Genomic DNA, 57,671 nt, shown 5'->3' with positions numbered 1-57,671 from the left:
TGTGATGACGATGTAGAGCATGGGAAGTGTTAATGAGTGAATGATTGAATGACCGAATGATTGAATTTTGAATGATTGAATGATTGAATTTTGAATAAGTGAATGGTTAGGTCTTGCCAGGGCTTGATCTCGACAATTTTATGACTACTCCCTGACCTGATAGCAAACTATCCAACTATTCACTCATTCACACATTGACTCATTCACTCATTAAAGTCGTACAACTTCCCCACCATCTTAATTTGCCGGTAGAGCATAAAGACGACGAACGCAGCCAGTGAAACGTAGATGGCTGTGAAAAGATAGAACGAATAGGCGATGCCGGGCATTGGCGTGACGGCGTCGGCGGTGCGCATGATGCCATAGATGATCCAGGGTTGGCGGCCCACCTCGGTAACGGTCCAGCCGGCTTCGACTGCTATGAAGCCAAGCGGAGTGGCCAATGCGAAGATTTTGAGGAGCCACGGTTTCTCTAACCACCTTCGCTTTTTCCACAATGCCGCAAAATACAATAAGGCAATGAGCATCATCGCCACGCCCATTCCGACCATGATTTGAAACGCATAATGGGTTACGGTCACCGGTGGATGATTTTCCTCGGGAATACGGTCCAGACCGGTTACTTCCGCATCGAAGTTACCATGCGCCAGAAAACTCAGAAAACCGGGTAGTTTAATCGCGAAATCGACCTGCTTTTTTGCTTCGTTCGGAATACCGCCTACGATAAGCGACGCCGATTTTTCAGTATGAAAATGGGCTTCCATCGCCGCGAGCTTCGCAGGTTGGCGAATGGCGACGTCCTTGGCGGAAATATCACCGCTCAGCGGCTGCGCCAGCGCGGCGGCGCAGCCGAATACCGCAGCGATCGTAAACGATTTCCGGTGAAAAAGTACATTATTTCCGCGCAGGATCATGAGCGCATGTACCCCGGCAACCGCAAAGCCCGTAGCGGCGAAAGCGGCGATCGTCATGTGCAATGCCTGCGAAAACCATGCTTCGTTGAACATGGCGGCAATCGGGTCGATGTTACGGTATTGCCCATTCACATACTCGAAACCTGCCGGGCTATTCATCCAGGCATTGGCCGCGACCACGAGAATACCCGACGCCAGCCCGGCTCACACCCACCACCACGCCCGTGAACCAGTGAAACCAGGGATTGAACCGGTCCCAGCCGTATAAGAAGAAGCCAAGTGCGATCGCTTCAATAAAAAATGCCGTTCCTTCGAGGGAAAACGGCATTCCGAAAATCGGCCCGGCGTGTTTCATAAATTCCGGCCACAAAAGCCCGAGTTCGAAGGACAGCACCGTACCCGACACCGCACCGGTAGCAAAAAAGATAGCTACCCCTTTGCTCCATGCTTTTGTAACGTTTTTATAGATAGTCTGACCGGTTTTGAGATAGTAATAATGGGCAACGGCCATAAAGAATGGCATGACCATTCCGATACAGGAAAATATGATGTGGAAGCCCAGGGAAAGGGCCATTTGTGATCTGGCGGCTATGAAGTCGTTCATGGGAATAGATTTACTGAAAAAATATCGTTTTCCGGGTTAGGAACAGCTGCCAAGAGGTATTTCAAAAGTAGTCAAGACTTTTTAGAAGAACCACCATTTGCACTAAAATGATCGTTTTTAGCCTCGCCGGAAGCGCACCCACAGTTAAACAACCGTGGCTGATCGACACCCCGACACATCAACGTCGATATCCTGCTATGGGGCCTGAACGGGTCTCAGCATCGCCCCGCCGATAACGGGATTAGTCTATCGGTTGATTTATATGTGTTATTTTACTAATTTTATTTTGTAAAAAAAACAATAACATGCTCGGAATCATTGAAGATTTTAAGGAATTACGGCAACATCTCGGGTCGCTTATCGATAAGTCGGGATACAGGAATGCGTACATTGCGGATAAAGTAGGAATGCCGGCTTCCAATTTTTCTCAAAAGAAAAAACGTGGAAATTGGTCGCCGGAGGAAATGGAGCGGGTTTTGGCTGTAATCGATAATCCGGAACTCGAAGATTTGTTTTTATTGGAAATCGTTAAGGAGCGAGACAGGGGGGACACCATTACCTATGACCAGTTCCGTAAAGAAATGGGATGGAGTTGATTTTGGAAAAATCTTTTGTGAAAGAGTTGAAACGTTGTCCTGCTTTTGTTCAAAAACAGGTTGATAGTGTCCTGCGAAGCATTGTTCAAGCAATCGACATAACTCATATTCCTGACTGCTCGGCAATACAGGGAAAAGGAAACAAAGAGTATTACAGGATCAGAATTGGAGGTTACCGCATTGGTTTGAAATATGAGAATGGTGTCATCAAGATCGTTACGATTATTACTATCCAGTCGAGAGGAGATATCTACAAAAAATTTCCTCTCAAATAAGACTAAGCCTCCTCATTCCCTCCACTCTCAATCTCCCGCTTCTCAGCCAGCCGCTTCTTTACAATGTCCCCCGGATATTTCAGGGCCAGCTCGCGAATATCATATGTAAACTCCTTGAAAGTTTCTTCCCAAACCTCGGCCTCGCCAGGCTCATATTCATAAAAACCATGTGAATTAAGGACGCCTTTGCCACCTTCACGTACGATTTTGTCGATCAGCTCGGGCACCTCGGTGCTGTTATTGAGGGTGGGGAGCAGGTTTTTCATCACGGTATGATATGCCGGAACGCCGGTCAGGTCCATCCAGCGGAATATCCCCACGAACGTCATAAAGTAACCCGCATTGTTGCGGCAGGAGCGGTCGACGTCCTCGATCGTCGCATAGCCGTTCTCCACGAGGCTGATCGCTTCGCGGTACATGGCGTACATGAGGCGGTTGGTGATGAAGCCCGCAATATCTTTTCGCACCAGGATCGGTTCCTTCCTCCACAAATGCGAGAGTTCGTACAGGTATTCGCCATTTTTGATATCCGACTCATCCCCGCAGATGATTTCCAGGAAACGGGTGGTATGCGCCGGCTCCGTCCAGTGCAGTCCGAGGAAGCGCGACGGATGCTGCGTCAGTTTTTGAAGCTGGCTGATGGGAATAGCCGATGTATTGCTGGTGAGCAGCGCGTCGGGCGCAATCTCTTTTTCAATCTTTTGATATACCGCATTTTTGATGTCGATGTTCTCGATCGTGCATTCGTTGACGAGCTTACACGGATAAAGTACCGAGTAATCTTCGGTAATGATCAGTTTGCGAAGATAATATTCCGGCTCGTTTTCGATGATTCCGTTTTGCCAGGCGGTTTGCAGGTGTTCACGGATACGGCGTTCGGCGTGATCCAGGTCGGCGGGAATGGGGGCGATGGCCGCCACCGGGTGTCCTGCGATCAGCAAGCAGGTCACAATGCTGCAACCCATTAAACCAAGACCGACAATGCCCACAGGTATTTCATTTGGATTCATTTCAGAAGCGGATTTAGGATTTGTGGCAGGTAATATAATGCTAAAAGCGGTTATGGGCGACGAGCTACTACGAAAAAGCCCCGGAACCAGCGATTCCGGGGCTTTATATCGACCTGTGTCAGGATCTAGCGTGACCAGCTATCTACTTCACTTTCAATTTCTGCTCTGGTCTTGCCGATTTTCTTCTGGATTTTTCCCAGAAGTTCATCTTCTTTTCCTTCCTCATAAAGCAGGTCGTCGTCAGTCAAGTCAGCGTATTGTTGCTTGAACTTACCTTTCAGTTCATTCCAGTTACCTTTAACTTGTTGTGTGAATGAGCTCATGATTGTGTGGTTTTGAGTTTGATAATGGCGTCTTTGCAAACGCTACATGCATTATCACTTTCAAGAACCATTCCACACGTCCAGAATAGGCCGAAACGCATTTCAAGCCATTTCAATGAGCAAAAATTTACACGAAGCGTCCAAAACCGGGACTAATTGGCTCCAATCAGCTTGTTCAAACGGACGATGCCCTGCACCATCGAACGCACCGAGTGGTAGTTCACTTTCCACGAGTGGCTCATATGCTTCCAGATCGGCTCGCCCTGGCGGGTCAGCAGCGGCAGCCATTCACCTACCGAATGGTGGATCATTTTGTCAAAAACGAAACGATGGGTGGCGTCATAAGCTCTCAGATACTTTTCGTCGCCGTAAACGCGGTAAGCATCGAGCATCCCGATAATGACCTCGGCTTGCTGCCAGAATTCTTTCTCGCGGTCGTACACCTCGCCTGCGTGCGAACCTTCCACGTACACGCCCCCGAACTCCCAGTCGATGCCATATTCCACGGCATGGTCGAAGGAAGCCCTGAGCTGGTCGTGGTATTCGTCATAGGGAATGCCGGCGATGTCGAGCGCGTGCATGAGCAGCCATGCGAACTCGACATTGTGGCCGTAGCTCGTATTGTCTTCGGCGGCGCTCTTCATACCGTCCTCGGTAAAGCGGTCCCAACCCCAGATGATATCGAATTTGATTTGCGGGGCCACGGTCCAGTCTTCCCAGAATTGCGGAATGCCCGTTTTGTATTGCGGATGCATGATCTTGTTGATCAGCAAACGGATAATTTCAATGAGCTTGCGGCGGTGTACCTGTTTTCCGGACGCTTCATATAGTGTCGTGAACGCCTCCATAAGGTGCATATGCGCATCGAGCGTTTTGCGGTCGCCACCCGCAGGGCCGGGACCTTTGAGGTCCCAGTTACGGTGGAACATTTCGAAATAACCCCCGTAATAGGTATCCGCGCCATGCTTTTGTAATAAATCGAAAACCTTTTCCGCATATTCCAGCCCGCGCGGGTCGCCCGTAGCCAGGGTGTATTCGGCAAGACTGTAAATCGCAAAACTGTGGCCGTAGACGATCTTTTCGTCGATTTTGACATTGCCCTTGCGATTCATCAGCCAGTAAAAGCCGCCATATTCATTATCCCACATTTTATTGATCAGAAAATCCACCCCATGCCGGGCGATGTCCGCGTACCGGCCTTCGCCATAACCTGCGCGGTGCGCGGAGGAAAAGGTATAAACCGTGCGCGTCTGGGCAATCAGCGACTTTTCGTCTTCGCCCGAATCGTTGCCCGCATTGTCGAAATGGGTAATAAAACCGCCGTTTTCCTTATCTACACAACGTTTTTCCCAGAAAGGCAGCAATTCGGTGGTCAAATGCCGGTGGATTTCGTCGCGGTAACTTTTCAATTGATCTACATTCATTGGATTAAAATATGGTCAGAGTTTTTGAAATGGTTGTTGGATAATACTTGAATGCGGCCGGGCCTGGCTATCGCGTCGCCGGGAATTATCACTATAAATATTTTTTTATGGAATATTTACTCTACAAAGCCCGCCGTCGCGGCAGGAGCGCTTGCAAATGCTGATCCATACGTCGTAATTCGCAATGAATTCATCAATCCCGATCCCCATGAGTAATTCTGAAATCGTAGAAGTCCTCGAACTGACTGCCAAGCTGCTGGAACTGCACAATGCCGATCCTTTCAAGATCAAAGGCTATTCCGTAGCGGCTTTTTACCTGGATAAATACAAGGAAGGCGAGCTGCAATACATGACCGAGCAGGAGCTTACCAAGTTACAGGGGGTTGGGAAAAGTACTGCCGGTAAAATCGCGCAGATCGCCAAAACAGGCACATTCCCCGAGCTGGAAGAGCTCATTGCCAACACGCCGCTGGGTGTGATGGAAATGTTTAATATAAAAGGTATCGGCCCCAAAAAAATCGCCGTTTTGTGGCAGGAGCTCGGCATCGACAACCTGCACGAGCTGGAACTGGCGTGTCTGAACGGAACCGTCGCCAAGGTGAAAGGTTTCGGGGCCAATACCCAGCAAAAAATCCTCGACTCGCTCGCGTTCCTGAAAGACCAGGCTGGGAAATTGCGGATGGATAAGGCCGAAGCCGTGGCGCAGATAATCGTGAATGAATTGAAAAAAACGTTCGATCAGGTTGAAGCGGCGGGAGAAGTAAGACGAAAATCGGAAGTTGTGGAGTCGATCCGTATCGTGGTAGGTACCGATTCCCCGGCTCTTTTGCAGCATACTATCGGCGGGATCGAATTGCTGGTGCAGGATGAAAAAAATCGTCGCCGTTTGTATGGCGCGGAAACGTACAGGATGTGGCCGTGGCGATCGAAATCGTGGCCGTCAAGCCCGAACGACTCGTGAACGAGCTCTTTCTCGAGACGGCGGGCCCGGACCACCTCGGTCTGGCCGGGACTTCGGGCAGCAGCATCTGGCGGCACGCCTATTACGAAACTGCGGACAGCGAGCACACGATTTACGAAAAAGCCGGATTACCCTACATCGTACCTGAAATGCGTGAAGGGGCAGGCGAACTAACCTGGGCGGAAACGCACACGCCCGATCAGCTGGTGACATGGAATGATCTCAAAGGCATTTTACACAATCACAGCACCTATTCCGACGGTCAGCATACCCTCGAACAAATGGCGCTCTATTGCCACGAGCTCGGTTTCGAATATCTGGGTATTGCCGACCATTCCCAGACAGCCACCTACGCCCAGGGCCTGAAAGTGGAAGATGTGATCCGGCAACACGAAGAAATAGCGCGGCTGAATGCCCGTTTTGCGGCCGAGAACCCCGAAAAGCCATTCAAAATCCTCAAAGGTATCGAGTCAGACATCCTGGGCGACGGCTCACTGGATTATCCGACGGATGTGCTGGCGTCGTTCGACTACATCGTCGCCTCGGTACACAGTAATCTCTCCATGACGCTTGAAAAAGCCACCACGCGCCTGCTGAAAGCGATCGAAAACCCCTACACGACCATATTGGGCCATCCGACCGGCCGCCTGTTGCTTTCCCGCGAAGGCTATCCGATAGACCACCAGGTCATCATCGACGCATGTGCCGCCAACGGTGTCGTCATCGAAATTAATGCGTCCCCCTGGCGCCTCGACCTCGACTGGCGTTGGATTGCCTATTGCATGGAAAAGGGTGTTATGCTTAGCATTAATCCCGATGCTCATGCGATGGAGGGCTACCTGGATATGCACTACGGCGTAGCCAATGCCCGGAAAGGTGGATTGACGAAAGATATGACCTTTAATGCGTTGAGTCTGGGGCAAATGGAGGATTATTTGAGAGGGCGGGCCAGTAGAGTGGCTTAACTTTTCAAGCGTACTTATAATTTGGTTGCACTATTTTTGCGGTGAACTTGTAAAATAGTATAACTATATTTGCAGTATGCTTTGAAAATGGTAAAATTATGTTCGTCACACGCTACATTTATCCCGAACTCCTTGCGCATTCGACCAAAAGACAGATTACAGTTCTTACCGGAATGCGGCGGACTGGAAAAACTACGCTTTTAAAGCAGTTGATGGCGCAGTGTGACATTCCCCAAAAGTATTACTTCGATCTCGAACGGATAGACGTGCGCGCCCTGTTCTCCGAACCGAACTACGAAGTGATAGTTCAGGCATTGAGCCGGCAGGGGACGGATTTTTCAAAAAAAAGTACTGATTTGTCTGGACGAAATTCAGCTTGTGCCCAACCTCCCAAGCGTGCTTAAATATCTGTACGATAGCTACGACGTCAAATTCATCGTCACCGGTTCGAGCGCCTATTATATGAAGAACCAATTTTCCGAATCGCTGGCAGGCAGGAAAAAGATCTTTGAAATTTTTCCCCTGACCTTCGGGGAATTGCTCGCGTTTAAAGGATTACAGGCCGGTAGGCCGGAAATTCAGGAAGCGGCTCAATTTATTCCCGCCGAATATGAACGCTTAAAAGGATATTATGACGAATACATTGATTTCGGGGGATTTCCGGAAGTAGTTCTCGCCGGGTCAGGAGAGGACAAACGGGACTTGATTAGCGATATTCTCAGTTCGTACATCAACTTCGATCTGTCGTTACTTTCCGACATCCGCAATCCAACTAACCTGTTTAAACTGATCAAGTTGCTGTCGGTACGCATTGGTACCAAGCTCGATATTTCAAAGCTCACGAGCCTCACCGGCATGGCGCGGCAAACCGTCGAGAATTATCTGGATTTGCTTGAAAAGAGCTATTTGATCAGGACGATTCCGGTACTCGCGAATAGCCCGGACCGGGAAATAGTCAAGGCAAAGAAGGTCTATTTTCTGGATAACGGCATCGCATCGTTAGCTGGTGAACTCGGCAGCGGTTCCAAATTTGAAAATGCAGTATTCAACCAGCTGATGCATCGGGGAGAAGTGGCTTATTATCAGCTTAAAACAGGCCGGGAGATCGATTTCGTCCTCGATCAGAAGCAATGTTTTGAAGTAAAGGAAACTGCCACGGAGTCTGATTTAAAAAACACCGGATCGCTTGCAAAGAACCTGAATATCGGTGAATCCTACGTGGTCGGCAGGCACCCCGTAAGAGTGTTTGAAGGATTTATTTGGGGAGGCTTTCTTTACTAAGGCCTCCCGATATTTAATCGTTTGAAACGATAATTTACCTATAATACTCTTACTTCCAGTTCTTTATCTGATATCCCCTCCGGCAAATGCGCAATAATACCTTCTTTTAACGCATCGATCAGCCGTGCCTTCATCTGCTCGCGGTTGACGACCAGGCACACCTCACGAGCGGGCTCGGGAAAACGGAAATGGCGGATGTGTTTCTGACGTTCTTCCGAGAGCTCCATTACAGCCATTTCGGGTAGAATGGTGATGCCACCGTTGCGTTCGACCATCCGGATGAGCGTCTCGATGCTGCCCGAACGGTAACTGAAACTGCTGCCGAACTGGCTGCTGCGGCTCAGTTCGCACAGGCGCTGGATTTGTGTGCGGAAGCAGTGGCCCTCTTCGAGTAACCAGAGTTCGTTGGGTTCGATGTCGGTAGGCAGGATGTACTGTTTGGAATACAAATCCGTTTTTTCGGATACGTAGGCATAGAAACGTTCCTTATAGAGCGGGATTTCCTGTAAACTGCTCTCCTCGGAAACGGAAGCGATAATTCCCACATCGAGATTGCCCGTTTTCAAGGCGGTAATAATGCGGTCCGTAATCATTTCCGAGACGTGCAGTTTGATATCCGGGAAGTCCGAAATAAACGGATTCACAAAATGCGGAAGCAGGTAAGGCGCGATGGTCGGGATGACACCCACGTGCAGCTCGCCCGAGAGATCGCCGTTGAAATGCTTGGCGATTTCATTGATCCGCGCCGTTTCGCGCAGGATAGTTCTGGCCTGGTCGATGATTTCACGGCCCACGCTGGTTGGTACGATTGGCTGCTTTGTCCTATCGAAAATTTTCACCGAAAGTTCTTCTTCCAACTTCCTGATCATCATCGAAAGGGTCGGCTGTGTGACGTTACAATGTTCCGCAGCCTGAATGAAATGGCGATGGTTATCGACTGCGACGATATATTCCAGTTGCTGGATATTCATGATAAATTATAAACTTCATTTATGCAAAGTTAATAATTATCATTTTGGTTGATTTAATAGCAGCGATGCTTTTTGCAACGACACATTTGCCATGAGCGACTTCATCTGGATAATAGCGATTTTGTTCAGTTCTATAACCCTTTCCGATGCGGGCCGTCGCTGACCGATCAGCATTGCATTAATGCTTTCCAGATTGGAGAGAACCACAAGCTGCTCCATCGTAGCGGAATCGGGGAGATTGCCCTGGCCTGGATTGTTTTTGGCCCAATCGCGGGCGGTGATGCCGAACAATGCCAGGTTCAGAATATCAGCCTCCCCGGCATAAATTTTACTGATCGCGGCCGGATCGAGCTCTCTGGGAATCAGATTTTCCTTAATCGCGTCGGTTTGAACCGTGTAGTTGATCTTCGCCAGGCTGCGCAGCAAATCCCAGTCGAGCTCCAGACGCTTGTTTTCTTCGTCTTTCAATCTTTGGAATTCCTTGATCAGGTAGAGTTTAAATGACGGTGAAATCCACGACGCAAATTCGAAGGCGATGTCTTTATGCGCAAATGTTCCTCCATTATGCCGTCCAGGTTTCGATATGATGCCAATCGCGTTCGTTTTTTCAATCCAATGTTTGGGGGTCAGGACATAGCTGTTGCTCCCGGATTCATTTTTAATGTACTCGAATTCGAGTAGTTTAAAATGAGGATTATGCAGTTGTTCCCAAAGGCCGTTGAACTCAATGGTAAACCTGTTGCGCATCCAGTTTGAGATAACCAGACCGGGCGCCCTGTCCTTTTGCCGTGCAATGTCTGTTAAAGAAATGAAATCGCCACTTTCGCGGCTTAGTATTCCAATTTCCCGATCGTTAACAACTAATCTCTGATTTTTCGTTAGGAAGAATGTTAAAGTGAAACATTCTTCTTGTACGTCACCTCATTGAAAAGGTAACAGCTTGTAGTAGCATTAAATCCTCATTAAACTTACTTCTTCCAGGGCTATCTCCGTTTGCATTTCGCCCAGGAATCGTAATTTAGCCCCACTTTAAACTATCACTCACATTAATTTTGTCAACTATGAAAAACCTGAAAGCATGGATGTTGCTGGCACTTATGGCCGTCGCAACGCCGATTTTTGCTCAAACCACCGCGGAGAAACAGAAAACCGAGGCGAAACTGAAAAAAGACGGTACGCCTGATAAACGTTACAAGGAAAATAAACACCTCAAAAAAGACGGCACGCCCGATAAACGCTACAAGACGAACAAGGCCGATACGACGAAAGCCGCCAAAAAGAAATAAGGCAGTAACGTACGTCGCCTGAATATTTTTCAGGGGAAATTTAGGGTAAGCGCCCGACCGGTTGTCAATATATCGTACAACCCGAGTCGGGCGCTTATTTTTTTACATAAACCAGTCGGTGCAATGAATGCAGCCTTAGCGGATGACCACGTAACGGTTTTGAGCAGGGACAGAGAATCGGAGTTTGAGAAAGTTTTCAAGAAACATTTCAAAGGACTGCACGCCTATGCCTGCACTATTTTGAAGGACGATGTCATGGCCGAAGAGATGGTCCAGAATGTGTTTTGCAGGTTGTGGGAGAAAACAGACCATATCGATATCCGCGAATCGGTCAGCGGGTATCTCTACCGGTCGGTGTACCACGAAAGTTTAAATTATCTCAAGCATTTGAAAGTACGGGAGGCGCACCGCGACTATACGCTGCACCAGGAGCAACAGAGCGCCAGCGCCTCGCATGCTCTCGAACTGTCGGAGCTTGAAACACGCCTGGACATTGCATTGCGGGAGCTACCCGAGAAATGCAGGACGATTTTTCAGATGAGCCGTTTCGAAGAACTGAAATACCACGAAATCGCGGATCGCCTTCAATTGCCGGTCAAAACGGTTGAAAATCAGATGGGTAAGGCATTGCGGCTTCTGCGTGTCAAGCTGGCCGATTTCCTTCCGGCTTCCTTTTTACTTTTTTTCCTCAGCTGATCAGTCATGAAAACAGAACACAACCCAAACATAGATGAATTGCTGGTGAAGTCGATGCTCGACGAGGCCAGCGTTGCGGAGCAGATCGAAATCAAGCAATGGCTGCTTGACGACGACGATAACCAGCGGTACTACGAACATTTCGAGTTGATCTGGAACGAAAGCAAACGGCTTTCACGGGCGAGTACTGTCGATGAAAATGCGGCCTGGGAGCGATTTAAAGCACGTACGGCGGGCAAAGTGCAGGAAGCCGAGGTAATGCCGATGTATCCGAAACCGGTATTCAGGATACTGCGGATGGTAGCGATGGTACTCATGACGGCCGGCGTAGGCTGGCTGAGCTACCTCGCGTCTACACGCAATTCGTCACCGGAGATGTTGAGGGTCAGTTCGGGAATGCAAACTCTGACCGACACGTTGCCGGACGGCTCCATCGTTACCCTCAACAGGAAGTCGACCATTCGTTTTCCCAAAGAATTTGAGGGAAAAACACGTCTGGTACAGCTTACGGGAGAGGCTTTTTTTGATGTAAAACCCGATAAATCGAAGCCGTTCCTGATTTCGGTCAATGACGTGACGGTGAAAGTGGTGGGCACTTCATTTAATGTAAAAGACGACGCCGAAAAAACGGAAGTCATTGTGGAAACAGGCATCGTGGAGGTCGCACGGGCCGATCAGAAGATCCGCATTACGCCGAAAGAGGAAGCGACCGTTATGAAGGCCAGTGCGCAAATGCGCAAGAGTGTCACCGGGGACGAATTTTACAATTATTACCGAACCCGCAGGCTTTTCTGCGACGGCACGCCGTTATGGCGACTGGTTGAAATCCTGAACGAAGCCTACGAAGCGGATATCGTGATCGGCAACGAGCGATTGCGGGAAATGCCGATCAATACCACATTCGATCAGAACTCGCTGGAAAATATCCTGGGCGTCATCAGCGAAACCCTTTCACTCAAAGTTGAACACCATGGTGACCGCATCGTTTTGAAATAGCCTTATCTTTCGGGATGAATCAAAATTCTATATTCCGTCGTGTATTGAGGCTGGCTGTTATTATGGTAATGATCCCTCTCGGGGGCTTCGCACAGCAGATTTTGAATAAACCGGTTGATATCTCCGTAAAGGGGCAGCCGGTTTCTGCTGTTTTGAAATCCATCAGCGAACAGGGAAAATTCTATTTTTCTTACAACAGCAATCTGATCGCCGGCGATAGTCTGGTTACGTTGAATGTTGCCCGGCAACCCGTGCGGCAAGTACTCGACCAGCTTTTTCATGATAAATTCCAATACAAGGAAAAAGGCGACTACCTGATCATCCTTCCGGCGGCGAAGGAGAAGTCGTTTCACATTAATGGCCGTATTCTCGATGGCGAAACCGGGCAGCCCGTCGACTACGCGAGTATTTATTCGCGGCAATTGCTCGTTTCCACGCTTTCGGAGGACGACGGCGGTTTCCGACTGCGCATCCGGGACAGGGCGTTCCCCGTTTACCTGACGGTCAGCAAAGTGGGTTATGGCGATACGACGGTCGTCATTAACAGCGCCGACGAGGCAACCCGGACAATGCGCATCCAGCCCAAAGCCGTCGACCTGGATCCGTTGATTGTCCGCTACTCTGAGGGCGAATCTACATGGCTGGGCCGCCTTTTTCTTTCGCAGCGCCTTCGTGCGCAAAGCCGGAATATCGGCCGTTTTTTCGTCTCGTTGCCCTACCAGGCTTCGCTTACGCCCGGACTGGGTACGCACGGGCGCATGAGCGGGCAGGTGGTTAACAAATTTTCGCTAAACCTCGCCGGTGGTTACACGGCCGGAGTGAATGGGGTCGAAATTGCGGGTGGTTTTAATATTTCAAAGGAAAATGTTCGCTATGTGCAGCTTGCAGGGGCATTCAATGTGGTGTCAGGGCATGTCAATGGGGTGCAGATAGCGGGTTTCGGCAACAATGTACTCGACTCGTTGCACGGCGTGCAAATTTCCGGTTTTAGCGGAATGGTGCGGAAACACGTCGGCGGGGCGCAGATAAGCGGGTTTTTGAGCAGGGCCGGAGGGGGGCATCGCAGGAGCGCAGATCACCGGTGCCATCGGCCTGATCCGTAACGGAGGCCACGGCGCCCAGATCTCCGGCGGATACAACCAGATACGCGGGGTTTTCGAAGGGGTACAAATCGCCGGCGCAGCTAACAATGCACGAGACTCGGCCCGTGTTACGCAAATTTCGGCCGGACTCAATATGGCGAGGAATATCAAGGGTTTGCAACTGGCACCTTTCAATTATGCCAAAAAATTAAGGGGGGGTACAAGTGGGCATTGTCAACATAGCCGACAGCTCTTCCGGAGCGAGTATAGGACTATTCAATTTTGTCAGGAAAAGCACGTCGAATATATCGGTATACGCTACCGATATCGCGCCGTTCAACATCGCCTGGAAAATGGGGACGCACAAGTTTTATAGCTTGCTCATGGCCGGAACGGGCGGTAGCAGCGACAAAAAAATCCGCACATTCGGTGCTGGTATCGGGCGGGAGTTCTATCCTTTCAAAAAAGCGGGTTTCTTTGTCGAAATACTGAGCCAGAACATTTACCGGGGCGATTGGAACACTATGGCGTCGCTGTACCGTCTGCAAGCCGCCGCAACTTATAAATTGGGAACACATTTTCTGCTTTTTGCCGGGCCTTCTTACTCGGTGTATGACGATGATGGGCAGGAAGCCAAAAAGGGATACAAGCAGTTTCCGCCGTCGGGCTACCCGAAGATCGATCTCGGAAGCAAAAAAAGTTACATCCTGGATCGGTTTCCAGGCAGGTATCAGCTGGCGGTATGGAAAGCTATGAGCGACATGCTGTCAAACGAAAGCCCGAAACCGGGCTTTCGTTTGGGAATCCGTTAAGGGAAAAGCAGAACTAGTTAATGGCTACCCCTGCGCTGACATACCCGTTTACAGTATTGACAAGGCCGAACCCTGTGTCGCTAACGGAATACACCAGCAGTAGCCTCGTACCGGCGGTCACAGGGATATTCAATCCATTGGTTAGCCCCGATGCAGTAGTCCCGATAGTCAGAACACCCGTGAGACCAGGTGAAAGCGTTACGAGCGCACCCGGAATTGGCGAAAAGAGATTGGATCCTTCAGGAGCCCGGAACAGTTGCGCCTGTATGTTAAGCGTACCTAGCAGAGCCAATGCGGCTGTATTACTGAAAAAGCCGGAGATAGACGTGATGACGCCATCCCGTGGCATGGAGAAGGCCATGTTGGTGAGGTTTGTCGCGTCAACCAGGCCTCCCAACAGCGATACGCCTGGCGTATTGATTCCGAATCCAACAACCGAACCGGTACCAGCTAGTCCGCCCGCGAGGGTCGTCATAATGGCCGGCGTTCCCGATGCATAAGGGATAATGGTGGAGCTGCTGGACGTTGGTGTGCTTTTCAGCGGGACCCATTCGGTACCGGTATAATACCAGAAACCGGCGTTCCCGTTGGTCTGATAAACTAGTAGACCAGTAGCAGGGCTCGGGATTGCAGTACGTTGTGTATCGGTCATGCGCGGGATCAAAGCCCCTTTGGTAGTGGATTGTACGTCCAGCTGAGCGCTCGGATCAGGACTGATAGTTCCGACGCCAACCTGGGCGTTTGCGGCGAATGCGAATAATGTAAGCAGAATAGCGAGAAAGGTCCCTCTCGATTTCAAAGAAAGCAGAGGAGCGTTGAGGATGTATAGATTTTTCATAAAAATGCGATCGTTTACTCTTTGATGATTTTAATAACCTCGGTCTTGCCGGCGATGGTCTCGACCTTCACCAGATAAGCGCCTGCCGGGTAATTTTTCAAACTGAACTCCTGTCCGGGTCTGGGCTTCGATAGTTCCAGAAATGTGCGGCCGGTAAGATCGGTCACTTTCACGCTCGCGAGTGCTTCTTTGGAGCCGATAAGCAGTTTGTCGACCACAGGGTTGGGATAAGCACTGATCATCCCGGAAGAACCCAGTCGGACGGACTGGATGCTGCTGTAAGCATAGCTGCCGTCGCTATCCACCATTTTTAGCCGGTAATATTGTGTTCCCGCTCGCTGGGCAACATCCGGGAACGAATAACCCTTTTCCACCGAGCTTTCTTGGGCCGCGTTAACGATGCCTAATGCGGTCCATTTCCGTAAATCTTCACTATGCTGGACCTCGAAATGATCGCTGTTCGTCTCCGCGGAAGTTTGCCAGTAGAGGATGGTCGCATGCTCCTCACGTTTTACCTGAAATTCGATCAGCGTTACCGGTAATGCATTTTCCTGCGCTGCAGTAAGCGATGTGAAATCGGTCGATGACAAAGTGTTGGAAACGTAGTGCTGGCCAACATCGACGGAGCTTCCGGTGGTCGACAGGAAGTTGGGGTTACCGTAGTTGAGCTGTAACGTGTTTTCCGTATTGCCATTGAGCTCCGAAGCGCGGTAAAAAAAGCCAGCAACGCCGGTGAAGTTAACGGGGGAAGTAAGGTTGTAAACCCTCGCAATACTGGGCGGGTTACCTGGAATGGGCGTTGGCGAGATCGTCAGTGTTTGCGAAGTAAGCAAAAAATCTACGCTTGGTTTCAGAGTAAGGCTGTCGATAAACACCTGGGTGTCCTGCCGGATAAAGAAGCCGCTGGTTCCTGCTGTGAACTGCGCTTGCACGGTCAGGACAGGAAGCAATGCCAATTGACAAAAAAGCAGATAGCGTTTCATCATATTGATTTGGTTGCGTGTAGGAAATGTGACAATTCATATAAATGTATATAAGTATTTGATGTTCAGTGTGTGTTTAAATGAAATTATTTCTATATGAAAATGTAGATAATACTGCCGATTGTAGATATATCTTGATTTATCGATATAAGGCTATTCGGATTTTATTTTTTTCATAAAAAATTAGGGTAAGGTGCATTCCGGTTGTCGGTAAAATGCAGACGGTCTGATACCGGTAGAATTGAAGGCCTGCAAGGAAGCCGGGGCGCGTTTGCATTTTAATAATTCGTTTTAAATGCATTATCCATGAAAAATTTCCTTCATAGTCCATCCGCACTGTTTGTTGTTATAGTCATATCGTTTCTCTCCACCCCGTTTCGTTCCGTGGCGCAACGCGATAGCTCAACTGCGGTACACATCGGTTTCATTTATCCTATAAGTTCCAATGGCAAGCAGGCCGCATCTATTACCAACCGGTTTTCACTACACGTCATCGCTGGTCTTTCGAAGGCCGAAACAGGCGCTTCGATAGCCGGTGTAGCCAATGTGGTGAAACAAAATGTCGGCGGTGTACAAATGGCAGGTGCGGCCAACGTCATCGGAGGTTCGGCGAGCGGGGTACAGATGGCTGGCGTGGCGAATGTGATCGGCGGTGCGGCGAAGGGCGCCCAGTTGGCCGGATTCACGAACGTTACGGGTGGGCAGGCGCAAGGGGCGCAGATAGCCGGCTTTGCCAATGTCGCAGGAGCTTCGGATGCCGCCCAGATAGCCGGTTTCGCAAATATTGCCAAAAAGAATGCGAAAGGTTTGCAGTTGGCCGGATTTCTTAACAAAGGCAATGAAGTCAATACACAAGTAGCGGGCTTCGCCAATGTGGCTAAAAAAGTGAAAGGCATACAACTGGCGGGTTTTATCAACATCGCCGATAGCAGCGATTACCCCATCGCGCTCTTCAATTTTATCAAAAACGGCGAAAAATCGGTGGCGTTTACGATGGACGAGATCATGACCGGCATCGTGTCGTTCCGTTCGGGCGGGCGTGTGCTGTACGGGATCGCGGGGATAGGCTATAACTTCAAGGATAACGCCAAGGCCATGTACGCAGCCGAGGGCGGTTTGGGTGCGCATATTCCCCTGGCAGGTAACCTGCGCATTAACCTGGAAGCCGTCGGCCAGACGCTTACGGATTTCGATGGAGGAAGTTATTTCAAAAACTCGCTCCGCGTGTTGCCCGCATTGAAGTTCGGCAACCGTTTCGAGGCATTCGCCGGCCCTACGCTCAATTACACTTCCTATGACCGGGAAAACGACTACGATTTTATCAAAAAATACATCTGGAAAAATAACAGTTCCAAAGATTTCCAGGGTTTGTTCGTAGGGTTCAATGCGGGTGTGCAATACCTGTTCTGATGCGGACGCTCCGGTTCAGGCTGGCTCTATGGGGCTGGCGTTCCCTGGCAGACCTTATTTTTTGGGTGTTCTGCAGGCTATGGCCTTACCGCCGCAACATGGTGCTCGTGAATATGGCCCGCTGCTTTCCCACACGCCCGGAAAAAGAGATCAGAAAGATGGTAAGGGCCTATTTCCGGCACCTGGCCGACCTGCTCGTGGAGCCGTTCATAATCGGGAGAATGCCGTATGGCGGTTTGGGGCGGTTGGTGCACTACGAAAATACGCAGCTGATCGACAGGCTGTTACGCGAGAAAAAGAACATCGTGCTCATGGCCTCGCATTACGGCTGCTGGGAATACCTGCTGTCGCTTCCACTCCAGACCCACTGCAAGGTGCTGGCGGCATACAGTCCCATTTCCAACAGATGGCTGAATGCGTGGGCGCTGAAACTGAGAAGCCGTTTCGGCGTAGTCATGATCCCCAAGTCGGAATGGTACCGGCGGACGCTGGGCTGGAATGACGATGCCCCGGCTATTTTCGTAACGATCGCCGACCAGCGACCACCGGAGTCGGGCAAGTACTACCTGAATTTTATGAACCGCAAAACATTCATCCAGTCGGGTGCGGCACGCATCGCCGTACAGCGCGATTGTGCGGTGGTGTACCTGGACGTTTCCAAAAAGGAGCGGAATACCTACCATTTCAGGTTCCGGCTGATTACCAGGCAACCGAAAGAACTTGGCGAGGCCGGGATTATGGAGCATTATTACAAAGCGCTGGAAAGTACCATCGAACGCCAGCCCGAGCTCTGGCTGTGGTCGCATAACCGCTGGAAATTCCATTCGCGACAGGGGCAAAAGCCGGTCAATGCATTGAAGTTGTTGTAATATTCAGCAAAGGGTAGGGGTTTTCCCCCAGTTTCGAATTTTTTAGTTGTTTTTGTAAATAATTGAAAATAAATGTGTTGTGTAAAATTTGGCGAATCAGGAACCATAATTTTACCAAGGGGCGGTCAAATCGATTATTTACTAAAACAAAGCATTATGAGAAAATTAGCATTCATGGGTGTGTTTGTGATCGCCGGAATGGTGGCAGCATGTAATGACGACGACGATCCGACAGACCCGACTCCCGTATTGCCCGAGTTGAAAGTGTCCACAACGCTTTCCGGCGCGAACGAAGTACCCGCTAATCCATCAACAGCTACCGGTTCAGTGGACGGTACGTTGGACCAGGAGACGAGGATTCTGAGTCTGAATATCACGTACAGCGACTCCGCAGCCTCGGATTCCGCATCCGCTGATTCGGTCTTCACTCCAACCGCCTGGCACATTCATAAAGGCCCTGCCGACTCGACCGGCGCGGTGGTCATCGATTTTGGGACCGATTTCAAAACACCTTTCGCATTTAAAGACACCCTTACCGAAGCACAGGTAGCCGATCTAAAAGCAGGCCTGTATTATGTGAACATTCACACGGCCAAATATCCGAACGGCGAGATCAGAGGCCAGCTGAAAGCGGAGGAATAACCCGCCGGTTTGGTACAATGCAATGCCAAAAACAAGAGCGGCTCTTTTGGGGCCGCTCTTTTGCTATGAGGTGACAAGTACCAATGCGTATCAAAACAGGCCCCTCGCTTTTTCCAGCGCCGTATCGAGTCCGCTGGCATCGGAGCCGCCGGCCGTTGCGAAAAATGGCTGCCCGCCGCCGCCGCCACGGATTTCCCTGGCGAGGTCTTTCACGATTTTGCCCGCATTGAGGCCGGTTTCCTGTACGAGGTTTTCGGCAATGAACACCGAAAGCTGCGGTTTGCCGCCGATCTCGGCGCCGAAAACGGCAATGAGGTTTTCCACCTGGTCGCGAAGCTCGTAGGAAAGCTGTTTGAGGGAATCGGCACCTGGTACAGTTACCTTTTCTACGATCAGGTTAAATGCGCTGTGCTTTTCCATATTTTCAACCAAACTGGCCTTCAATGCCTGGATTTTCTCGTTTTCGAGCGCGGTGATCCTTTTCTGCAAAGCCGAGCGCTCCTCGATCAGGTTTTCAACCGCTTTGATCAGGTCGGTAGGGCCTTTCAGTAATTCTTTGATTTTATTCAGGGTTTCTTCCTGCTGGCGCATCAGTTCCAACGCTTTTTCACCGGTTACGGCTTCCACACGTCTTACCCCTGCCGACACCGAACCTTCGGAAATGAATCTGAATACGCCGATCTCACCCGTAGAAGGTACGTGCGTACCACCGCAAAGCTCAAAAGAAAACTTAGGATCAAAAATGATCAGGCGCACGAAATCGCCGTATTTCTCCCCGAAAGTCGCCGTAGCACCGGCATCCAGCGCCTGCTGAATGGGCACATTCCTTCTTTCTTCGAGCGCGATATTCTCGCGGATCTTCTCATTCACCCGGTCTTCGATCTTTTTCAGCTCCTCGTCGGTCACTTTCGAGAAATGCGCAAAGTCGAAGCGCAGCACTTCGTCATTCAGGAACGAACCTTTCTGGCTCACGTGCGTACCCAGCACCTCGCGCATGGCCGAGAGCATCAGGTGCGTAGCCGAGTGGTTCGCCTTGATTTTGTTACGACGGTCGACATCGATTTTAGCAGTAATAATTCCTGCTTCCGATAGCGCCTCATCCAGGTTTTTATCTCGTGAAATATGTACAAAAAGGTCGTTCTCCTTTTTTGTATCGACAATATTAATCCTCTTTTCTCCCTCTTCCTTGCTCCCCACGATCAAGACACCCGTATCACCAACCTGTCCACCCATTTCAGCGTAGAAAGGCGTTCTGTCGAGCACGATATGGTATTCTTCGCCGGCCTTCGTTTTAACCTTGCGGTATTTGACGATGTGGCTATGCGTTTCTTCAAAATCATAACCGAGGAATTCCACACCGTCGTATTCGCGGAGCTCGATCCAGTCGGTGGCTTCCTTGGCGGCATCCTGGCGGGAGCGTTTTTTCTGCTCTGCCAATGCGTCCTGGTAGCCTGTTTCGTCGATCTGGAAGTTTTTCTCGCGTGCGATCAACGCCGTAAGGTCCACGGGGAAACCGAATGTGTCGCTCAATTCGAAAACTTCGTCGCCCGGAATCGTGTTGATACCCTTTTCTTTTAAACCCGAAGTAATGCTGTCGAGCCGTTTCAAACCCGATTCCAGCGTGCGCAGGAAGCTTTTTTCTTCTTCCAGGATCACACGGGTAACAAATTCTTCCTGGTCTTTCAGTTCGGGGAACACGTCTTTGAACTGTGCGGCCAATACCGGCACCAGCTTGTGGAAGAATGGCTCCTGGAAGCCGAGGTAGGAGTACCCGTAGCGCACCGCGCGGCGAAGAATGCGGCGGATCACATAACCGGCCTTCACGTTCGACGGTAGCTGGCCGTCGGTAATGGCGAAGGACACTGCACGGATGTGGTCGGAAATAACGCGCATTGCGATATCGGCGAACGGCTCCCCGTCCTGTCCGTATTTTTTGCCCGAAAGCGTTTCCAGTACCTGAATGGTGTTCTGGAATACGTCGGTATCGTAGTTAGAAGTTTTTTGCTGGATAGCCATGCAAAGACGCTCGAAACCCATTCCGGTATCGACGTGCGTCGATGGCAGGGGAATCAGCGAGCCATCGGCCTTGCGCTCGAACTGCATGAATACCAGGTTCCAGATCTCCACCACCTGCGGATGGTCCCTGTTCACCAGCGATTTGCCCGAAACTTCCGCCACTTCGGCGGACGGGCGGAGGTCGATGTGGATCTCGGAACAAGGGCCGCACGGGCCGGTATCGCCCATTTCCCAGAAGTTGTCCTTTTTGTTGCCAAGGATAATGCGGTCTTCGCCTACGATGCCTTTCCAAAGATCCCAGGCTTCCTGGTCGAAAGGCACGCCATCGGCTTCATTCCCTTCAAAAACAGAAACATATAATCTGTCTTTCGGCAGTTTGTAAACCTCCGTCAGCAATTCCCACGCCCAGGCAATCGCTTCTTTTTTGAAATAATCGCCAAACGACCAGTTACCGAGCATTTCGAACATGGTGTGATGGTAGGTGTCGAAACCTACATCTTCCAGGTCGTTGTGCTTCCCCGATACGCGCAGACATTTCTGGGTATCCGCAATCCTGCGCGACGGCGGCGTGCCGTTGCCGAGGAAAAAGTCCTTGAACTGCGCCATCCCCGAGTTGTTGAACATCAGGGTAGGGTCGTTCTTGGCCACCAACGGTGCCGAGGGTACTATTAAATGCTCTTTACTGCGGAAAAAATCAAGAAAGGCCTGACGTATTTGATGCGAGGTCATTGTATCTGTTTTGGTACTACTGGATCATCGTAAAAGTGGCGGCAAAGGTAAGGAAAAATCTCGTTTAGTCAGGCTTGTATACGAGCTTTCCGATGTTGTATGCGCCAAAGCAGCCCAGGCCGCCCTCGATGTTGTTGTAGATGACGGACGGTTCGGTAAAGGGATTCTCGGTGTCTATCCGCTGCTGTAACGAGCGATGGTATTTGAAGTAATTCACATCGGAATTATAGACCATCATGGTGACGGAAACAAGCCGGCATTTGGAATAAAATGGCTTGGGCGCAGTATCCTGGGTTTGTATCGGGGAGAAGGTCGGCATAAAGACTTTGCCGGTCGGTGACGAAAACAGCGAGCCATCCAGATTCCGGTCGGATTGCCATTCGCTGCGCCCGGATGTTTCGTCCCATGAGAAATCGAATCTGTTTCGGATTCTTTTTCCCTTTACGCCCGGATCCGGTACGTCATATTCTACTTCTGCCACTGCCCTTACCCGATAGTAATTCGTATCATTTGGGATATCCTGCCAGGTCATTTTAAGCGTAAGCGATGTGTCCCGGCGGGTGAACAGGCTGTTAGTTGTCGTATCGATTATGTACGATTTGATTACGGGCGCATTTCGTGGAACAGTGCAGGTTGCCCTAACGTCCCTGTTACCGTCCGAGACATGAAGCGAGTAAGTTTTTGAAGCGACGATCGGGAACCTGCTCTGATCGATACTGTATAGCTGGCTGTTGGGGTCGAATGGAAGAATTATTTCATTTGATCCATCCGAAATCCTGACCATCGCGGTTTTTATTACGTCTTCTTTTGTGTCCGTGTCTGAGAATAATGGTACAGATTCCGTAACAGCAACATTAATCCTGTCGTTTTGCGGCGAGATAAAGGAATGCACAACCAATTTGGATGTCGCCTTCGGTAATCTGGACGCGGGAATGTCGCTGACCAACGTTTCGCAGGAGGTCAGAGCAACCAGAATGAGAACAAACGATATCGGTTTCATAAGTGTGCGGTTTAAAATTTAAAATTGTAACTGAAAGACGGCAGTATGGGAAACAGCGAGTATTTCTTCAATGCATTCTTGTTCGCTTGCTCGGTGTCGACGTCGTAGAAAAAGGGGTTTTTTCTGCTGTAAGCGTTGTAGACGGCAATTTCCCATGTCCTTTCATACCGCCTTTTCTGTTTATGAAACTGAATGGCCAGGTCCATTCGATGAAATGGCTCGGCGCGAAAATTGCTTCGTCCGGAGTATTCCGTCATTTTCGTATTAACTAAATGAGCGTCGTTACCGATCGCGGCGCCCATGAATCTCTCCATGACTGCCTTGTACCCTGCAACCGGCAGCGTAAGTGCATTCCCCGTTCCATATACCCAGTTAGCTGACAGGGTGATACGCTTGTTGACTTCATATATGCCAACAACAGAAATGTCATGGCGTCGGTCGTGCCTCGGATAGAACGTCTTCCCGAAATTGAGCTCCGAAAAATTCCATCGGGTCCAAGACAAGGTATAGGCAACCCAACCCGACAGCCGCCCCGATTTCTTTTGCACCAACAGTTCGCTTCCGTAAGACCAGCCCCGACCGGCCGTTACATTGTCCTGCCAGTCTATTTCGTTGGCATTTTCGCCTTCGAGGTTCAGAAACGAAGCTCCCTCTTTATAGGAAAGGATATGGTCCATCTTTTTTATAGTAACCTTCCAGCGTAACGGTTAATGCAGGTCTTTCCAGGTATCGGGCAAAACCTCCTGCGAATTGTTCCGAACGTTGCGGCACAATTTTCCTTGTCGCTGGCACCCAAAGATCGGTAGGCAGGCCGATGCCCGTGTTGGACAGTAAGTGCACATACTGGTTCATGGCAGCGTAGGATAGTTTCATAGAGAGATTCTGCGCCAGTTGGACAGCGGTGGAGACCCGCGGTTCCGGGCGGATGTACGTTTTGCCCTGCGTGTTGAACGTACTTAACCGGATCCCCCCATTGATTTTTAATGCATTGAATAAATGCCAGGTGTCTTCCGCATAGATTCCGGTTTCGAAGGAGTCGAAAGTTTGAACAGGCTGGCTTGCGGGCTCATTGATGTCCGTTCCGGTAATCGCCAGCACAGACGGTCTGGATCTGTGGAATGTGCCTTGTAATCCAAACTTGATGGTGTGTCGGGAAGTAGGATAATAATCAAAGTCTGTTTTTACGCTGACATCCCTGATCCTGGAATTGTAACGATAGCTGTTGTACCCGATTTCGGCGCCTTCGCTGTTCAGGTCGGTAAACGCGTTGAGGACGCCGAAGTCGAAGTTGCTGAAAATTAATGACGAGTTGGTGAACAGTTTTTGGGAAAAAAGATGGTTCCACCTGAAAGTGCCGGTTGCATTACCCCAATCCAACCCGTTGTTCGATCGGTAGAATGTGCTTTTTTCATGCATGTAGAATTTATCCCTGCCAAAGTAGCCGCTCAGGTACAGCTTATCTTTCGGCCCGATGTCGAAATTCACTTTGGCATTCAGGTCGTAAAAGTAATAACCGGGCTTCGTACGGTCTTTTTGGCCTTTTTGTGCATGGGCAATAATGGGGGCGGCCAGTACGTCGGCATACGTCCTCCTGGCGGAAAGCAGGAATGACGACTTCTCTTTGCGAACAGGCCCTTCCAGCGTCAGTCGTGAGGACAGTAAGCCGATGCCTCCTTCACCATGCAGGCGATCTTTGCTCCCTTCTTTCATGTTCATTTCAACTACTGATGAAAGTCGTCCTCCGAACCTCGCCGGAAAGCCGCCCTTGGTAAGCTCCACGCTTTTGATGGCATCGCTGTTGAAGACAGAAAAGAAACCGAACAGGTGGTTGGCATTGTACACGACAGCATCGTCCAGAATGATCAGGTTTTGGTCCGGCCCGCCTCCGCGAACATACAGGCCGGTCTGGCCTTCCGTTCCTTTCTGGACGCCTGGCATCAGTTGGAAGACCTTCAATATGTCCTTTTCTCCGAAAAACGATGGAATTTTCTTGATTTGCTGAACAGGAACGTCGATCTGGCTCATTTGGACGCTGCTTGCCGGATTTTCGTGGTGCGCCGTAACGACCACTTCATCAAGCTGGTTGCCATGTACAAGCCAGACGTTCAGCGTTCCATTCCCTTTGAGACCGATCCTACGTTCCTGTCTCCGATAACCGACGGACGAAAATAAAACGGCGGCGGAATCGGTCTGCGGGAAAGTCAGCGAATAAAATCCGTAAGTATTGGTGACTGTACCGAATGAAGTGCCCGGAATGTAGACATTGACACCGGGTAACTGCTCCTGGCTCTTTGCTTCCTTTACAAAGCCGCTGATGGTTATACGTTGTGCATATACATGAGTGGCAACGAGCATTGACACAATTGCAAGGAATTGCTTCATGGCCGCAAGATTTTGGGTTGTTGATGAATAAATTAACAACGCCGTGTATGGCACGGCGTTGGCAACGTGACAATTCTAGTCAGTTAGTACAAACGGAATTTTTTCCGCAATTTCCCGACCGTCGTCGAGCATTGCTTTAATTTCGAGAAATACGTCTGATGTCTTATTGATGTCGTAATAAAAGGACGTTTTTACTTTAACGCTATCTTTGGTGTCGCATTGGCAGCTCCTTTGGGTATTAAATAACCATTTGTTATTCTTCGTCTTTACGGTCATGGAATAGCTGCTAACCGACGCGCCTTTCGGTCTGAAAATCGCTTCGATTTGAACACTATCCTTGTCTGCAACAACCTGATGAGACCTCGGAGCTAATACCGTAATTTCGGGAGAATCTACTTTTTCTTCTTTACAGGCAACCATTGCCGCCGCCATGCCGAAGCATAGCGTTAAAAAGCGTCTTGTTTTCATCTTGAACTTAGTTTTTAGTGATGAATAAAAAATAAATGCTTTTGTCTCTTAGACATTTCGGGAGGAGATGTCATATGCTCGCGATCCGAAATCCGCTAATTTTTTTCAAATCATCGTCACCTCGAAATGCCTCAGGCAGTCGGGGTCGATCAGCGAGGCGTCCAGGCAAATGGGGTTCGTTATAAACCGGATACACCTGGCTATTTCAGAGACTTTTATGTCATTTTTGGGTTTCCAGATGTAGGCCTTAACCTTACGTCTGGAGGTGTGGTTGGAAGTGATCATGGGATGCCTGAATTGCTTTTGTGTATGCTATTTGCTAAAAAGCGCCTCAAAGCCCGGCCACAGGCCGTCCCGCTCGTTAGGCTGCAATGTGATTTCCCAATGCACGCGGGACAAGGTTTTTTTTGGTCTTTTCAAACTGAAAAACCTCCCAAGGTACATGGCTTTTGTTGAGCGTATTCTTCCAATTGTTTTCAGCCATCCATTGACCGTTGGCAATGCGCTCCTGGATGGCCAGATAAGGTTCATAGTCAGCGTACAGGCTTCTGATGATCGGTTCGTGTCCTTCGTCCGTGATTTTGAGCTGGGCATTAACGGGAAAACGTAGTCTGCCTTTGCCGCCTGATAGCCTGGCTGTCCCGATCTTTTCGCCTGCAACAAATATGTCCACGGTGCATTTCCTGACACCTTTGCCGGTAGCGGGTGAAACCACAGAAAGGTTTGCCCGCGCAATCAGCGGGGCGGGTTGTGGTTCGTTTTTCCTGCGGAAGTATATCGGCGAGGTGAATGCGACGGAACGTTTTCCGCCTGGAAAGTCTTTCCTGGTTGCGCTATATTCCGAATTCCTGCAAAATGCAAGTACATCCAGGTCCCCGGGGTTTTCCCACGTGTCCCTGCCATATACTTTTACCATGTACCACGCGTCGTCCTTTTCGGATAGTTTGTAGCTGGTCGTGAACCGCCTGGGCCGGTTCGTCCTCAGATCCCAGAGGTGGGTGATCTTTCCATTGCGAAACAGAACGATGTAGGTAAGGAAGTCGCTCGCATCGCCTGACGCGTATGCCTCGATGTTCAGTTCATGGGATTCCGCGGAAGCCCGGATAACATCCCCCAATCCATATTTCCGATCGATGTCGGCGAAAACGATGGGGCCGGAGGTAACGAATGTCCGGCCTTTCCTAGCGGCTCCGGTAATTTGCTCTATCGGGTCGCTGGTAAGTGCGGTATCGATACCGAAATAGGTCCGCATAGACCCGTACCAGAATTTATTGTCTCGCGGATAACCGCCATCCAGCTCAGAAAAGGCCGGCATCAGATATCCCTGGTTCAGCACGTTGAACCAGATGTTCTGGTAATAATAATTGTCGGACATATAACCCATGACGGCCATGCCGCCCCAGGGATTGCCGGACAACAATCCAAATGAAAGGTTACTCGCGACGTTGGTAGTGTATTTGCTGATGTTACCCCTTTGCTGCCACCAATAGGAAGTAGGATGGGCCACAACGGCCATTGCGCCCTGGGTTTTTGCGTAGCGTGATATTACTTCAAGGTCGGGGATGGACCTGAATTTCAGCCACGCGTATTCCCAGTCCGCGTTTTGTTCCGACTGATAATATTGTACTTCGTAGGTAGAGTCGATCAGGTTGCCGAAGTTGTCGAGCGTACTTTTTAACCCCAGCCACCATACATGGCTGGTGCGGTACTTGGGCATTTCCGCTCCGTATAACAGGCGAAACCGGCGATCGCTTACCACGGAATAGGCGTGTTTCCAGGTGCTGTCGTTATACCCGGCCCATCCTTGGCAAGCGCTGATAAAGTCCACGCCCTGGGCCAGGCATATCTTCCGGACCTGCCGCAGCATGGTGTCGTTTGCGGGTATTTCGGAGTATAGATGTGCATGACCATCTCCGTTGATCCATCCTCTTTTTTTGAGGTTAACCCACGGTTGCAACCGGATTCGGGCATTCGTTCCCTCATTTTTACATACTTTAAATGTATGGTCCTGGGTTACATAATCGATACCACGAACAATTTTCAGGTGGTAAACACCCGGGCGGAGCCGCAACGAAAATGTGCCGTCCTCTTCCGTGAAAATCCCGTCGCAATGCTCGTAGTAAGTAGCCTGCACCTTTCCCGAAGTATCTTTCACAATGATTCTCGCAGCTACCGGTTCATTGGTTTCGGCATCCGTTACGCTACCTTTTATTCCCTCAAACCCGGCTAGCAGGGTTAGCCGGGTTTCCGGTACCTGCGCAGTTAATCTGCCTTGCGCAAGACATGCGACAAACAAAAGCATCGTGAGCCTGGCGTATTGCATGGTCAGTTCTGGATAAGTAATGGATTAAGGTCCATCTCGATTTGCGGGATGGGGAATAACTTGTGCTTGTCGTACTGGAAATTGGCCTTGCCTTGTCCGTGCAGGACGGATGTGGCGTAGTCCTTTCCCCAGCGGATCAAATCGAAATAGCGCTGTCCTTCCAGCGCCAGCTCTACCCGCCGCTCATGGCGCAGCCGTTGCCGTAAAGCGGCCTGATCGCCTGGTGGTACAGGCGGCATTTTCACCCCCTTCCGCGCACGGACGGCATTAATGTCGGCCATCGCATCTGTTAACCGCACATTTTGCTCGATCAGCGCTTCGGCATGGATCAAAAGCACTTCGGCATAACGCAGCACGATGTAATTGATCCCTTCGCCGTTAGTCCAGCCGTTCGCCGCCACGCCCATAGTGGCCGGGTCGAACACGTACTTGCGCGCAAGGTAGCCCGTAACCGTATTAGGTCCTTTTCCAGGGTCGTAAGGTTGCCCAAACCGGTCGTCACCGGGGCTGAAAATGGTGTAACGGAGTCGCGGATCGCCTTTTTCGTAGGCATTTACCAGTTCCTTCGTCGGATTATTGAACCCCCATCTGCCGAAATCGAGGCTGATCTCCGTACCGCCGCCCCAGCCATTGGTTTTGTAGGCCTGCACTTCAAAAATGGATTCGACGGTATTCTGGTCGTTCTGATTATTGAATTGGGCGAGATAGTCGGTAGTCAACGCGTAGTCACCGGATGCTATCACTTCTTCGGCGGCGTCGGCGGCAGCTGCCCACTTTTGCTGGTAGAGCAGCACTTTCGCAAGCAAGGCTGTGGCCGCACCTTTGCTCGCCCTGCCCAGATTGGCCGTATTCCTGTACACGCTCACCGACGGGAGGTATGTCCGCGCCTGCTGCAAGTCGTTTTCGATGAAGGCCCAGGTTTCTGTCGCGGTGGACCGGCGTACTTTGGTATCTTGGATCGTCGTAACAGGCGTTTCTATCAGCGGAACGCCTCCGAAAACCTTAGCCAGGTCAAAAAAGTATAACGCACGAAGGAAATAAGCCTCGCCCAGGCACCGCTGCCTCATTCCCGGCGTTTTGAAGATATTTTCGGGAGAATCCCCGATGCCCCGGATCACGACATTGCACCGGGCAATGCCTACATAAGCGCTTCCGAACCAGTCGCGCAGGTTCGGGTTGTCCGGGAAAACGTTGAAGTCCTGCAAGGCACGTTCCTGGATATTGTTCGGATCGACCGGCGTTTCGGTATCATCCGACGTGATATCGCCCAGGATCCACATATCGTTGAAATAATGACCTTGCATCGGATCTCCGCGGCCCCAGAGCAACGGCTCATAGGCCGCATTAACGAAGAGGACCGCCTGCTCTTCGGTGGTAATACTTCCGAGCAGAGTTTCTCCAAGCGGTTGCTTTTCCAGAAAATCCCGACAGCCCGCATTCAAAAGCACCAGGCAGATAGCAATGCATATTTTGAGTAGATTTTTCATAACTGTCTGAATATGTGTATTGAATCAAAATGTAAGCGATAGCCCGAATATAAAGGTCCGGGCCTGCGGATACCTTCCCTTATCGGCCCCGACTTCCAGGTCGGCGCCCCGGCCGTCCACAAACTCGGTGGAAGGTCCCATTTCCGGGTCAAAGCCTGAATATCTGGTCCACGTCAGCAGATTCTGCGCCGTGGCATACAGGCGAATGCGCGAGAGGCCTGTTTTCCGGACCGCATCAGCCGGGATAACGTAACCTATCTGCACGTTTTTCAAACGAATGTATGAGCCGTCCTCGACCCACCTGTCCGAAACCCGGGCATTGTTGTTGGGGTCCGTGATGTGGACGCGTGGTTCCGAGTAACTTGTGCCTTCGCCCGTCCATCTGTCCCGGATGCCGGCGAACTTATTGAACAGATTCGTTCCGCTTTGCGCCCGCATGGCGAGCTGGTTATAAATCGCATTTCCCTGCACACCCTGAAACAGCAGCGATATTTCGAAACCCTTGTAGCTGATATTTCCATTTACACCAAACAGCCAGTCGGGTATGGGACTTCCGATTTTTGTCTGGTCCTTCGCATTGATAACGTGATCGTTGTTGAGATCTTTGAACCGGATATCGCCCGGGGCTGTCCCGATCTCCTGCTTTGCGTGATTGTTGACCTCCTCCATGTTCTGAAACACGCCATCGGTCACATAGCCGTAAAACGTCCCAACCTCGTCACCCACCGACGTTCGCGTCAGCAGGGCCCCCTGCGTACCGCTTACAGGCCCGAGAATGTAGCTGATACCCGGGTTCAAGGCCAGGACTTTATTTTCGATGCGGGTAATATTGAAACCTGCCCCATACCGGAAATCGCCTGAGCTGTTGTTCAGGCCGGCACTCAGCTCGAATCCCCGGTTGCGGATGGACCCGGCATTGATACTGATCGTGGAGGCGCCTGATAATGAAGAAACCGGCTGATCAAGAAGCATATCACTGGTTTTACGCAAAAAATAATCGGCCGTGAATTGCAGTTTGTTGTTGAAAAAAGCGAGATCGATCCCTACGTCCGTCTGGGTGCTGGCTTCCCACACCAGCTTGTCGGAGGTCAGTTTGGCGCCAGCCCTTCCATTGGTAGGAATGCCAAGGCCGTCGTAATAGGTCTGGGAACCAGGCCCGAACGCATATTGCAGCCCCGTACTAACCGTGTTATATGTGGCATAATTGTCGCCGACCTCCTGATTGCCGAGGCGGCCCCAGCTGGCGCGGATCTTTAAGTCGGACAGGGTTGTCTGGTCGCGCAGAAAAGGTTCGTCGGAAATACGCCAGGCGGCCGAGAACGATGGGAAATTGCCCCATCGGTGTCCCTTTGCGAAACGTGAAGTGCCGTCGCGCCGGAAACTCACACCGAACAGGTACCGGTCAAGGAACGTGTAGTTCAGGCGGCTTACCAGGGAAAGCAACGCCCATTCCGTAGCATTTCCGTCCACACGCCCCAGGTCGATGTTTTGTGCGGCGGAGATATACCGGTTCCGCGGATCGTCGGTTACGAAATTATCGCCCTTCACGGTCAAAAACTCATATCGTCCCGATTGCGCGTCTACGCTCAGTACCGCTGAAAGTTCATGCCGGTTGCCGATTTTTTTGCTGAACGACAGTGAATTTTGCCATAACGGGGCATACGACATATCCGCATATTCGACGAGCGAGTTGGGTGTTGCACCAAATGCGGGAATGTAATTTTTGTTCCTCGAATAATTGAGGTCCAACCCGAAATTGCTCCTGAATTTGAAAGCACTCGTCAGCTCGTATTCCGCGAATACATTGCCGAATAACCGGAGCTTGCTGCGCCGGTTCTCCGTACGGTAGGCCTGGGCGATGGGATTCGGGTCCATAGCCGACTCGGCATATTTCCCCTCGTCGTCGTACACCGCATCGAAAGGCCTTTTATAAACCGCATTCGCCAGGATGCCTCCCAACTCGTTCGTCCTGACCTGATTGCCCGTCGAGTGGCTGATCGTAAGGTTTTGCCCGATCTGCCATTTGGCCTTGACCTTGCAGGAAGTGTTTAGGCGGAAAGAAATCCTTTTGAAACCGCTGTTGGGTAAAATTCCCTGCTGGTCGAGAAATGCCCCTGACAGCGCATATTGAGCCTTTTCGTTACCACCCGCGACCGACAGGTTGTAGTTTTGGGTAGGGGCCGCGCGGAAGAGCTCTTCCAGCCAGGTGTGGTTCGCGCCCAATGTATCGGGACGCCCGAATGCAGGCGCTTTGCCCGCATTGGTATACGCTTCATTGACAATGGTCGCATATTCCTCCACATGCAGCAACCGGGGCAGCCGCCAGGCGGTTTGCAGTCCGTAATAGGCATCGAAAGAAACCCTGGCTTCGCCATTCCTGCCCTTTTTGGTGGTAACCAGTATGACGCCATTCGCCGCGCGGGAACCGTAAATAGTCGCGGCAGCTGCGTCCTTCAATACTACAATAGATTCGATATCCCTGGGATTGAACAGGTTCAGAGCTTCCGGGCCGGTGGGCGTACCGTCGATCACATACAGCGGATTGTTGTTCCCTATTGTACCGGTCCCGCGGATTCTTACCGTAACGTCGGAGCCCGGCGCCCCCCGAGTTGGACGACACGAATAAGCCGGAAGCCTGCCCCTGCAACGCCTGATCAAGACCGGCAACAGGCATTTTCTCGATATCGGAAGCTTTAACGACCGCAATTGCGCCGGTAATGTCCTTACGTTCCTGCGTCCCATAGCCGACGACTACCGCCTCATTCAGGACTTTGACGTCGGGTTGCAGCGACACGGGCTGGGATGCCTTGTTGCTGACGTACATCTCCCTGGGCGCATAACCCACGCAGGAGAAAACGAGTATCGCCTCGCCGGCCGCCTGTGACAATTTGAATATCCCCGCGGCGTCCGTCACAGTGCCATTCGCGGAGCCTTTGAGGAGCACATTTACACCCGGCAGGGGCTCGCCCGTGGTTGCGTCGGTAACCTTTCCGGTTAGCGGTTTTTGGGAAACCGTATCGATCTGAGACATATCGCCTGTTGCAGGCGCCTCCTGGCCGGCCGGACCGGAATAGCTGCTCTCTTTTTTCGCGGAAATATAATAGAAGCCACTGGCTGCTTTCCTGAAATACAGGCCGTGCTCTTTAAGCAATTTTTTCAGCGATTCCTCCACGGAACCCGATTCATAATCGCGTACCGAGACAAATTTGTTGTTGATCAGTTCGCTGTCGTACATGATCGACACGTTGAAGCGCTTTTCGAGCTCGGACAGAGCGAGCCGCAGCGGCTTGGGCGTTTCGTGTGCCCGGGCATGCCACACGCAAATTCTGCCGACGGTACGTCCGGCGACAGGCCCGGGTTCTATGAACGGGACAAGACAGGCGATCCACATCCACCGTAAGTTTGTTTTCATAGATGTTAGATATTGGTCAATAAAATACTGTAAGCCGTAAAGCTTTGAACAGGGGAAAATGTCGAGCAAACTGACCCGCCGTTTAATTTGCGGTTATAAATACTTTGTTCTGTTTGCGGTCGATCCGCAGACCGAAAGAACCGGAGAGGGCTTCAAGAAGGGTATCCGGATCGCGTGCCGGAGCCGTGCCGGAGAGTCGCTTATCGAGCAACTGCGGATCGATTACCACATCGAGCCCGTAAGTATCCCTGAGCATATTCACTATCTCGCGAAGAGGGGTGTTTTCAAAAACCAGTTTACCGGTAGTCCATTGGTCATATGCCGACGGATCAACTTTTTTCCGCCCGGCGACCGAAGCACCGGGCGTAATGTCGATCAGCTCGCCCGGCTTCATAACTACGCCAGAAAGAGATTCTCCTGCAGTGGTAAGCCGGATACTGCCCGAACGGAGCACCACCCGCGAGCCATTCGGACGGTGGCGGACAGTGAATTCGGTGCCTAAAACTTCGATCGCTCCAGCACCCGGCATCACGACCCGGAATTTCCGATGGTCGGATGTTTTCCTGACCCGGAAGAACGCTTCTCCGCGCAACTCAACCGTTCGTGCCCTTTCGGCACCGGCCATGGGGAGATAATCGATGGTCGAGTTGCCATTCAGCGTCACCACCGAGCCGTCGGGCAGGTCTATCTTCCTTATTTCCCCGAACCCCGTTGCGTAGTGCCGGGCAGAAAAAGCGGAGAAATGATACGCGCCCCACGCCACTGCCAGGATGATCCCCGCTATTGCGGCTGCGGCTAAATAATACCGCCAAAGTGCCTTTTCCCGCCAGCGTCGCCTGTCCCGTAACCCGAGCCTTTCTTCCAGATGCCGAAAGCGCTGCCGGACCACCTCGTCGGGGATGGCCACAGGCTCCACTTTTTCGCCGGCGATCGCTTCGTCGATGAGCCTGCCGTACTCCTCCCGGTGTTTCTCGAATGCCATCAGGGCGATCAGCTTCGTGACCTCCTCCGCGGTACATTGATCGTCGATAAACCGGCGCATCAGATTGATAGCCTGGACTTGCTTCATGCGTTTGTCGTTTACCATAAGACAGTCGGGGGCGCCGCGTCATATGCTCCGGTTCCCATTTATTTGAGCAGGGCCATGAAAATCAGTCTCAGGAGGGTAATATTGTGTCGGCGCAGGTATTCCTTCACGGCGCGGGTGCCTTTTACAATGTGGTCGTTGACGGTGCCGGTGCTGATGCCCATCCGGGTTGCTACTTCTTCGTAACTTTTCCCGTCGATTTTGCAGAGCCTGAATATCACCCTGCGTTGGGGAGGGAGCTGCTCGATAGCCTCATGAAGCAACTTTTCATATTCCTGCTGTTCCAATTGGGTTTCGGAATCACGGTGGAACTGTTTTGCGCCGTAAACGATCTGATCCATGATACTCGCCTCCCGCGACGCTCTTGCGAGCAGGTTGAGGGTCATATTTTTACAGACGGCCAGCAAATAGCTTCTGAAATGCCGGACGCCGCCCAGCATTTCTTTGCTTTCCCAGATTTTGAGGAATACGTCCTGAGTGATGTCCTCCGCAAGGTCGGTTGATTTGGTGAATTTTAATGCGTGGCTGAAAATCGAGCGGTAGTGAGCAATGTACAGCTGTTGGAATGCCAGCCTGTCGCCTTCTGTCAATAGCGACAGGAGCTCTTCTTCCGTGAGATGCGAATACCTTTGCAAGATGAACGTATTATAGTGTGTTTTTTGCAAATGTATTCAAATTTGAAAATTCCTCAATATCAGTCGCTTTCAAACAAACCCGATCATTAATATACCATTATCCTGCGGCTTATAACGGGCTCGCTCCTGCCGTTACGGATTTTCAGAATGTAAATCCCGGCCGTTAGCGAAGAAACGTCCAGCGGCACCGGGGTTCCGGCGCGCAGGCCCGTGCGGCGCACCACCCGGCCGTGAAGATTGAACAGCTCGGCACGATACGGCGGGGCGGGTTCGCTTCCCGCGGTGATTAGGGTAAGCTCATACAATCCCCGCGCAGGATGTGCCACACGCAGGTCCGTCTTCTGCTCGCACGCCGCCGCCGGAATCCGGGTCTGCGGCGGCGCCGGATTGGCCGGAGCGCCGAAAAATGCAAATGCGGCCATGGTTACCGCGATCTCCTGAACAGTAAATTCCGACATTTCCACTGCCTCGCGGGCATCGGTATAACGGCGCAGGACAGGATAGGGGTCCGATTTCTTCAGTCCGGCGGGATAGCGGTTGGCCGGGTCCTGGATGGCAAAGCTGGAAGGCCTGTTCATGACCAGCGAAGCCGCCGGCCCGAAAACGGGCACACCCGGCACCGGTTCGGCGAACTTGCCCGGAACAGTCGACCAGTGAAGCGGATGTCGCGGGCTTCGTTTACCCAGTCCGGTGATAAATGTCATTGAAAGCGGATTGTTACCGAGCGGAATATCGAGCTGGATTTTCGCAAGATCCAGTAGTTCCGGTTTGTTAAGCAGGTGACTGAACATAATGCAGTCGAACGCGTAGCTCTGTGCCATACCGAAACTTCCGTACCCTATAAACTCTTTGAACGGGTGGTAGGCGCCGTGGTAGGCGTGTATTTGCATCGTGCGTTTTTCATAGTCGGCCAGAAGCTCTGTATTCAGTTTCGTTTTGAATTCGTCGATATGCGCCTGGACAACAGGATATTGGGTGGTAGCGTATGCCCATATCGCTTTCAGGGTGTGTTTCTGCCAGCTCATGGTAGCCGAGAATTCGTGCGGGATTTTGCTGTACCAATCCAGAAAGTCCTGGTGGTAAATCGTTTCTCCGGTGGTTTTGTACAGCTCTGCGGCAGCCCAGGCCCTGTTGTCCTTGTCCTCCGGGTCGGGGTAAGGGCCCGCCGAGATTCCCGGTACATTTACCGGCGCCGAGGGGTCCTGGTGATCGTTTAGGAACAGCCATGCCTTTTTGGCCATATCCAGGCAGGTGCCCGCGTAGGCCGGATAGAAGTTCTTAAAATTCCGGTACGCCATTGCCATTGCGGCTGCGAACATGGCTGTTGCCTGGGTTGTTTTTTCGGAGATCAAAAGTGTATTTTTTTCGTCTTCCGGCAGGCCGCTCGACCAGGTCGCAGGCGTTACGCGGAAATAAACCCCACCATCAGGGGCCTGCATTTGCAGGAGCCAGTCGGTCTCATATTTCAACTCGTCGATCAGGTCGGGTATCCCATTGCCGCTTTCGGGAATCTGGAGATGGTTGTCGGGGAATTTTTGCGGGTAGAGCTCATACGCCGTAAACAGGATGAACAGCGCGCTTGCCGCAGTGGGGACATAACGCCCGTAATCTCCTGCGTCGAACCAGCCGTTAGTCATCGGGAGCGTAGTGCCGGGCGGGAAATCGGTGGGACTGTACAGGGGAGATGACAAATGCGACGCGTGAATCTCCGCCGTGGTCGCCGGAAGTGCTCCGCGGGTCCAATCGCCGGCATAGGGTTGTTCGAGTTGACCGGTACGCTGGTAATATAAAGCCCGGCCCGTGTGGTAATAAGCATCATGGTAAACCTGGCCGGAGATCTGAAACGTCTCGGACCGTCCGTAGCCCGGAACGTACAGATAATACTCTCCCGGTGTGTTGAATGCCGAAAAATCCAGGTCCACCACCCATTCACCGCTGAAAGCGGAATCGGCTTTAAGAAACTTGCCTTTCTGATTCCAAACAATCTGGCCGGAAGCGGCGACTACCTGAAACGCCGGCGGATCGATCGTGTCCAGCGGCATGGCCCATTGATCGCCCAGGAAATTACCGAGCTTTCCCAGCTTGGGGCCGTCGGGGAGATAGCCGATCTGGTTGGCTTTTACATTGCCGTAAATTTCCTTATCAGAAAAAACAAAGGCCGTGTCAAGGGACGTGCCGTTGCCCGAGGGGTCCTGAATGCCCTGTACGGACAAGGTGTACGACTGGCCTTCCGCGAGAGGCTGATCGAATATCAGAAAGAGCTCGACGGAGACAACAGGGCTTCCCGACGAAGGTTTAAGGCTGCTTACATAATAATGCAGACCCACGCGTGCAGGGTTAAGCGCACCCTGGTAATGGACGTCGGTTTCGCTGGTGAGCGCATAATGCGCGATTTTGCGGCATTCGGCAGTGTCGATTTTTTCGCTGATTTTCAGCATCATGACCCGGTCGGACAACGGTTGGAAGGAAATTTCGGGTTTGGTCAGGTCCGCTACCGAAATGTTGTCGATAAAGAATGCCAGCTGAGGTACCGACGACTTGCCGAATTCCAAATATTCCACCGAACTGAGGTCGAAGGCGGGTGTTTTCAGTAGGCTGAGCGGTATCCTTACTTCCTGGTAAGTCGTCGAAAGCGGCCTACCGCCAACGATATACGAATCGATATCGATCCAGTTGCTCTGGGCGAAATAGGTGGTGAACCGGACGGAGGTGGTTTGACCGGCCTGATTTGACTTGATAAAAAAACGAAGCTCGTCGAAATCGGAAATGTCGGCCCGCCACATGCCGCTGCAATTAAACCCGATCCGGGGAGCGTGAGAATTATCAGGTTCCGCGCGGAAACAATAATTTCCCGCGTAGGCATCGGGGCCGGATACAATGCTGCCATATGCTTTGTTACAGGAAGCCGGATCCGCCATTTCTCCGTCCCACAGCGTCTTGTCCTGGGCCATCAGCCATCCAGGCAAACAGCACAGCCAGAGGGCCATAAAATATAATCCTTTCATCGTCTTAACATCCGGTTGGTTTGATGCAAGACAATTACAAGGGAAGGTATATATGCTCCCCGCCCGAAATAATCTGGAAATCCGGCGATTCGGTATACCCCACAGTACAGGATGGGTTTCTTGTAAATAATTACCTTGCCGCGTGGAAGGCGAGTATAAACCCGGAAACACATCCTTTTTTACCTGCAAAGCTTAACAAACATATAATACCGGTAATACGTCAAATCCGGATTAAAGTCTGATAAGCCATAAAATCAATCTGCTAAATACTAAATGAAACCGTTTTCAGAGTTATCGGCTGAGGAGTTGGCAATGGAAAACCTCTTCATAAGATGGGTACGGTTTCCGGATGATCCGCCCATCCGCTCATTTTGGGAAAACTGGATACTCAAATACCCCGCACAGAAAGATACGGTCGCCAAAGCACGCGAGCTGGTGCTGATCGCTTCCGACTGGCGTCCCGATAACCTGACAAATCAGGAAGTCAATTCGATATGGGGCCGGATTATGAGCTCGCTCGACATTATGGGGGACCGCGATGCCCGGAAAGCCCCGCGCGATGGCCGGAGCACCGGACTGTCGGCCGGCAATATCATCCTGATCCTCGTGTCGGTAACATTTCTGCTTTTCATGTTTTACTTTATGCTGGGCAATTCCTGAGCCCACTCCGACATCGATTTTATTATTTCCTGAAAAATCTTGACTTTTTTAAGGGTGACCCGGATTTTCTGCGTCACCTAAAAATCATCGTGAAGTTACATCCGCGATGACTTCTCCGGGACCTAACTTAGCCAACTCAGCGATCATGGAAGTGCGTACCAACCTCACTGACGAATGCCGGAAACCGCACCGGCCCAATGCGGCTAATGCCGAAATGCCGCTCTGGAATATGTTGCGGGCAGGAAGCGGCGAGGCGTTCGAACAGATATTCAGGCTATATTATCCTTCGCTGCTGAACTATGGGCTGCGGTTTAACAAGGATGACGAGGAAGTGAAAGACTGCATCCAGATCCTTTTTATGAACATCTGGGAGCGTAAAGCATTCCTGGGAAACTCCGATTCGATCCGAAACTACCTGCTGGCGTCGCTTCGGAGGCTGATTTTGAAAAGGGTCAAGACGAGCCCGCTCACCATTGCCCTCGACGACGACGCGATTTTCCACGTCGAGTTGTCGGTTGAAACCCAAATGATCCGTGATCAGACGATGAAAGAGAACGTGCTGGCTCTTCAGAACGCGATAAGGAACCTTCCGGCCCGGCAAAAAGAAGCGTTGTATTTGCGGTTCTATGATGACCAGTCGTTTGGAGAAATCGCGTCGATCATGAATATCTCCACCCGGGCGGTCTATAAACTCATTTACAAGGCGCTCGACGCATTGAACGAAGAACTCGCTCCGCAGGGCAGGGACGTGCCGTTCGTGCTGGGCGTTTACTTTTCGCTGCTGGTTTCCGGCTCGGCATTAGGAGAGGGTGTAGAAGTTATTAGTGGTTTTGTTCAGGGCTAATTAGAAGGTATTAGAAAAAAATGTAAAATTTTTTATAAAAAATTAACTGATCGAGGGTCACTTCGCATTTATTCTGGCTTTATCAAAGTAAAGAATAAATATAATCCTATTGGAAGCGCAGAAATACGACCGGTTCGGCTACAAGGACTTCGTTCTCGACGACGATTTCCGTGCGTGGCTCAACGGCACCGCCCCCGAAAATGACCATCTGTGGGAAAAATGGCTGCTGGCCAATCCTTCCCGCCACCCCGAAATCGAAAAAGCCGGGAAAATTGTCCATGCCCTCCGTTTTGAGGGGAAGGCCGTTCCCGCCTACGACATCGACCAGCAATGGAAACGGCTCGAATCGACCCTGTCCGAAACCGGGAAGCCACAGCGGCACCACATCGATTTTGGCCGGGTTTTCAAACTTCTCGCAGCCGCGTGTGTGGTTGCGGGCACATTCTTCCTCGCGAACCGATATTTGGCCGGAGGCAACGTCCCGGCTTCCGCGTATGTGCCAGTGGAGCACAAGTCCGCCAACGGCCAGCAACTGAAACTCGTGCTGCCCGACGGCACCCGCGTGACGCTCAACGCGGGATCTACTATTTCCTATCCCGAAACTTTTGAGCAAAATATCCGGAAGGTAAGCCTAACCGGAGAGGCGTTTTTTGACGTGAAACGCAACGAAAAGGCCCCGTTTGTAATCAAAACCGGCGATGTGACCACCAAAGTGCTCGGTACCTCGTTCAATATCCGCGCCTATCCCGAAAACAAGGCGGTGCAGGTGGCGGTGGTCGAAGGAAAAGTGAAAGTGAATGCCAAAATCGGCTCCGTGGACCAGAATGCCTGCGTTTTCCTCACGAAAAGCGAAATGGCGACATTCCAGCAGGAAGCCGGCGAGCTCATCGTCAGTACCTACGACGAAAAGGAGCAGATCGGCTGGAAGGACGGCATGCTTTACTTCCAGAAAGCGGATTTCAAATCATCCATCATCAAACTCGAACGCTGGTATGGCGTGAAGTTCGAGATCGCACCGGGTGTCAGGATGGATACCCACTGGCGGTTCAGCGGGAAGTTCCAGGACAAACCCCTCGATTATATTCTTGGCGTGATGAGTTATCCCAACCGGTTTTCGTACAAGATCCGCGACAACATTGTAAACCTTCAATAAACAGCCCATGCGATCCGACAGCAGCTAAAAAAGAACCGGTAACCATCGCTGATTACCGGTCCGTGTGACTTTCCCGTGCTAAGAGTTGGCGCTCGATCAGGAACGGCGAAAGCCACGTGTCATGAACGTGAAATTCAAAACGATCAAAAATATGCAATATAAACTACTACGACAAATTGTAGCGATGTCTAGGTATGCGGTTATCGGGACGGTTTTGCAATGCATTTTCGCGGGTTTGCTGTCGGCTTCGGATGGTAAGGCGCAGGAGCAAAGCATTGAGAAAATCTATATTTCCATTGATCTGCACGACGTGCCGCTGGAAGATGCCTTTGTGGTAATCAACGACAAAACCAACTTTAATTTCCAATACGACGAAAAGCTCGTACGGGATAAAAAGGTCGACCTGAATTTCCCCCAGGCAAGCGTGGGAAAGCTGCTGAGGCATATTTCGAAGGAAACGAGCCTGAGTTTCAGCAGGGTTAACGAGACCATTTATGTTTCCAACGCCAAAAAGCAGGCCGTTACCGAGGTCCTGAGTGGTTCTTCGGTGTTGAGGGCGTCGCCAGCCGGCAGGGCGGGGATGTTCAGCCGTTCGGCCGAAGCCTATCATGCCCGGCGGCTTCGTGAAGTGATGGACAACGCCATCGCGTCCCTGGCGGTGACTGTTACCGGTGTGGTGAAAGACGAGAACGGGCTCGGACTGCCGGGCGTAAATGTGGTGGAAAAGGGTACGCTCAACGGGCTTTCGACAGACACCGAAGGGAATTACAAGATTACGGTCACCAACAATGCTTCGGTATTGGTATTCAGCTATATAGGCTACATTTCGCAGGAGATACAGGTGGCTGGGCGCCGGGTACTGGACGTGAAACTGGTACCGGAAAACAAGGCATTGGAAGAAGTAGTGGTAGTCGGTTACGGAACGCAGCGTAAGGAGAGTGTCGTAGGGGCGATCGCCCAGGTGGACAATAAGGCGCTTATGCGCTCGGGTACGTCCAACGTGACGAACGCGCTTTCGGGCAAGCTCTCGGGCGTGCTCACCATGCAGCAAAGCGGTGAACCGGGCAGCGACCATTCGGAGATTGTTATCCGCGGGCTTTCGAGCTGGAACGGTTCTCAGCCGCTGGTGATGGTCGACGGTGTGGAACGGGATTTCCGGGATATGGACCCGAACGAGATCGCGACGATTTCGGTGCTGAAAGATGCCTCCGCTACGGCTGTTTTCGGGGCGAAGGGGGCAAACGGGGTCATTATCGTAACTACCAAACGCGGCACGATCGGGAAACCGAAGCTGGATTTCACGGGCTCCTACGGCCTGGCTAAGGCAACGCGGATCCCGGACCATATCAGTTCGTATCAAACGATGTCGATGTACAACCTGGCGCTGATGAACGGCCAGCAGTTTACCGATCTCATTCCGCAATATGCATTAAATGAATACAAGAACCCCTCGACGCCTCTGAACAGCCTGCGCTACCCGGATGTAAACTGGTTCGATATCATGACCAAGCCGTTCGCCACCAATGCGAATGCCAATTTTAATGTCTCGGGCGGAACGAATTTCATCAAATACTTCGCGTCGCTGGGTTATGCCTACCAGGGCGATTTTTTCAAGGCCTATCACAAAGGCTACGACGATACCCGTTACTGGTACAACCGTTTCAACTACCGTACGAACATCGACTTCAACCTGACGCGTAACACTACGCTGTCGCTCAACGTCGGTGGAGAAACCGGTATCAAAAACCAGCCCAGCAGTACGCCCTGGCGGAATTTGTATTCTACCGGGCCGTCGCGCTACCCGGCGTATTTCCCGGCCTGGGTGCTCGAACAGGTGCCCGATCCGGATTACCCGAATGACCGGGGCGACCGCCTGGCCATGAATTTCGGCGAGTTCACCGGCAACCCTTATACCTCCATGAACCAGGGATCGTTCAACCGGTACCTGGATTCGAAGCTATTTACCGACCTCATCCTGGACCAGAAGCTGGACGCCATTACAAAAGGACTCTCGGTCAAAGGAAAGGTATCCATGAGCACCTATTACCGCAACCGTTCGCTTACCGCCAGCTATTCTTTCCCCGAATATCAGCTAAATTATGACAAGATCGGGACCGAGGAAAATCCCTGGTTCCGTGCCGGCCAGGGCAATGAGGTATACCAGCTGCCGCCGCTCGATATCAACGTCGGTGAACTGGAAAATGATTATTACAAGGACTTCTACTACGAACTCTCGGCCAGCTATAACCGGGCGTTTGGAAAACATAATGTGACGGGACTGGTGCTGGTGAACCGCCAGCAGAAGGACAAAACTACCGACTTCCCCTATTACAACCAGGGGCTGGTAAGCCGTGCCACTTACGATTATTCCGGCAAATACCTTTTGGAAGTGAACGTAGGCTACACCGGTTCCGAACGTTTTGCCCCCGGCAAGCGCTACGGTTTCTTCCCTTCCGGCGCCATCGGATGGGTGGTTTCGGAAGAACGGTTTTTCAAAGACCGTATTCCCTGGATCAGCAAGCTGAAACTGCGGTATTCCGACGGCAAGGTGGGGAGCGACATTGCGGGTAACCGCTGGCTCTACCTGAGCGATTACTTTAAAGATAATGCCGGATATATCCACGAAGACCTCGGCCCGAACCTCGTTTCGCAATGGGAAGAGGCGCGGAAACGCGACTTCGGTATCGAGCTCGGCTTGTGGAACGATACCTTTACTTTCGGTGTCGACCTTTTCGACGAGCACCGCAAGAAAATGCTGCTCGACCCCCGTAGCGTGACCATGCTGGTCGGGAACTCATTCAAGGAACTGAACCTTGGCCGCCTTAAAAAGCACGGGATCGAGCTGGAAGCGGAATATCGGAACAATACCGGCTCGGGGCTCAATTATTTCGTCAAAGGGATTTTCGGGTTCAACGAAAACCGGATTCTTTTCAAGGACGACCTTCCCTACGCTTTCGATTACCAGAAAGCGGCCGGAAAACCGCTGGGCGCGCAACTGAGCGGGGTAGAACTGACGGGAACCGGGTACTACACCTCGGTGGACGATATCCATAACAATGTATCGGCCATCGATTTGCAGAAGCTGAATGTAGGCGATTACAAGTTCCTCGATTACAACGGAGACGGGAAAGTGACCAATCTGGACAAATACCCGATCCCCGGCTCAGATTATCCGCCGATCACCTATTCGTTTTCGGCGGGCTTCTCGTTCAAGCGGTTCGATTTCAATTTTATGTTCCAGGGCAATGTGGGCAAGTATGTCGAATTCAACCAGCCCTACGAAGTGGAGTTTATCAAAGGCGACTGGCGTGTACATGCGTCGCAGCTCGACTACTGGACGCCCACCAACCCGAATGCCAACCATGCCACCTTGCATTATTCGGGCGGGGGCAGCACCGATAACCTTTTCTGGGGTGGCGGCGAGGCCGACAGGGGCTTCGATATCATGATCGAGAACCGCTTCTGGCGAAACTCCAATTACCTGCGATTGAGAGAAGTGTACGCGTCCTACACATTCAATTCCAAATTTCTCCGACGCGTCATCGGGACGTCCAACCTCGTGTTTTTCGTGACAGGCAACAACCTCTGGACATTCACGAAGCTTATCGAAGGCGATCCGGAGCGGAAAGATTTCAACCAGGGCTTTTACCCGCAAATGACTACTGTAAAGTTTGCCATCAGGGCTGCATTTTAATCCTAACCCAACTGATGATGAAAAGATTAATTACGCTACTGTGTGTGCCGGCGCTGTTGATTTTGCTTCTCGGCTCATGCGTGGAAGACTATCTCGACAAAGCCCCAGAATCGGGGCTCACCGAAGCCGATGTTTTTTCTAAATACGAAAATTTCAAAAAGTTCTTCGACGGTATTTACGAGGGCAACAAGTTGGACGGGACAACCTGGCGTGCCTACAATATCAAGACTGGCTATTCGCTGTATTTCGATTTCTGGGACCAGAAATACACGATGGAATCGCTCACCGACATGAGCGACATGGGCCGTGTGATGGATGCCCAGGTGATCAAAAGCGGCCAGATTTCGGCGATTATCAATAAAATGACTTACGACCCGGCCCGGCGGCCTATTCTGGGAGCTATGTTTTCGATCATCCGGAAATGTAATATGTCGCTGAAAAACATCGGAATGCTCAAAGACGCGAGCCCGGTGGATATCAACGATTTCAAAGGTCAGGCGCATTTCATCCGGGCCTTCGCGCATTTCGAGCTTTTCAGGTTGTGGGGACCGATGCCTTACATTAACCGGGTAATCGGGCAGGACGACGAGTGGGACATCCCGCGGCTGTCGAAACGCGAAACGCTGATCCGCATTGCGATGGACATGGATACCGCCGCCTCGTATTTCGAACAGGCCGATCTTATGCGCCGCGACCCTGGGCCGGGCGTAACGGGGCATTTGAATAACCCGGAGCAAAAACGTCCTACCGGCGTGGCCGCGAAGGCATTCAAGGCGAGGGCATTACTTTATGCGGCCAGCCCCTTGAACAACGAGCAGGGTATCGCCGATTGGGAAGCGGCCGCCAAAGCGAATTGGGAGGCTATCCAGCTCGCGGAAAGGTACGGTTACGAATTGCTTCCGCTGGCCGACTACAAGAAAAATTACATTGGAACAACCTATTCCAACGAGCAGCTTTGGGCGTGGTATGCCGGTACCAAAGCGTATAACTCGGCCGATTTGAACGGCCAGATGAACGGGGTTTTCGGAGGGGGCAAAACCGGCTGGTCGGGTGAATGCCCTACGCAGAATACGGTCGACAAGTTCGAAACCAAGTGGGGAGAACCCCTGAACACCCCCGCCGACCGCCAGGCCGCCGCCACTGCCGGGCATTACAATGAGCAGGATCCCTACAAAGACCGCGACCCGCGTTTTTACATTGATATTATCTACAATACAGCACCGGTGCCGGGTTATGGTAATGCTAAAATTTACTACGAAATCAAAGACGGCGCGGCGGTTTACGGGCAGCTTCTGGACCAGTCTTACGCGGGCATTACGCGCACGGGCTACTACGAGCGTAAAACCTGGGGCGAACAGAGCGTCAATAACAAAACCACACCGCAATATACCGATCCGCTGATCCGCCTGGGCGAATTGTACCTGAATTACGCGGAGGCCGCCAACGAAGCCTACGGCCCGAACGGCACGGCCCCAGGTGCGTCCATGACTGCCCTGCAGGCGCTCAACCGCATTCGCGCGCGCGCGGGGATGCCCAATGTATTGCAGGCGTACACGACCTCGAAGGATAAGCTCCGCGAACGCATTAAAAACGAGCGGACTATCGAGCTGTGCTTCGAAGGCGGCCATTATTACCATGACATCCGTCGCTGGAAAGACGCTCCGAAAGTAATGGGCGGCACGCTTTATCGTATGGACGTGGAGAAGGTGCCGGTGAGCCCGGTTTATCCCACCGGCTTTAAATACACCCGCATGCCCCTCTCTGCCGATCGCCAGACACGCTGGAAGGAAGCAATGTACTACCTGCCTTTCAACACGGAGGATATGTACAAAATGAAAAATTTCGTCCCCAACGAAGTCTGGTAACCCTAACGCTCAAACCCATGATCAACAAGACAATGCATTATATAGGGCAGGTGGTTATCGGGACGATAATGCTCTGCCTGCTGTGCGGCGGCGGTGCCGTGGCCCAGGACAAGCCGGTCAAAAAACAGAAGCCGGTGAACGTAAGCCTGAAAGTGACCGACGAAAACGGGAATCCCATACCCAACGCTTCGATTGTAGTAGGCGAAGGCCAGATACACGCGGAAACGAATGAAAACGGTGATTTTAATTTCGAGGCATTGCCGGAGGATTTTGTAACTGTCTCATCTTATGGATACAGCAAATCGGTCTCGCTGGTAGGAGATATCGTAACCGACGGCGTCGTCGAACTCAAAAAGGCCAAACTCTTTGCAACGCCGGACGACGCCATACCCATGCCTTTTATGAACATCCCCAAACGGCTGGCGACGGGCAGTTATGTGACCCTGAAAACCGCGGATCTTGAAAAATACCCAACCAACGATCTGCGCAATGCCTTTGCCGGCCTGGTGAACGGCCTCGAAGTTGTGGAACGGGACGGCTCGCCCGGCCTGGTCGCTGAAGAAGAAATAGGTAACTTCCGGATCACGGAAAAGATCGGTATCGCAACGCGGGGTCGCAACCCGATTTTTATCATCGACGATATCCCGACCGACATTACCGAAATGCCCGTCGACCCCCAGGAAATCGAGTCGGTGACGATCATCAAGGACATTGTAGGAAAGGCAATGCTCGGTCCGAGAGGTGCCGACGGCATTATTTACATTAAAACAAAACGCGGCAAGGTCAACGAGCGGGTAATGAGCGTGAATGCCGAACAGGGCGTGAGCGTGGTAGACCGGTTCCCCGGGTGGGCGTCGGGCGCGGAATATGCGCAGCTCAACAACCAGGCCCGGGCGAACAGTTCGCTGTCGCCGCTTTACAATGAGAACGACATTGCGGAATATGCCCGGAATGACCCTTATGACCTCTACCGGCCCAGTGTGGATTTCCGCAGGCTGATGCTGAAAAACACGAAGCCTTTTACACGCGTCAACCTTTCTTCGACCGGTGGAAACGAAACGGTTCAGTACAATGCGTACCTGGGCTATAATGGCGAAGGGGATATTTACAGGATCGGTGCCAAATCGGATTACAACCGCATAAATGTGCGGTCCAATGTAGATATTAAAATAAACCCGCTGATCAAGGTCAAGTTCGACTTTTTCGGGGGGGCTTACCCTGCGCCGCTCGCCGAATTACGGCTACAATTCCAACTTCACGAGCGACGACGGCAATACCAATACCGCGCTCGACCTTGTCGAATTCAACACGGTTATCAATGACATCACCAATACGCCGCCGATCGCATTTCCGGTGTACGCTGCATTTGGGGATAACAAGGTGGCGCCCTGGTATGCGGTGAGTTCCAATTACAAGACCAACCCCATCGGTAACCTCATGCACAACGGCTATTACACCGAAACAGGCCGTACGGGAGCGTCCAATATTACATTCGAATACGACCTCAAAGAACTGGTACCCGGCCTCAAATCGACTACCTACGCCGGTTTTAACCTCTTCAACAGCATCCGGATCGGCAAAGCGGAGGATTACATCGCCTACATCGCGACGCCGGGCAAAACCGACGCCGGCCTGGATACGATCAGGCTCTCCAAGGTGCACGACGGCGTGGATATGGCCGGGCAGGCGAAACTCCACGATTACTACTCGCAACGGTTTGTGGTATATGAAAACCTTAGCTATGAAAAAAGCTGGAATGTACACAGCATTCAGGCGGGGCTTACCTATTATATCGGCAAATCGACACGGAACGGCATCGAGGAGCCTCAACGCCAGCAGAATGCGGTGTTCAACGGTGTGTATTCGTTTAAAGACCGCTATGTGTTCCAGGGGATGCTGAATTACGCGGGCACGTACAGTTTCGATAAAGGCAAACGCTACGCCCTGTTTCCGGCCGCCGGTCTTAGCTGGGTGATTTCGGAAGAAGGTTTTTTCAAAGCTTTGAAAGGCATCGATTATCTCAAAATCAGGGCCGAGGGCGGAATCCTGGGCTATGAGTCCTTTCTGGCGCCCTTCTATTACCTCGATCGCTGGGGCGTCAACTCGTCCGGCACTGCATTCGGGCCGTATTCGACAGGCCAGTGGTTCGGGAGTAATACCGACAACTCGGTGTACCGCACCACGCCGAGCCGCATCGGCAACCCCGATCTGACCTGGGAGAAAAGGAAAGAGTTCAATATCGGGATCGATGGATTGTTCCTGAAACGCCGGCTGTCGGCGGAGGTCAATTATTACAATAATGTGCGCGACGGGATTATTTCGCAGCTTGCCAATACCGTCCCGCTCGTAGTGGGCATATCCGGTTCGCGTCCCTGGTATAACTATAACAAAACCAGGTATTACGGGCTGGAAATGGCGTTACAGTACACCGACCGCATCGGCGACATCCGGTTCTCGGCGGGAGGTAACGCGACGGTGCAGAACAGCAAAATCCTGAAATGGGACGAGCCCAGCTACCGCTTCGGTTATCAGTCGCGCGTCGGCAGGCCGGTGGACGCGCTATGGGGCCAGACTTACACCGGGAAGTTCGCGACGGACGCCGAAACCGGCATAGTGCCGCAGATCTACGATGAAGAACTCAAAGCAGGCGACCTGAAATACCTCGACCGCAACGGCGACGGTATCGTCGACGACAACGACCAGGCGCAGATCGGGTATGGCTCGCCGCGATTGATTTACGCATTGAACCTGAAACTCGCGTTCCGTAACCTCGAACTGACGGTGATCGGGAACGGCCGGGCATTTTACAAGATCCCTTTCACGAACAAGTACTTCTGGAACGGCTGGGGGGATAACAACTACTCCGATTTTGTAAAGGAAAACATCGGCGGACAATATCCGCGGCTTACCTATTACAAGGTCAATAACAACTTCGTTGCATCCGATTTCTGGTTGCGTGACGGCGGGTTCTTCAAAATACAGAATGTGGAACTGGCTTACAACGTGCCCGTCCGCCTGGGCAATATCATCGCTGCGCGTGGCTTTCGCGTGTATGTGCGCGGGGCCAATGTGCTCACATTCTCGAAGATACGGGAGGTCGATCCGGAGTCTGTCAATTCGGGGATAACTTCTTACCCGCTGTTCCGCACATTTTCAGGAGGGGTTAAACTGACATTTTAAAGCCAGAGCTATGCATTTGAAATCATTTTATATCAAGAATATCCTGCCGCTCGCCGTTGCCGCATTCGCATGCACATCCTGCGTCGACTACCTGGAACCTTATCCGAACGGTAACCGCACCACCGATGATATCTGGAAATACCAGGACATGGTGCAGGGGCTCGTAGGGCAATGCTACGACAACATGACGCGTAATTACAACGACAACGAGGGCGTCTATCTCGACGGTGCAACCGACGACGTGGTCATTACCAGCACTACCCACGCATTGAACCGCTTCGCCGTGGGTGCGCTCACGACCAGCCAGGACCCGTTCAGGACCTATTGGGACAGGGATTACCGCTCGATCTATCTCCTGAACCTGTTTCTCAAGGACCGCCGCGGCTACAACACCCGCTTCCTGGTGGATACGCATCTGGATAGCCTGGTTAAGAACCGTTTGCAGGGCGAAGCCTATGCTTTACGGGCGTGGTTTCAGTGGGATTTGCTTCAAAAATTCGGCGGGACGGCCAACGGCCAGCTGCTTGGCTTCCCGATCGTACTCGAGCCTGTCGATATCAAGGCGGAAACCAATCTCGCACGCAACACCTACGACGACTGCGTGCGGCAGATCATCGCCGACTGCGATTCGGCCTATAAATACCTGCCGATCGCCCACCGCGATTTTCTGGTAACGAATGTGAACGACCGTGCTTACGCGGGCGGCCGCTACTGGGGGCGCATGGACGGGATTACGACCCGTGCCATCAAAGCGATGGTGTACCTGACGTGGGCCAGTCCGCGTTTCAACCCGTCGAACGACATGACGCGCTGGGACCTCGCCGCACGGAATGCGAAGGAAGTGATCGATTTCAAGATGAAAACGGACGCTGTAACGAACGGCTTTAACCCGGTAAAGGCTGTGAACTGGTTCGATCCGAACTTCCCGGGCATCGTCTGGGCGTCGCGCTACAACAATGCCAACGATGCCATGGAGCGGATGTTCTATCCCGGTGGATTCCAGGGAACCGGCTCGGTAGGGGCCACGCAGGACCTGGTGGATGCATTTCCCATGAAAAACGGCTATCCGATTACCGACCCGCGCAGCAAATACGACCCCGCCAATCCCTACGCCAACCGCGACCCGCGCTTTTACGCAACCATCTTTCACAATAATTCCAAAGCGGTGAAAATCAATTCGGATAAGGTGATGTACACCTTCGAAAACTGGCAGAACGCGAAAGACGCGGCCGGGCCCGCAGTGAACAGCCGGACCAATTACCATATCAAAAAAATGGTATTCATGGGACTCAACTGGTCCGACAACTCCATTAACCGGCAGCCGCATTCGAAATTCTTTATCCGATGGGAGCATATGCTGCTCGCATTCGCGGAGGCGGTCAACCAGGTGGAAGGGCCGGATGGCGGCAAATACGGCATGACGGCAAAGGAGGCGATGGAATACTTGCGCAGGAAAGACAATACCGACGGCGGCAAAGGCTTTCTGACGGACCCTTACCTGGCCGAAATCGCGTCGAAAGGGAAACTTGCATTCGACGGGTTCATCAAAAACGAAAGGCGCCTCGAAACCTGCTTCGAAGGAACGCGGTTTTTCGACCTGCGCCGCTGGACGACCAACTTGAACGACCTGAACAAGCCCGTCAGAATGGCAAAGATCACCCGCAATGCGGACGGTACTTTCCAATACAAACTCGACGAAGTAGTGGAGCAGCGCTCGTATGCGTCCGCATTCCTGCCAATCCCTTATGACGAAATATTGAGAATGAGTAATCTGGCCCAGAACGACGGCTGGCAAGCCTGGAAATAAATATGAATGTAATGAAAAAAAGAATTGCGGCAGCCCTCGGGCTGACTATGGCCCTGAGCGCCTGTTATGACGATTATATCAAGGATTTCGACTACACTTCGGTGTATTTTATGTACCAGACCAACGTACGCACATTCGTGGTGGGCGAGGGGATGAAAATAGAAGTCGGCGCGGCGCTGGCCGGTGTACGCGAAAACCGCCAGGACCGTGTCGTAAACTTCCGTATGGACCCGGCGCTCGTGAACGGCGACGTCCTGGCGGCGATGAAAGCCGGTGCGGGCTATATCCAGGAGGCTATTGCGGACGTGGACACGCTGAAACCAATGCCTGCCGACTACTTTACGATCTCCGACAATTCGAAAATGGTGATCAAGGCCGGTTCGCACATGGGGTCGGTGGTAATCCGGGCCGATTCCGCAAGGTTCCTGAAAGATGCGGCCACGATCCGCCCTGAGTATGCCATTCCTTTCTATATCACCTCCGCCGATGCCGATTCGGTACTTGGTGCGAAACGTTCGGCCGTGGTGGCGCTCAAATACGAGAACATGCTTTTCGGAAACTACTGGCACGGTGGTGTAACGACCGTAAAAGACGCAACCGGCAAGATCGTAAAAACCGTGAAGTACTACACCACCATACCTTCTCCCGAGGCGAAGATTGTCAAACTTAAAACCGTAGCACCCGACGCCCTTGTGACGAACAAGATCAGCGACCAGGAAGGCTCGTTTAAAATCACACTCGAAGGGAGCAATATAAAAATCAGCAGGGCCGACGGTTCCGCCATCGACGTAAAACCCGACGGCAGCAGTACTTTCAACCGCTCGAAGCTGTTGCAGGACCGCAAGTTGTTTTTGAGTTATAAGTATGAAAACGAGGACGGTACGGTCTCGTATGCGCAGGACACGCTCACATTCCGCAACCGCATTCGCGACGGTGTAAACGAATGGCAGGACGAGAATCCTGACAACTACAAATAGTGTCAGATTAGCCTTCATCAACATCCAGACAGCCATGTCTGCTGGGTTATTATTTTACAAAATATTGGTTAAGTGCAATATTTATGTAAAACGCACCCGGCGGATATGGCATTTTTGTATTGCTTTGTGTAAATATTTTATAATAAAATATCGAAACGAGCCTACTTTGGCAACGTTCCCGATAACGATTGCATAAATAAACTTCGTCGATCGTTTTCAATTCTCTCCCCGAATTTCTATCCTCCGAATGATTTCCGAATTGTATTTTAAGTACAATAAATAGGCTTATTGGAATTGTTCAAATAAGCCTGTGAGAGAAGTCGATAATGCCCTTCGTCCCTAAGCCTCTTTCCGGATAAAATGTTTTTTACAGGTTGGTTACAAATCTGTGCTAAGTAACTCTGTGTCTATTTGTAACTATTAAAAGAAAAAATATAACTATTTGTAAGGGGGGATCTATCAAGTGATCGTCAGAATGGACAGTTTATGGTGAACTATTAATGGTTAAACAATCAATGCGTATGAAAAGAAACTTTACAAGTATTGGCCATTGTATGATGCGTTGGGCAATGGCCGGTGCGGTGATGACGGGTTTTACAGGGCAGGCTTTCGCAACAAGGCCTACAAATCCGGCCATCAGGGTTATCGACAGGACGGTTTCGGGAAAGGTAATCTCCGTTGAGGATAACCAACCGATTCCCGGCGTTTCGGTAGTGTTGAAAGGAAGCAAAACAGGTACGAATACCGACGCAGAGGGTTCCTTCAAGCTAAGCGTGCCGGATGACAACGCGGTTCTGGTGTTTTCAGCAGTGGGTTTCACAACGCAGGAAGTGGCTGTTGGTAACAAAAGTGTGATCGACATTGCGCTCGCCAGCGACCAGAAAATATTGACGGAGGTTGTGGTCGTAGGTTATGGTACGCAAAAGAAAAGTCAGCTGACCGGCGCGATTTCGTCGGTTGGTTCCAAAGAAATCAATGAAATGCCCATTACCAACCTGGGGCAGGCGTTGCAGGGACGTGCCGCGGGGGTGGACGTGACGCAGTCGGGCTCCAAGCCGGGAACGGTGCCGAAGATCCTGATCCGTGGCCGTCGTTCGTTCAATGCAGGTAATGATCCCTTATATGTAGTCGACGGTATCCCGCTGGCGGGAGGTTATGAGGATATGAACCCCAACGACATCCAGTCGATGGAGGTTTTGAAAGACGCCACCGCCACTGCGATCTATGGTTCACGCGGGGCGAACGGGGTGGTGATCGTCACCACCAAGCGTGGCGGCCAGAAAGGCAAAACGACCGTCAGCTACGACGGGTATGTAGGTTTTTCCAAAGCACTCGACAAAGTGAAGCTGTTCAGCGGGCCCGAATTTGCGGAGTTCGTGCGCGAGGCTTACCGTGCTACCGGCGGCTACAAGGATGCTGCGGGCAATCCGATCCCGACCGGCGTGATCAATGCCGAAGCGGATGCGAAAGTGGCGGTACTCGGCGGTGACCCGAACGTGGCAAAAGGTATCGCCAACGGCACCAGCACCGACTGGCAGGACCTGGTGATCAGCACGGGGGTAATGCAGAACCACTCGGTGGGCGTCCAGGGAGGAAGCGATCGGACGCAGTTCTATATTTCGGGCGGCTTTTTCCGTGACAAAGGTGTAGTGAAGGAGGCCAATTTCACCCGCTTGTCGCTCCGTTCAAATATCGATCATCAGGTCAACAAGTGGTTGAAAGTAGGTTTGTCGTCGTATATGATGAACAGCATCCGCAATGGTGACTCTCTGAACACTTACGGAATGACGATTAACCAAAATCCGCTGGCCGTTCCTTATGACGACAATGGCAAGCTGATTTTCTCACCTACCAATGATGCGTTGCTGACCAACCCGCTTGCGGAACTGGTTCCCGGCGCGCAGGTTGCCGAGCTCAAACGCTACCGTATATTCAATAGCCTTTACACAGAGTTCAGTATTCTGCCCGGGTTAAAATACCGTGTTAACTTTGGTCCTGATTTTACCCTCAGCCGTTATGGACGGTTTATCGGCTCACAAACGAACGCTCGAAAAGGAGGAGATTCCCAGGCAAAAGTGTTGCAAGGGTTCGCCTTCAACTGGACTCTGGAGAATATTATCAATTATAGTAAGACCTTCGGGGGAAAGCATAATTTGAATGTGACATTACTACATTCGTTCCAGAAAGATCGCGCAGAAATTTTTAGTGCGAGCGTTCAAGGGGTTCCAGTGGAGACACAATCGTTTTACAATCTCGGAGCCGCAACGACTATATTTTCTCCCACAAGCGGCTACATTCCATGGCAGATCAACTCTTTCATGGGCCGTGTGAATTACGATTACAATGACAAATATCTGGTGACGTTAACCATGCGCCGCGATGGTTCGAGCCGTTTCGGTGAAAACAGCAAGTATGGTAACTTTCCGGGTATTGCAGTTGGTTGGAACTTGGGTAACGAGGATTTCCTCAAAAGCGTAAGCTGGATCGATTTGCTTAAAATCCGCGCAGGATGGGGTAAAGTAGGAAACACCGGTCTGGCCCCGTACCAGACGCAGGCTTTCCTGGGCCGCACCAGCTATGCATGGAATACGACGCCGGCGTATGGGTACCGTCCGGATAGGATAGGAAACCCGGATTTGCGATGGGAATCATCCGCTACCGCCAACGTCGGCCTCGATTTCAGCTTTATCCGCGGAAAGGTTCAGGGCTCGTTGGAGTTTTATCAAACCAATACCACTGCATTGCTGTTGTCTGATCAGTTGCCGGGATCTATCGGTTACGCTGCGGTTACCCGCAACGTGGGCGAGACCCGCAACCGCGGTATCGAGTTGAGTGTAACTACCAATAATATTAACTCTTCGGGCGGTTTCAAATGGACTACCGATTTCACATTCACCAAAAATACCGAGGCGATCTTGTCCCTTTATAATGGCAAGGTGGACGACATAGGTAACGGCTGGTTCATCGGCCGCCCGCTCAGTACGGTATACGATTACAGAAAAATAGGCATCTGGCAAACCAATGAGGCCGATGCTGCGAAGTCGTTCGCCAGTGAAGTGGGCCAGATCAAGATCAAGGATATCAACGGCGACGGGAAAATCAATGCATCCGACCGGGAGATTATCGGTTCCGATGTGCCCGATTTCAGCGCCGGGATCACCAACCGTTTCAATTTCAAGGGATTTGATCTTTCGTTCTTCTTCTTTGCACGCGTAGGTAACCTGATCCGTAGCGAGTTCCACCGCAACAACAATGCGTTGGCAGGCCGTTACCAGCAAATGAAAGTAGATTACTGGACGCCCAACAATCCGACCAACGAATTTCCCCGCCCGAAAAGCAACCAAGAGTTTCCAGTGTATGGCAGCACGCTTACTTATTTCGACGGAACGTTTGTGAAGTTAAGAAACGTGAACGTAGGATACACATTCACACCCGAATTGTCGAAAAAGTTAGGAATGGAATCGCTGCGCTTGTATTCAAGCATTCAGCAGCCATTCATCTGGGCCAAGTACCGTAGCAAATACAACGGCGTTGACCCTGAAACTACCGGCCTCGCAGCCGGTGGCACCGGTGTGACCCCTGCGACGATGGTGATTACATTAGGCGTGAACGCGAAGTTCTGACGACCAGGTTTTGAAATTTTTTAAAAGATACTGATAAATGAAAAATATAAGAAAATCAATTGTGGTATGCGGTATGGTCGCTTTGATGTTGGCTGGGCAGGGATGTAAAGATGTGCTGGACGAAAAAATTGTCTCGGGCGTCGGCAATGACTATCTGAATACCGCCAAGGGGTTTGAAGATGGGGTAAGGGCAGCTTACTCGTCACTCCGCTTTTACTATGCAACCCAGCAGGGCCTCACCATGACAGAATATGGCACCGACATCTACGCAACCGGTGCGGATGGAGGCTACAAAGGTTTCCATTTTTACGACGGCCAGCTGAACCCGACCGTCGATTACCTGGCCACAACCTGGGATGAACTGTATAAAGGGATCAACACCTGTAACGCCGTTATCGACCGGGCCCCGAATGTAACGGGCATTGCCGATAATGTTAAAAAATTACGCGTTGCAGAGGCCAAATTTCTGCGTGGACATTATTATTATATCCTGCATCAGCAGTACGGCGGCGTAGACCTTCGCCTGACTGAAACTTTGGTTCCAACCAAGGAAACCAAGCGGGCAACCGATGCTGAAATGTACGCTGCGATCATCAAAGACCTTAGCGACGCGGTAACCGACCTTGAACCCAAAGCACAGTCGAGCGACTACGGTCGCGCTACCAAGCCGCATGCGCAGGCCCTGCTGGCAAAAGTGTATTTGGCAAAGGGATATTCGACCGAAAAATCGCCGGATGATTTTACCAAAGCCGCTGATCTGTTAAAGGAGGTTTCGACCAAATATGGCTACAAACTACTCGACGATTTCTCGGCGGTTTTTGACGAAAACAACCAGAACCACTCCGAAGTCGTGTTCGCCGTGCAATACACTACCGATCCTCTGACCAACGGGACTGGTAACAGCCTGCACCTGTATTTCGGAATGCAGTATGATGTGCAGCCGGGCATGAAGCGCGATACCTATTGGGGCCGCCCGTTCAAGCGTCTCAGACCGACCGAGTACCTGCTCAACACCGTGTTTGCCGATCGTACCAACGACTCGCGCTATAAAAAGACGTTCCGCGACACCTGGCTTTCCAACAATCCGGGAACTTATAATGCGGCGTCATTCGATGACTCCAAAACGAAAGTAACTTTTGCCGCCGGCGATACGACAATCTTTATTCCAGGCTACGAAATGAGCAAGGAGGAACGCGCCAAGAAGCCTTATCAGGTGCTCGTACCCAGCAAATATACGGAGGCATTATTCCCCACATTACAGAAGTTCTTCGATTCCAAGCGCCCTGATATGACCTACGAAGCGGGTAGCCGAGATTACTATGTGGTACGTCTGGCGGATGTTTACCTGATGCTTGCGGAAGCACTACTGCAATCGGGCGATAAGGCGGGTGCTGCCGAAGCATTGAATGTCGTACGGTACCGTGCAGGCTGGCCCGGAAAAAAGGACAAAATGCTCATCGCGGGCAAAGACCTCACTATGGAAACGATTATCGAGGAGCGTGCAAGGGAACTGGCGGGAGAACAAACACGCTGGCTGGACCTGAAGCGCTGGGGGCTGCTGGTGGAGCGGGTGAAAAAATACAATCCGCAGGCGTCTAACATCCAGCCATACCATGTGTTGAGACCGATCCCTCAGACTCAGATCGACCGGAGCGCGAAAACATCGGATGGGAAGTCGGTGTTCCCGCAGAACCCGGGCTACTGACGGCTCACGCTATTCCAATGAAGAGGATGGTTGCCTTGTGCGGCCATCCTTTTTTGTTTTGGAAGAGAGGCATTTGTAAAAAATCTTACCGGAGGATCAATGGTATTATCCGGTTAAAAATTAGGACTGTTATTGAGCAGGGGCACGCTGGACTGGGTGGCGTCAGGGTGGTATATTTCACCTAAACATTATCTTAATCCACTGACCTATGCACATCACAAAAGGAATTCTCACCTCTTTGCGGCGCATGAGCGGGGTATGCATATGGGCAATATGCCTGCATCCGCCAATGCCCGCCAGTGTCGTCGCGAGTCCGCTCGCCGGGGTTGGCCAGGTAGTTAAAGCCGATAAAACCATTACCGGCACCGTACTGGCCAAAGAAGGAAACGCGCCTGTTCCGGGCGTAACGGTGGTCGTTAAAGGCACCAACCAGGGAACGACAACCAACGCGGAAGGGAAATACACCATCGACATCCCGGGCAATTCCGCGGTGCTGGTGTTTTCGGCCGTGGGCTACGTTACAGAGGAGCGGGAAACGGGCAACGCGAGTGTTGTCGACGTTTCGCTGGTTACCGATCAGAAGACGCTGAACGAAGTGGTTGTAGTCGGTTACGGCACGCAGAAAAAGCGCGATCTGACCGGCGCCGTTTCGCAGGTAAATGCGACGCGTCTCGAAAATGA

General features: G+C 51.5%; 44 protein-coding genes and 3 pseudogenes (2 of these 47 cut by a window edge). 25 read left to right on the top strand and 22 right to left on the bottom strand.

Features of this window, described 5'->3' with window-relative positions; translation table 11 throughout:
• Together ABV298_RS04720 and ABV298_RS04715 are read right to left on the bottom strand one after the other, a co-directional pair.
• On the bottom strand, positions 1–21 hold the beginning of the coding sequence (locus ABV298_RS04720; RefSeq protein WP_353721031.1) for a cytochrome d ubiquinol oxidase subunit II. Its footprint begins 1,005 nt before the window's first position; 21 of the gene's 1,026 nt are visible here — the first part of the coding sequence; the start codon lies at positions 19–21; the stop codon falls past the left edge of the window.
• Positions 22–203: 182 nt separating this feature from the next.
• Positions 204–1,518 (bottom strand): annotated as a pseudogene (locus tag ABV298_RS04715) (cytochrome ubiquinol oxidase subunit I).
• A gap of 305 nt (positions 1,519–1,823) precedes the next feature.
• On the opposite strand from ABV298_RS04715, the gene ABV298_RS04710 reads away from it, so the two are divergent.
• A complete protein-coding gene (locus tag ABV298_RS04710) occupies positions 1,824–2,114 on the top strand; it encodes a hypothetical protein (protein WP_353721030.1) in 291 nt (96 codons plus the stop codon).
• Positions 2,105–2,389 carry a type II toxin-antitoxin system RelE/ParE family toxin gene (locus ABV298_RS04705; RefSeq protein WP_353721029.1) on the top strand — a complete coding sequence of 95 codons (285 nt, stop codon included), beginning with the start codon at positions 2,105–2,107 and terminating at the stop codon, positions 2,387–2,389. Before ABV298_RS04710 ends, ABV298_RS04705 begins: the two co-directional genes overlap by 10 nt.
• 2 nt (positions 2,390–2,391) lie before the next feature.
• Here ABV298_RS04705 and ABV298_RS04700 read toward each other — a convergent pair whose 3' ends face one another.
• The 3 genes from ABV298_RS04700 to ABV298_RS04690 form a co-directional block, all read right to left on the bottom strand.
• Positions 2,392–3,399, bottom strand: coding sequence for a 3-hydroxyacyl-CoA dehydrogenase family protein (locus ABV298_RS04700; protein WP_353721028.1), 1,008 nt, complete (start codon positions 3,397–3,399; stop codon positions 2,392–2,394).
• Positions 3,400–3,524: 125 nt separating this feature from the next.
• Positions 3,525–3,722, bottom strand: a complete 198-nt coding sequence (locus ABV298_RS04695) for a CsbD family protein (protein WP_353721027.1) — start codon at positions 3,720–3,722, stop codon at positions 3,525–3,527.
• A gap of 152 nt (positions 3,723–3,874) precedes the next feature.
• Positions 3,875–5,146 (bottom strand): AGE family epimerase/isomerase, encoded by a 1,272-nt coding sequence (locus tag ABV298_RS04690; RefSeq protein ID WP_353721026.1) that lies wholly within the window; start codon positions 5,144–5,146, stop codon positions 3,875–3,877.
• Positions 5,147–5,354: 208 nt separating this feature from the next.
• Here ABV298_RS04690 and ABV298_RS04685 point away from each other — a divergent pair.
• From ABV298_RS04685 to ABV298_RS04675, 3 genes and pseudogenes are all read left to right on the top strand, one after another.
• Positions 5,355–7,072 (top strand): annotated as a pseudogene (locus tag ABV298_RS04685) (PHP domain-containing protein).
• 98 nt (positions 7,073–7,170) lie between these two features.
• Positions 7,171–7,476, top strand: coding sequence for an AAA family ATPase (locus tag ABV298_RS04680; RefSeq protein ID WP_353721025.1), 306 nt, complete (start codon positions 7,171–7,173; stop codon positions 7,474–7,476).
• The gene (locus tag ABV298_RS04675) at positions 7,469–8,353 is read left to right on the top strand and encodes an ATP-binding protein (protein ID WP_353721024.1); all 885 of its coding nucleotides are present in this window, start codon (positions 7,469–7,471) and stop codon (positions 8,351–8,353) included. Before ABV298_RS04680 ends, ABV298_RS04675 begins: the two co-directional genes overlap by 8 nt.
• A gap of 38 nt (positions 8,354–8,391) precedes the next feature.
• On the opposite strand, the gene ABV298_RS04670 is transcribed toward ABV298_RS04675, so the two are convergent.
• Positions 8,392–9,324: a LysR substrate-binding domain-containing protein gene (locus ABV298_RS04670; protein WP_353721023.1), complete on the bottom strand. Its 933-nt coding sequence runs from the start codon at positions 9,322–9,324 to the stop codon at positions 8,392–8,394.
• Between the two features lie 39 nt (positions 9,325–9,363).
• On the bottom strand, positions 9,364–10,167 hold the full coding sequence (locus ABV298_RS04665) for a KilA-N domain-containing protein (protein ID WP_353723138.1): 804 nt from the start codon (positions 10,165–10,167) through the stop codon (positions 9,364–9,366).
• A 218-nt stretch (positions 10,168–10,385) separates the two neighbouring features.
• Between ABV298_RS04665 and ABV298_RS04660 the strand changes: the two genes are divergently transcribed.
• The 5 genes from ABV298_RS04660 (at position 10,386) to ABV298_RS04640 (ending at position 14,196) form a co-directional block, all read left to right on the top strand.
• Positions 10,386–10,610, top strand: a complete 225-nt coding sequence (locus ABV298_RS04660) for a hypothetical protein (RefSeq protein WP_090148710.1) — start codon at positions 10,386–10,388, stop codon at positions 10,608–10,610.
• A 123-nt stretch (positions 10,611–10,733) separates the two neighbouring features.
• Entirely contained in the window at positions 10,734–11,306 is a 573-nt protein-coding gene (locus ABV298_RS04655) for an RNA polymerase sigma-70 factor (protein ID WP_353721022.1), read from the top strand.
• 6 nt (positions 11,307–11,312) lie between these two features.
• Complete coding sequence (locus ABV298_RS04650) at positions 11,313–12,302, top strand: FecR domain-containing protein (protein ID WP_353721021.1); 990 nt, start codon at positions 11,313–11,315, stop codon at positions 12,300–12,302.
• A 14-nt stretch (positions 12,303–12,316) separates the two neighbouring features.
• Complete coding sequence (locus ABV298_RS04645; RefSeq protein ID WP_353721020.1) at positions 12,317–13,405, top strand: STN and carboxypeptidase regulatory-like domain-containing protein; 1,089 nt, start codon at positions 12,317–12,319, stop codon at positions 13,403–13,405.
• Positions 13,406–13,608: 203 nt separating this feature from the next.
• Positions 13,609–14,196 carry a hypothetical protein gene (locus tag ABV298_RS04640; RefSeq protein WP_353721019.1) on the top strand — a complete coding sequence of 196 codons (588 nt, stop codon included), beginning with the start codon at positions 13,609–13,611 and terminating at the stop codon, positions 14,194–14,196.
• A 13-nt stretch (positions 14,197–14,209) separates the two neighbouring features.
• On the opposite strand, the gene ABV298_RS04635 is transcribed toward ABV298_RS04640, so the two are convergent.
• Positions 14,210–15,034, bottom strand: coding sequence for an exosporium glycoprotein BclB-related protein (locus ABV298_RS04635; RefSeq protein WP_353721018.1), 825 nt, complete (start codon positions 15,032–15,034; stop codon positions 14,210–14,212).
• Between the two features lie 14 nt (positions 15,035–15,048).
• Entirely contained in the window at positions 15,049–16,020 is a 972-nt protein-coding gene (locus ABV298_RS04630) for a T9SS type A sorting domain-containing protein (protein ID WP_353721017.1), read from the bottom strand.
• A gap of 303 nt (positions 16,021–16,323) precedes the next feature.
• On the opposite strand from ABV298_RS04630, the gene ABV298_RS04625 reads away from it, so the two are divergent.
• The 3 genes from ABV298_RS04625 (at position 16,324) to ABV298_RS04615 (ending at position 18,938) form a co-directional block, all read left to right on the top strand.
• Positions 16,324–17,427 (top strand): hypothetical protein, encoded by a 1,104-nt coding sequence (locus ABV298_RS04625; protein ID WP_353721016.1) that lies wholly within the window; start codon positions 16,324–16,326, stop codon positions 17,425–17,427.
• Entirely contained in the window at positions 17,427–18,296 is an 870-nt protein-coding gene (locus tag ABV298_RS04620; protein WP_353721015.1) for a lysophospholipid acyltransferase family protein, read from the top strand. The genes ABV298_RS04625 and ABV298_RS04620 overlap by 1 nt, the downstream gene beginning before the upstream one ends.
• A gap of 156 nt (positions 18,297–18,452) precedes the next feature.
• The gene (locus ABV298_RS04615) at positions 18,453–18,938 is read left to right on the top strand and encodes a CHRD domain-containing protein (protein ID WP_353721014.1); all 486 of its coding nucleotides are present in this window, start codon (positions 18,453–18,455) and stop codon (positions 18,936–18,938) included.
• Positions 18,939–19,028: 90 nt separating this feature from the next.
• Here the strand turns inward: ABV298_RS04615 and alaS are convergent, their stop codons facing one another.
• The 13 genes and pseudogenes from alaS to ABV298_RS04550 all read right to left on the bottom strand — a co-directional run bounded on the left by alaS (position 19,029) and on the right by ABV298_RS04550 (position 37,482).
• A complete protein-coding gene (gene alaS, locus ABV298_RS04610) occupies positions 19,029–21,683 on the bottom strand; it encodes an alanine--tRNA ligase (protein WP_353721013.1) in 2,655 nt (884 codons plus the stop codon).
• Between the two features lie 64 nt (positions 21,684–21,747).
• On the bottom strand, positions 21,748–22,683 hold the full coding sequence (locus ABV298_RS04605) for a DUF4249 domain-containing protein (protein WP_353721012.1): 936 nt from the start codon (positions 22,681–22,683) through the stop codon (positions 21,748–21,750).
• Between the two features lie 11 nt (positions 22,684–22,694).
• Complete coding sequence (locus ABV298_RS04600; protein ID WP_353721011.1) at positions 22,695–23,360, bottom strand: hypothetical protein; 666 nt, start codon at positions 23,358–23,360, stop codon at positions 22,695–22,697.
• Complete coding sequence (locus ABV298_RS04595) at positions 23,338–25,065, bottom strand: TonB-dependent receptor (RefSeq protein ID WP_353721010.1); 1,728 nt, start codon at positions 25,063–25,065, stop codon at positions 23,338–23,340. The genes ABV298_RS04600 and ABV298_RS04595 overlap by 23 nt, the downstream gene beginning before the upstream one ends.
• A gap of 75 nt (positions 25,066–25,140) precedes the next feature.
• Positions 25,141–25,533 (bottom strand): hypothetical protein, encoded by a 393-nt coding sequence (locus ABV298_RS04590; protein WP_353721009.1) that lies wholly within the window; start codon positions 25,531–25,533, stop codon positions 25,141–25,143.
• A gap of 105 nt (positions 25,534–25,638) precedes the next feature.
• Entirely contained in the window at positions 25,639–25,818 is a 180-nt protein-coding gene (locus ABV298_RS04585; RefSeq protein WP_353721008.1) for a hypothetical protein, read from the bottom strand.
• Between the two features lie 76 nt (positions 25,819–25,894).
• The gene (locus tag ABV298_RS04580) at positions 25,895–27,856 is read right to left on the bottom strand and encodes a hypothetical protein (protein WP_353721007.1); all 1,962 of its coding nucleotides are present in this window, start codon (positions 27,854–27,856) and stop codon (positions 25,895–25,897) included.
• A 2-nt stretch (positions 27,857–27,858) separates the two neighbouring features.
• Positions 27,859–29,343 (bottom strand): RagB/SusD family nutrient uptake outer membrane protein, encoded by a 1,485-nt coding sequence (locus tag ABV298_RS04575; protein WP_353721006.1) that lies wholly within the window; start codon positions 29,341–29,343, stop codon positions 27,859–27,861.
• 24 nt (positions 29,344–29,367) lie between these two features.
• Entirely contained in the window at positions 29,368–32,085 is a 2,718-nt protein-coding gene (locus ABV298_RS04570) for a TonB-dependent receptor (RefSeq protein WP_353721005.1), read from the bottom strand.
• A 19-nt stretch (positions 32,086–32,104) separates the two neighbouring features.
• Positions 32,105–32,374 (bottom strand): annotated as a pseudogene (locus ABV298_RS04565) (carboxypeptidase-like regulatory domain-containing protein); the annotation flags it as partial.
• 463 nt (positions 32,375–32,837) lie between these two features.
• Positions 32,838–33,824 (bottom strand): FecR domain-containing protein, encoded by a 987-nt coding sequence (locus ABV298_RS04560; protein ID WP_353721004.1) that lies wholly within the window; start codon positions 33,822–33,824, stop codon positions 32,838–32,840.
• A gap of 59 nt (positions 33,825–33,883) precedes the next feature.
• Positions 33,884–34,507, bottom strand: coding sequence for an RNA polymerase sigma-70 factor (locus ABV298_RS04555; RefSeq protein ID WP_353721003.1), 624 nt, complete (start codon positions 34,505–34,507; stop codon positions 33,884–33,886).
• A 56-nt stretch (positions 34,508–34,563) separates the two neighbouring features.
• On the bottom strand, positions 34,564–37,482 hold the full coding sequence (locus ABV298_RS04550) for a glycoside hydrolase family 9 protein (RefSeq protein ID WP_353721002.1): 2,919 nt from the start codon (positions 37,480–37,482) through the stop codon (positions 34,564–34,566).
• A 273-nt stretch (positions 37,483–37,755) separates the two neighbouring features.
• Between ABV298_RS04550 and ABV298_RS04545 the strand changes: the two genes are divergently transcribed.
• From ABV298_RS04545 to ABV298_RS04490, 12 genes are all read left to right on the top strand, one after another.
• Positions 37,756–38,142: a hypothetical protein gene (locus tag ABV298_RS04545; protein ID WP_353721001.1), complete on the top strand. Its 387-nt coding sequence runs from the start codon at positions 37,756–37,758 to the stop codon at positions 38,140–38,142.
• 145 nt (positions 38,143–38,287) lie between these two features.
• Positions 38,288–38,986 (top strand): sigma-70 family RNA polymerase sigma factor, encoded by a 699-nt coding sequence (locus ABV298_RS04540; protein ID WP_353721000.1) that lies wholly within the window; start codon positions 38,288–38,290, stop codon positions 38,984–38,986.
• Positions 38,987–39,095: 109 nt separating this feature from the next.
• Complete coding sequence (locus ABV298_RS04535) at positions 39,096–40,139, top strand: FecR domain-containing protein (protein ID WP_353720999.1); 1,044 nt, start codon at positions 39,096–39,098, stop codon at positions 40,137–40,139.
• A gap of 151 nt (positions 40,140–40,290) precedes the next feature.
• A complete protein-coding gene (locus ABV298_RS04530; RefSeq protein ID WP_353720998.1) occupies positions 40,291–43,833 on the top strand; it encodes a TonB-dependent receptor in 3,543 nt (1,180 codons plus the stop codon).
• 17 nt (positions 43,834–43,850) lie between these two features.
• Positions 43,851–45,698, top strand: coding sequence for a RagB/SusD family nutrient uptake outer membrane protein (locus ABV298_RS04525; protein ID WP_353720997.1), 1,848 nt, complete (start codon positions 43,851–43,853; stop codon positions 45,696–45,698).
• Positions 45,699–45,715: 17 nt separating this feature from the next.
• Positions 45,716–47,020 (top strand): carboxypeptidase regulatory-like domain-containing protein, encoded by a 1,305-nt coding sequence (locus ABV298_RS04520; RefSeq protein ID WP_353720996.1) that lies wholly within the window; start codon positions 45,716–45,718, stop codon positions 47,018–47,020.
• Between the two features lie 31 nt (positions 47,021–47,051).
• Positions 47,052–48,878, top strand: a complete 1,827-nt coding sequence (locus ABV298_RS04515; protein WP_353720995.1) for a hypothetical protein — start codon at positions 47,052–47,054, stop codon at positions 48,876–48,878.
• Positions 48,879–48,888: 10 nt separating this feature from the next.
• Entirely contained in the window at positions 48,889–50,685 is a 1,797-nt protein-coding gene (locus ABV298_RS04510) for a RagB/SusD family nutrient uptake outer membrane protein (RefSeq protein ID WP_353720994.1), read from the top strand.
• A gap of 11 nt (positions 50,686–50,696) precedes the next feature.
• Positions 50,697–51,662 (top strand): DUF1735 domain-containing protein, encoded by a 966-nt coding sequence (locus ABV298_RS04505; protein WP_353720993.1) that lies wholly within the window; start codon positions 50,697–50,699, stop codon positions 51,660–51,662.
• A 569-nt stretch (positions 51,663–52,231) separates the two neighbouring features.
• Entirely contained in the window at positions 52,232–55,285 is a 3,054-nt protein-coding gene (locus ABV298_RS04500) for a TonB-dependent receptor (RefSeq protein ID WP_353723137.1), read from the top strand.
• A gap of 37 nt (positions 55,286–55,322) precedes the next feature.
• Complete coding sequence (locus ABV298_RS04495) at positions 55,323–56,990, top strand: RagB/SusD family nutrient uptake outer membrane protein (RefSeq protein ID WP_353720992.1); 1,668 nt, start codon at positions 55,323–55,325, stop codon at positions 56,988–56,990.
• A gap of 208 nt (positions 56,991–57,198) precedes the next feature.
• Positions 57,199–57,671, top strand: the 5' end (the start) of a protein-coding gene (locus tag ABV298_RS04490) for a SusC/RagA family TonB-linked outer membrane protein (protein ID WP_353720991.1). It continues 2,725 nt past the right edge of the window; the window shows 473 of its 3,198 coding nt (coding positions 1–473); it begins with the start codon at positions 57,199–57,201; its stop codon lies off the right edge, out of view.

The sequence above is a fragment of the Dyadobacter sp. 676 genome (genome assembly GCF_040448675.1).
Taxonomy (GTDB): Bacteria; Bacteroidota; Bacteroidia; order Cytophagales; family Spirosomataceae; genus Dyadobacter.
Note: the sequence above shows the minus strand (reverse complement) of the source record. Positions and strands in the feature narration are given on the sequence as shown.

Bases quoted from the DNA above. Each gene is read 5' to 3' on its own strand.
- ABV298_RS04705 (WP_353721029.1), top strand. From the start codon at position 2,105: ATGGAGTTGATTTTGGAAAAATCTTTTGTGAAAGAGTTGAAACGTTGT.
- ABV298_RS04630 (WP_353721017.1), bottom strand. From the start codon at position 16,020: ATGATGAAACGCTATCTGCTTTTTTGTCAATTGGCATTGCTTCCTGTC.
- ABV298_RS04690 (WP_353721026.1), bottom strand. From the start codon at position 5,146: ATGAATGTAGATCAATTGAAAAGTTACCGCGACGAAATCCACCGGCAT.
- ABV298_RS04590 (WP_353721009.1), bottom strand. From the start codon at position 25,533: ATGAAAACAAGACGCTTTTTAACGCTATGCTTCGGCATGGCGGCGGCA.
- ABV298_RS04625 (WP_353721016.1), top strand. From the start codon at position 16,324: ATGAAAAATTTCCTTCATAGTCCATCCGCACTGTTTGTTGTTATAGTC.
- ABV298_RS04510 (WP_353720994.1), top strand. From the start codon at position 48,889: ATGCATTTGAAATCATTTTATATCAAGAATATCCTGCCGCTCGCCGTT.
- ABV298_RS04530 (WP_353720998.1), top strand. From the start codon at position 40,291: ATGCAATATAAACTACTACGACAAATTGTAGCGATGTCTAGGTATGCG.
- ABV298_RS04645 (WP_353721020.1), top strand. From the start codon at position 12,317: ATGAATCAAAATTCTATATTCCGTCGTGTATTGAGGCTGGCTGTTATT.
- ABV298_RS04620 (WP_353721015.1), top strand. From the start codon at position 17,427: ATGCGGACGCTCCGGTTCAGGCTGGCTCTATGGGGCTGGCGTTCCCTG.
- ABV298_RS04575 (WP_353721006.1), bottom strand. From the start codon at position 29,343: ATGAAAAATCTACTCAAAATATGCATTGCTATCTGCCTGGTGCTTTTG.
- ABV298_RS04585 (WP_353721008.1), bottom strand. From the start codon at position 25,818: ATGATCACTTCCAACCACACCTCCAGACGTAAGGTTAAGGCCTACATC.
- ABV298_RS04550 (WP_353721002.1), bottom strand. From the start codon at position 37,482: ATGAAAGGATTATATTTTATGGCCCTCTGGCTGTGCTGTTTGCCTGGA.
- ABV298_RS04545 (WP_353721001.1), top strand. From the start codon at position 37,756: ATGAAACCGTTTTCAGAGTTATCGGCTGAGGAGTTGGCAATGGAAAAC.
- ABV298_RS04560 (WP_353721004.1), bottom strand. From the start codon at position 33,824: ATGAAGCAAGTCCAGGCTATCAATCTGATGCGCCGGTTTATCGACGAT.
- ABV298_RS04600 (WP_353721011.1), bottom strand. From the start codon at position 23,360: ATGGACCATATCCTTTCCTATAAAGAGGGAGCTTCGTTTCTGAACCTC.
- ABV298_RS04660 (WP_090148710.1), top strand. From the start codon at position 10,386: ATGAAAAACCTGAAAGCATGGATGTTGCTGGCACTTATGGCCGTCGCA.
- ABV298_RS04680 (WP_353721025.1), top strand. From the start codon at position 7,171: ATGTTCGTCACACGCTACATTTATCCCGAACTCCTTGCGCATTCGACC.
- ABV298_RS04670 (WP_353721023.1), bottom strand. From the start codon at position 9,324: ATGAATATCCAGCAACTGGAATATATCGTCGCAGTCGATAACCATCGC.
- ABV298_RS04500 (WP_353723137.1), top strand. From the start codon at position 52,232: ATGGCCGGTGCGGTGATGACGGGTTTTACAGGGCAGGCTTTCGCAACA.
- ABV298_RS04615 (WP_353721014.1), top strand. From the start codon at position 18,453: ATGAGAAAATTAGCATTCATGGGTGTGTTTGTGATCGCCGGAATGGTG.
- ABV298_RS04505 (WP_353720993.1), top strand. From the start codon at position 50,697: ATGAAAAAAAGAATTGCGGCAGCCCTCGGGCTGACTATGGCCCTGAGC.
- ABV298_RS04650 (WP_353721021.1), top strand. From the start codon at position 11,313: ATGAAAACAGAACACAACCCAAACATAGATGAATTGCTGGTGAAGTCG.
- ABV298_RS04655 (WP_353721022.1), top strand. From the start codon at position 10,734: ATGAATGCAGCCTTAGCGGATGACCACGTAACGGTTTTGAGCAGGGAC.
- ABV298_RS04525 (WP_353720997.1), top strand. From the start codon at position 43,851: ATGAAAAGATTAATTACGCTACTGTGTGTGCCGGCGCTGTTGATTTTG.
- alaS (WP_353721013.1), bottom strand. From the start codon at position 21,683: ATGACCTCGCATCAAATACGTCAGGCCTTTCTTGATTTTTTCCGCAGT.
- ABV298_RS04700 (WP_353721028.1), bottom strand. From the start codon at position 3,399: ATGAATCCAAATGAAATACCTGTGGGCATTGTCGGTCTTGGTTTAATG.
- ABV298_RS04595 (WP_353721010.1), bottom strand. From the start codon at position 25,065: ATGAAGCAATTCCTTGCAATTGTGTCAATGCTCGTTGCCACTCATGTA.
- ABV298_RS04540 (WP_353721000.1), top strand. From the start codon at position 38,288: ATGGAAGTGCGTACCAACCTCACTGACGAATGCCGGAAACCGCACCGG.
- ABV298_RS04495 (WP_353720992.1), top strand. From the start codon at position 55,323: ATGAAAAATATAAGAAAATCAATTGTGGTATGCGGTATGGTCGCTTTG.
- ABV298_RS04635 (WP_353721018.1), bottom strand. From the start codon at position 15,034: ATGAAAAATCTATACATCCTCAACGCTCCTCTGCTTTCTTTGAAATCG.
- ABV298_RS04695 (WP_353721027.1), bottom strand. From the start codon at position 3,722: ATGAGCTCATTCACACAACAAGTTAAAGGTAACTGGAATGAACTGAAA.
- ABV298_RS04570 (WP_353721005.1), bottom strand. From the start codon at position 32,085: ATGGGACGCAGGAACGTAAGGACATTACCGGCGCAATTGCGGTCGTTA.
- ABV298_RS04580 (WP_353721007.1), bottom strand. From the start codon at position 27,856: ATGCAATACGCCAGGCTCACGATGCTTTTGTTTGTCGCATGTCTTGCG.
- ABV298_RS04520 (WP_353720996.1), top strand. From the start codon at position 45,716: ATGATCAACAAGACAATGCATTATATAGGGCAGGTGGTTATCGGGACG.
- ABV298_RS04605 (WP_353721012.1), bottom strand. From the start codon at position 22,683: ATGAAACCGATATCGTTTGTTCTCATTCTGGTTGCTCTGACCTCCTGC.
- ABV298_RS04710 (WP_353721030.1), top strand. From the start codon at position 1,824: ATGCTCGGAATCATTGAAGATTTTAAGGAATTACGGCAACATCTCGGG.